We start from the raw sequence: 56,732 nt of genomic DNA, 5'->3' as shown, positions 1-56,732 counted from the left end.
TTCGAGCGCACCGCATAGAGCGCCAGCAAACTCGCCACCGCGCAGAACATCAGATAGAAGCCGGGCGCGAGTTTGTTGCCGCTCGCGTCGATCAGCCAGGTGATCACGAAGGGCGCGAAGCCGCCGAATACCGTCACGCCGATGTTGTAGCTGACCGCGAGACCGGTCGCGCGTGTCTGCGTCGGGAAAATCTCCGACATCAGCGCGGGCAACGCGCCGAAATACGTCGCCTTCAATACGCCTATCCAGACTAGCGCCAGCAGCATCGTGGCGAACGACGGATGAGCATTCATATACACGAACGTCGGATAGACGGTCAGCAGCATCAACGTCGCGGCGACCGCCATAATGCGGATCCGTCCCATGCTGTCGGACAGGTGGCCGGCGAACGGCGTCAGCACGGTTAGCACTATGCCTGTTGCGAGCGTGGCCGCGAAGCCGGTCGACGCGGGCAGATGCAACTGCTTGATCGCATAGGTCGGCATATACAGAATCATGTAGTTCGCCGCGGTCGAGATGACCAGCGAACCGACCGCGAGCAGCATGCGGACCTTTTGCGTGCCGAACAGATCGCGCAGTGGCGTGCGGGTTTTGGGCTCCGTGTTGAACTCGGCGCCTTCGTCCACGTAGCGGCGAATATAGAAGCCGACCGGGCCGATCGCGAGGCCGAACAGAAACGGAATGCGCCAGCCCCACGATTCAAGCTGCGCCATGGTGAGCTGGCTCGTCAGCAACGCGCCGAAGCCGGAGGCAAGCAGCGTCGCCATGCCCTGACTGGCGAATTGCCAACTACCCATGAAACCGCGCCGCTCGGGAGCATGCTCGACCAGAAACGCCGTGGAGGCACCGAACTCGCCGCCCGCCGAGAATCCCTGAACGAGCCGTGACAGCATGATGCCGGCCGGCGCCCACAAGCCGATCGCCGCGTAAGGCGGCATCACCGCAATGGTCAAGGTGCCGATCATCATCAGGCCGATCGACAGCAGCAGCGATACCTTGCGCCCTGCGCGATCCGCGAGCGAGCCGAGCACGAGCCCGCCGAGCGGCCGGATCATGTACGAGATGCCGAAGGTGCCGAGCGTGAGCATCAACGAAATTGCTTCGGTACGCGCGGGGAAGAACAGCTTCGCGATTGTGACCGCGAAAAATCCGTAGACGACGAGGTCGAACCATTCAAGCGCATTGCCGATCGACGCCGCGAGAATGATGCGATGGACCTTTGCGGCGGACGGCCGCGCGGCGCTGGCTTGCAAGGTAGACGTGATCATCGTGGACGTGGCTCGTGACGGATGCGGCTGACAGTGAACTGCGAGTGAACTGCGGGTGACCCGCGCGCGTGACGCGGGCGTGTTGCGTTGATCGCTCAGGCCGCGGCTTCCGTTGTCGTGGCGGTTGCGTGCGGCGAGTTCTCGCCGAGATCCCAGAACAGCCCCGCCATGATCTGCAGACCCTCGCGCACCACAGGTCCGAGCAGATGCTCGTTCGGCGCGTGCTGCGAGCAGGCCGGGTATGAATGCGGCACCCAGATGGTCGGCAGGCCGAGCGTGTCGGCGAACACTTCGTTGGGCAGCGTGCCGCCGAGATTCGGCAGTACCGCCGTCTTCTTGCCGGTGGTCTGTTCGAGCGAGGCGATGGCCCACTTGACCCACGGGTCGTCGGGATTCAGACGTGTCGCCGGCGCACCGCGCTCGACGCTGATCTCGACCAGCGAAAAGCCATGCGCATCCAGATGCATGCGCAGATGCTGCTCCAGGTTTTCCCAGTCGGTGCCGACTACGAAGCGCAACTGGCAATGCGCGAATGCCGACGACGGAATGGCATTGACCGGGTTCTCGGGATTGCCCGCCTTGAAGGCCAGCACTTCGAAGCTGTTCCAGCCGAACACGCGCTCTGGCGGCGTGAGGCCGGGTTCGCCCCAGTTATCGTCGACGGCCGGGTCGCCCGGGCCGCCGCCTACCGTGATATCGGCCAGTGCACGACGCACCGCCTCGGGAATCGGCGGCGGACGCAGGCCGTCGACGGCGATCACGCCGCGCGCATCTACCAGACTGGCGAGTGCGTTCGCCAGCACGGTGGCCGGGTTGCGCAACAGACCGCCCCAATTGCCCGAGTGATGCGCGCCATCGCGCAGATTCAACGAGAGCTTGAAGTTCACCGAGCCGCGCGAGCCGAGAAACACCGTGGGGCGGCGCGCGGCGAGGCGCGGCCCATCGGAGGCGATCAGCACGTCCGCGGCCAGTTCCTGTTTGTGTTGGTGGCAGATCGCGTCGAGCCCCGGCGAGCCGGTTTCCTCGCCCATTTCGATCAGCAGTTTCGCGTTGAAGCCGAGCTTGCCGCCGCGCGCGGCCAGCACGCTGGCAAGCGCGGCGAGGTTGATGGTGTGCTGACCCTTGTTGTCGGCGGTGCCACGGCCATACCAGCGTTCGCCTTCGATGGTCACCGCCCACGGCGTCAGCGGCGCGCGCCACTGGCTGTCGTAGCCCCGCACGACGTCGCCGTGGCCATAGATCAGCACCGTGGGCAGGCGGTCGTCCTCATGGCGATTGGCGATCAGGAACGGTCCGAACCCTTCCGCCGGGTTATCGACGATGCGCGTGCCGAAACCCAGCCCTTCGACTTCGGGCGCGATTTCGTCGGTCAGATACGACAGCAGCGTGGCGGCGCGATCGCTTTCCTGACTCTCGGTGCGAAATCCGACGCGCCGGTTGAGGTTCTCAAGAAAGGCGCCTGATTCGAAATGATGCGTGGCGTGTTCGATGGCCTGGCTGCGGCTCATGATTGTCTCCGATACGGGGTGCGGGGGGATGGCGGCGCCGGACGTGGCACGGTCTGGTTCGCGGCCATCAGCTTCGAATCGATTCTAGGAGGCCGTTATTTTTGTCACAATGATCGTGTTTCGAAGCTTGCGTTGCCAAAAAGGCAAAGTGGGACATCCCCCGCATATGGCTGCATAGTTCGCATAAGGCGTCGCTCATGGCACTTTCGTTACACGGCATTGCATTGCGCTATTTTGTTGAGGTGGCGCGCACCGGCTCGATCAGTGACGCGTCCGCGCGGCTGCACGTGGCCGTTTCGGCGATCAGCCGGCAGATCACGCGACTCGAAAGCGATCTCGGCGTCATGCTGTTCGAGCGGCGGCCGCGCGGCATGTCGCTTTCCGAGGCGGGCGAGCGCCTGCTTGCTTACGCGCAGCGCAGCCTGCTCGAGGCGGAGCACGTGATGAAGGAGATCGGTGGCCTCGAGGCGTTGCACGGCAGCATGATCAAGGTCGCCAGTTCGGAGGGTTTCGCCGCGGACTTCCTGCCCAGCGCGATGGCGGCGTTCCGCAGTCACTACCCGGGGATCGACTTCACGCTCTCTGTGATGCAGCCGGGCGAGGCGACTCGCCGGGTGCGTGATGGCGACGCCGATCTTGCGCTGACATTCAGTCTCGCGCCGGAAAAGGGCGTCAAGGTCGACCATACTGAGCGGGCACCGGTGCTGGCACTGCTGCGCGCCGATCATCCGCTGGCCGGGCGCGCGAAGGTGTCGCTCGCCGACCTGCAGCACTATCCACTGGTGCTGCCGGAGCCTGGCACGACGATTCGGCAACTGATCGACATCACCTGCGCGCTTGAGGGCGTGCTGCTCGAGCCCGATCTCACCTGCAACAATAGCGGCGCGATGTACCGCTACGCACAGAAGTCCGGGGCGATCATGTTCACCGGGCTGCTCTCGGTGCGTGACCGTTACGCCGGCGACGGCTTCGTCGCGATACCGCTGACGCATCCGCAGATGCGCCAGCGCAGCATTCAGGTGCAGACGATGGCCGGGCGGGAGCTGCCGCCGTCGGTGAGGGCGTTCCGAGACCATCTGATCGCGGAGATCGGCGGTGGGAAGCCCGCGGATGCTGCGGCGCCGAAGCCGGCCCGACCGCGGGCTCAGGCGCCGGCTCGAAAGCGCGGCTCGACGCATTGATCGCATTGAAAGGCAAATCTCCCTGCCGGACGGCGAATCACGACCTAAACTGTGGGGACGGGGCGGCTGGGCGGCCGCTACTGCGCGGCTCGCGATGCTGCGGCCCACACCAGTGGTAGGATTCAGGCCGAAAAATGGAGAGCGGTACGCGATGAATGGGCGTGCCGTCCACAACAGAGCGATAGGACTCAGGACATCGAATGGCGCAACAAAAAACAAACCCAAAACTTGAGCAGGCGCTGACGCGCGGGGATCTTGCAATTCGCCAGGCCAACTCGGCACGGGCAACTGCGTTGCTGCGCGCGTTGGGGAAGATGATCATCGAAGCGTCGGCGACGATCGGTGTGGAAGCATTCACGCTGATTCCGGACGGCGACAAGATTTACGATCCCACCGACGGGCTGTGGCCGCAGGAATTGCTGGTTTCGCTCGACGGCCCTGTGGAGGAATCGGATCCGGATGAAGTTCGAACTGTCCGGTTGATTGCCGATGATCCTGGCACGGTGTTCAGGGTTGAATGGCAGCGGGCTGACGGGAAGATCGGACGACAGGATGGGGGGCCGTTTGCAACGGTGGCCTTTATTTCCGATGTGGATATTCCCTGGACGGATGACGAGGATTAAGGGAGGGGTTGCGCGGAGCGCTGAAGGTTTTTTGCGCTTCGCTTAGGCTGTTGGTCTGCGCGGCGCTTTTTGTCTGTTTGCCTACGGCGTTGGGCTTTGCCTGGTTTGTTTGCCTGCGCGGCGCTTGTTTGTCTGTTTGCCTGCGGCGTTGGCCTTTCCTTGAATTCTTATTGGTTTATTGGCGTTGCCCCTGTGCGGGGCGGCACTTACTTTCTTTGCCGCCGCAAAGAAAGATAAGCAAAGAAAGCGGCGGCGGATTCAACCGGTCAATGCAACACCCAACGTTTCCGCCAGTTTCTCGGCAGGGTTCATAAATTGCAAGGTCTGACGGGGTCGACCGTTCAGTTGTGCGGCGACCTTGTTCAGGTCTGCCTGCGAATAGCCGTCCACCGGCTTGCCTTTGGGGAAGTACTGACGCAGGAGGCCATTCGTATTCTCGTTGCTGCCGCGTTGCCATGGGCTTCGCGGATCGCAGAAATACACCTGTACGTCCGTGGCAATCGTGAACTTCCTGTGGCTCGCCATCTCTGTGCCGCGGTCCCATGTCAGTGACCCACGCAGTTGTTTCGGCAGCTTGTTCACCTGTTTGATCAGGGCTGACACCACACTTGCCGTGTCCTTGCCCGCCACCTTGACCAGCATCACATAACGCGAGTGCCGCTCCACCAGTGTGGCAATGTAGGTGTTGTTCGAACCCGCCAGCAGATCGCCTTCCCAGTGTCCGGGTACCGCACGGTCCTCCACCTCGGCTGGCCTTTCGCTGATCGACACAGCCCCGATTATCTTGCCCCTGTTCTGGCCACTTGCCGAGGCGCTCTTTGCCTGGCGCATCGTACGGTTCGTACGAAGATGCTCGACCAGCTCCTTTTTAAGCACCCCGCGCGCCTGGATGAACAGGCTCCGGTAGATCGTCTCGTGAGATATCTGCATGTCCTTGTTGACCCGGAACTCGCGCTTGAGCCACCCCGCTATCTGTACCGGAGCCCATTTTAATTTGAGCTTGGCCGCCACCAGCCGGCGCAGTCGCGCATTGCCCGACAACGCACACGCCTTGGGCCGCCGCGCACGCTCCCAGGCGTTCGCATCGGCCTCATGCGCCCGATACCTGTGAATACCGCCATTGCGCCCGATCTCCCGGCTGATGGTCGATTTCGAGCGTCCCAGTTGCAGTGCAATCTGACCCATCGTTCTGCCTGCGACAAGGGCCCGCGATATCTCCTCGCGTTCGGCCAGCGTCAGCGCTCGCGCAGATCGTGTGCGCGCGGGCGGGGAAATGCCGCCGTTCCTGTTCACAACGTGATAAACAGCACTCGGCTGGCGTTCGAGCATGCGCGCAATTGCGCTCTGCGACTCGCCCTCGCGCCATAGCTTCCAGATTTCGGCCTTCTGCACTGCGCTTAACCGCGGTCTTCTTTGTCGTCCCATCGTGCTCCACTCTCCATGTCCGTATTGGAACAGAGGTGTTGCATCGACCGGTTGAATCCGCCGCCGCTTTCTTTGCTTATCTTTCTTTGCGGCGGCAAAGAAAGTAAGTGCCGCCCCGCACAGGGGCAACGCTAATAGACCAATAACAAAACAAGGAAAGGCCAACACCGAAGGCAAACAGACGAAACAAGCGCCGCGCAGGCAAAAAAACCAAAACCCAACGCCGTAGGCAAACAGACAAAACAAGCACCTCGAAGCGCAAAAAAACCTTCAGCGCTCCGCGCAACCCCTCCCTTATTTCATCATCCTGCGCCGAAACAAAACCGCTGAAACAACAAACCCACCCACCGCATAAACCCCCAGCACGGCAACGTGCAAAACAGCCCCTTCAACAGGCCGCCCAAGCATAGCCGGCCGAATCAGATCGACAGCATGCGCCAAAGGCAAAAATTCCGTCACGACCCGCGCCGCAGTGGGCAACTGTGAAACAGGAAAGAACACCCCGGACAACAGCAACATCGGCGTCAACACCAACGTCTGGTAAAACATAAAGAAGTCATACGACGGAGCGAGCGCCGTCACCACCATCGCGATACTCGCGAATGCGAGCCCCGTCAGCACGATCACCGGCAACGCCAGCAACATCGACGGAAAATTCGCGTAGCCCAGCGCACCCGCGACCAGCATGATCGCCGCGCCCGATAGCATCGACTTGCTGCCCGCCCAGATTACCTCGCCGAGCACGATGTCGCCGAGCGTCAACGGCGTATGCATGATCGCCTCCCACGTGCGCTGTACGTGCATGCGCGAAAAACCCGAATACATCGACTCGAAACTCGCCGACATCATCACGCTCGATGCGACCGTGCCCGCAGCCAGAAACGCGATATACGACACACCGTCGACGTGCCCGACCATCAGACCAAGCCCGAAGCCCAGGCCGAACAGATAGATCATCGGATCGGCAAGATTGCCGAACATCGAAGCAATCGCGAGCTTCTTCCAGACAAGATAGTTGCGGCGCCACACCGCAATCCAGTTCACGGCATTGGCGGGGAAAGCAGCGAAGGTTTCCTGCTTCGACGGTGCCTCGCCGTGAGTTTCGTAAGTGCGTACGTCCATTGTGTGTCTCTTGCTGTGTCGTTATGGCTGTAGAGGGGGCGAGCCGAGCCGGTACCGATACGCGTCAGTCCTGCATCTCGCGCCCGGTCAGACGCAGGAATACGTCTTCCAGATTCGCCGGACGATGCAGGTAGCGCAGATCGGCGCGTTGCTTGAGCCGGGCATGCACCGGCTGAGCGTCGTTCACATAGCAGAAAAGCGTCTCGCCGCTGATCTCGGTGCGCTCGACAAGCGGCGCCAATTCATCGCGCAACGCAACTGGATCGGGGCCGAAGATTTCGATCACATCGCAGCCGATCTCGGATGCGATCAACGCGCTCGGCGCGCCTTCGGCGATCTTGCGCCCTTCCTCGATCACGCAGAGGCGATGACACAGCCTTTCGGCTTCTTCCATGAAGTGCGTGGTCAGCAGGATGGTCTTGCCGCGTGCGAGCAGCGAGCGCAGTCGCTCCCAGATCAGATGGCGCGCTTGCGGATCGAGGCCGGTGGTCGGTTCATCCATGATCAGCACGTCGGGATCGTTGACGAGCGCGCGAGCCAGCGTGAGGCGCCTTTTCATGCCGCCCGACAGTTCGCTCACCCGTGCATCCGCCTTGCTCTCGAGGCGCGCGAATTCGAGCAGCGACGGGACCATCTCGCGGCATTGCGCGGCGCTCAGGCCGAAGTAGCGGCCGAACACCAGCAGGTTTTCGCGGACCGTGAAGTCGGGATCGAGATTGTCGAATTGCGGCACGACGCCGACACGCGCTCGCGCCACGCGCGCGCGGCCGGGAATCGGCTCGCCGCACAGGCGGATCGTGCCGGCATCCGGTGCGGCGATGCCGAGCAGCATGCGCAACGTGGTGGTCTTGCCCGCGCCGTTCGGGCCGAGGAGACCAAAACATTCACCAGCGTTGACATGAAACGACAGTCCATCGACGACCATCTTTTCGCCGTAGCTTTTTTTAACCTGGTGGAATTCAATGGCGGCTTCAGACATGGATCGATCGAGGCTCCGGGAAAAGACGCAAAAGGCCGGTAAGGCCGCTCATTCTATGGCATCGGCACAGATGCGTTGATCGCCGCCGGATGCGTCGAACAGCGTTTCTTGCGCTGCGGCATAGGTTCAAGGGTGACCCAAACCCGTCCCGAATCCAGCACGCACCTGTTTAGGGCGCACTTAGCGTTTTCCATCCCTTGCAACCTGAATTGCGGCGCACCATGATTCATTAAGACCGCGTTCCTCGCGGGATGGGAGAAAATTCATGGCGAGCTACCAAAAAATCCTGTTGTGCTACGACGGCTCGCGCGAAGGCCGCAAAGCGTTACGTTGCGGCGCCGACCTGGCGTTGGACCTGAAGGCGGAAACGCACTTATTGTCAGTGGTCGATATGCGCTCGAGCATTGCGCAAAGCGCGGGCCTGCTGACCGACGTGGCCTGCGGCAGCTTCGAAAAAACGGCCCGCGACATCCTGCAGGAAGGGGTGGACTGGCTCACCGAGCGCGGCGTGACCGCGCAAGGGCATTTTGCGTTTGGCCATCCGATCGACGAGATCGCCAACCTTGCCAATGAATTGCATGTCGACCTCGTCGTGGTCGGTCACCGTTGCCGCACCGGTCTGTCACGATGGTGGATGGGCGCGGGGAATACCCCGTTGCTCGACCGGATCTCGTGCAGCATTCTGGTGGCATGTTCTTCCGCGCAGGAGCAGCAGCAAGCGGCGGCTTGACGCCCGGCGGTGTGGAGGGCGCGGACTGAGCTGACTGGGTCACGTGGGCCGAAGAACGGTCGCTCGTTCAGGGCGACCGCGTCGGCCAAACCGTGATGCGCTCAAGTCAATTGCGTCCGCCAGACGATTACTCGTTCAGATTGACCGCGGCCAGCTTCCATGTGAACAAACCTTCGCGCCGCAAGATCGCCGAGTAACGCGCGTCACCCGCACCATGCTGATAGGTGACCACAAACTCGTTGAGGCCGCGATAGCCCGCCGTGGTTTGCGGCGGTTGCGGTGGCGCCGCGTTGTTTTCGCTATTGGCTGCGCCGTTGGCCGTGTTGCCAGCAACAGGAGGTGCGGGTTCCGGCGCAGGCGCCGCTGCGCCAGACGGCACCGGCGGCCGTTCGCCCGGGTTGCCGCGCGGCGGCATGCCGTTCAGCAATGCCGCAACGCCGTCGGGTGTCGCATAAGCGTCGACCAGCGGGCCGATCAAGGCCACACCGATCATGGCACCAATCGCCGCGAACGGATTACTGTTGCCATGCGCGTCGAGCCGGCGGGTGAGCACGCCGGTGACCTGCTGCTTCAGGCTTTCGCGCAAAGCGGGAAAGTCGACGTATTGATTGACGGTTTGCGCATCACGGGCATCTGCCGCGCGTTTGAGGTTATTCAGCGCCATGTAGGGCGACGCGTAGCCGAACCCCAACGTGGCGATCACCGCAATCACAATCAAGGTGACGATCAGCGGCCGGGTAGCGCTGCGTCTCGTGCGTGTTGAAACAGCCATCGAGTGGGACTCTCCATCAGGTGTGATCTAACGTGGACCGCAGCCACGCGAAAACGATCCCAGGCGATGCGGTATTAGAGGAGGTGCCGGCGGGCGGAAAGACATCGCGCCGCATAACCACCTATGCCACAGTGGCGTGCAGGCGCCGTGCAGCTTATGCCTCGAACACCGCGCCGTGCATGTTGGCCTCGTCGGCGATACAACGGTCGATCATGCGGCACACGGCGTCTACCGTGCCGACCATGATCAGTCGCGATGGCCCGTGATAGACGCGCACTGGCGCACGACGCGCCGGTTCAGCCGTATTCAGCCCCGAATTCAACGACACGCGAGCAAAGGCCGGCATTGAGGACGGCAGGCTCGATACGCCAGCGGGCACGTCGAACAGCGATGGAGTGCTGGCAGAGGACGCCTCGATCAGTGAGCAGGGCACCAGCTTGCGCAGATGGCGCAAACGACCGAACTGGCGAAAAGGTAGCATGCGGGCAAGGCGTTCCATGAGTCTCTCCAGGCGATTCAACGTTGGGGCAGCTTTGGGTTGGCGCACGAGCGAGGATTAGAACTCGCCCGGGCGGATCAGCCCGACGGCGATACCCTCGAGCGCGAATTCCACACTGCCGGTTTCAACGAAAATGTTGTCGTAATCGGGGTTCTCGGCGATCAACTCAATACCGTTCGGCCGGCGCTTCAACCGCTTGACCGTCACGTCGTCGCCAAGGCGCGCGATGATGATCTGGCCGTCTTTGGCTTCGCTTTTCTTCTGTACCGCGAGCAGGTCGCCGTCGAAGATGCCCGCGTCGCGCATGGACAGCCCGCGCACCTTCAGCAGGTAGTCAGGCTTGCTCGAAAACAGCGCGGGGTCGCACGCGTAATGCTGCGAGATATGTTCCTGCGCGAGGATCGGGCTACCCGCCGCAACCCGGCCAATCAGCGGCAACGACAGTTGCATGATGCTGGCATGCGGTAGCGTGAACTGGTACGGCGAATCTTCCGCCCCGCCCAGCAGGCGAATGCCGCGCGATGCGCCGGCCGCCAGTTCGATCACGCCCTTGCGGGCGAGGGCGCGCAGATGTTCTTCCGCCGAGTTGGCCGAGCTGAAACCCAGCTCGGCGGCGATCTCCGCACGCGTGGGCGGAAAGCCGGTGCGTTCGATGGCCCGGCGGATCAAATCGAAAACCTGCTGCTGTCGTGCGGTAAGTTTGGTCATGGCGCCACTGTATGTATGAACAGGTGACTGTATTTTTATACAGTATTCCGCGCAATTCAAGCTTTACTTTAAGTTCGTGGCCCGGGGTGGCGTTCCAGTGTCGTAAACGGATGCCCCAACACCCGTTTTCGTGCCGCAACGCCTTATCCGGCCGTCATTACCACTTTTGCGTATTAAAGAATGAAGAAACATTATTTTTAATGATGAAAGCCTTTCGATAGACTGCCCTTCGAGTTGGCGCTCATGTGCACGTGACCGCGACACAGAACAACACCACACGCTGTTTCAGCGGACCACGACGCGGAGAAAGTTGACATGAAACATCAGGGCACGGGGCTGGCAGGCAGGACCAGAAAACTCATCGCGGCGCTCGCATTCGGTGCGGCCGGCACGATTGCCGCGGTCGGCGTCATGGCACAGGCACAGGCAGCCGAGACGACGCTGCTGAACGTGTCGTACGACCCGACACGCGAGCTGTACCAGGACGTCAACCAGGCATTTGGCAAGGAATGGAAGGCGAAAACGGGCGAGACGATCACCTTCAAGCAATCGCACGGCGGCTCGGGTGCGCAAGCGCGCTCGGTGCTGGACGGGTTGCAGGCGGACGTCGTGACGCTGGCCTTGGCCTACGACATCGATGCGCTGGCTAACAAGGGTTTGCTCGACAAGGGCTGGCAAAAGCGTTTGCCGGACAACGCCTCGCCGTACACGTCAACCATCGTGTTTCTGGTGCGCAAGGGCAACCCGAAACAGATCAAGGATTGGGACGATCTGATCAAGCCGGGTGTGTCGATCGTCACGCCGAATCCGAAGACGTCGGGCGGCGCGCGCTGGAACTACCTGGCCGCATGGGCCTATGCCGAACATCAGCCGGGCGGCAATGACCAGAAGGCCAAGGAGTTCGTCAGCAAGCTCTATAAGAATGCCGGTGTGCTGGATTCGGGCGCGCGTGGCGCGACCACCAGCTTCGTGCAACGCGGTATCGGCGACGTGCTGATCGCGTGGGAAAACGAAGCGTTTCTCTCGCTGAAGGAATTCGGGCCGGAGAAGTTTGAGATCGTGGTGCCGTCGGTGAGCATTCTGGCCGAGCCGCCGGTAGCGGTGGTGGACAAGGTGGTCGACAAGCACGGCACGCGCAAGCTGGCTGAAGCGTATCTGAACTTCCTGTACAGCGAGCAAGGTCAGGAAATCGCCGCGAAGAACTTCTACCGTCCGCGTTCGAACAAGGTACCGGCCGAGCTGACCGCGAAGTTTCCGAAGCTGAAGTTGTACACGGTGGACGATTCGTTCGGTGGCTGGGCGAACGCGCAGAAGACGCATTTTGCCGACGGCGGCGTGTTCGATTCGATTTACTCGCCGCAGTAACGGGCACTCAGTCGGACGATATGCGCGGTTAGGCGCCCGTCAGTTAGACGCCTTAGTCACACCCGCCAGAAAGCGCGCCCACCAGGCGCGCTTTTTGGCCAGCCAGGCGGCCGAAAAAGAGCCACCGGCCTCAACCCTGAAAGAGTACTGAGCATGACGACGTTGACCTTCCGAAAACCGAGCGCGTTGCCCGGTTTTGGCCTGACACTCGGCATCACGGTGGCTTATCTGAGCCTCGTGGTGCTGATTCCGCTTGCGGCGACCTTTCTAAAAACCGCGACGCTCGACTGGAGTCAGTTCGTGCGCGCGGTGAGTTCGCCACGTGTGCTCGCGTCGTATCGCCTCACGTTTTTTTCGGCCCTCGGCGGCGCGCTGATCAACGCGGTGTTCGGTTTTCTGGTCGCGTGGGTGCTGGTGCGCTATACGTTCCCGTTCAAGCGCATCGTCGATGCGATTGTCGATCTGCCGTTCGCGCTGCCTACTTCGGTGGCCGGCATCTCGCTCGCGGCCGTGTACGCGGGCAATGGCTGGATCGGGCAGTTTCTCGAACCGCTCGGCATCAAGATCGCCTTTACGCCGGCGGGTGTGCTGATCGCGCTGACCTTTATCGGTTTGCCTTTCGTCGTGCGGACCGTGCAGCCGGTGCTCGAAGAGTTCGAACGCGAGCAGGAAGAGGCCGCTGCGTGCCTCGGCGCTTCGCGCTGGCTGACGTTTCGCCGCGTGGTGCTGCCGGCGGTGTTCCCCGCCTTGTTGACCGGTTTCGCGCTGGCGTTCGCGCGGGCGCTCGGCGAGTACGGCTCGGTGATTTTCATCGCCGGTAACGTGCCGATGAAATCGGAAATCACCTCGTTGCTGATCATTACCAAGCTCGAACAATACGACTACGCCGGCGCCACCGCCATCGCGGTCGTGATGCTGGTGGTGTCGTTCCTGATGCTGTTGTTGATCAACACGCTGCAGTGGTATCTGCAGCGTCGAACGGGCCGTGGTGGCGCTGGGCCGGCGCCTGCCGTTGCAAGCGTGGCGGTGATCGGCGGAGGTGCGCAATGAGCCGCAACACCTCGAATGGCGTGGATGCTGTTGCGGTTGCCGTGGCGCCGCGCGCACCGCTCAATGTCACGCGCCGACCCGACCCGGTCACCGAGCCGCCTGTCGTACGCTGGATTCTGACCGGCATCGCGTTGCTGTTTCTCGCGCTGTTTCTCGTCGTGCCGCTCGTCGCCGTGTTCTATCAGGCTCTGGCCAAGGGCATTGGCTTCTATCTGGAATCGCTGGCCGATCCGGATGCGTTGTCGGCAATCAAGCTCACCGTCATCACGGCCGCGATCGCGGTGCCGCTGAATCTCGTGTTCGGCCTCGCTGCGTCATGGTGTATCGCCAAGTTCGACTTTCGCGGCAAGGCGTTGTTGACCACGTTGATCGATCTGCCGTTTTCGGTCTCGCCAGTGATTTCCGGTTTGATCTACGTGCTGATGTTCGGCGCGCAGGGCTGGTTCGGTCCGTGGCTGCAAGAACATGACGTGCAGATCATCTTCGCGGTGCCTGGCATCGTGCTGGCGACGATCTTCGTCACGTTCCCCTTCGTCGCGCGTGAACTGATTCCGCTGATGCAGGCACAAGGCAACGATGAAGAAGAAGCCGCGCACGTGCTCGGCGCATCGGGCTGGCAGATCTTCCGGCGCGTCACGTTGCCGAACGTCAAATGGGGCCTGCTGTACGGCGTGATTCTGTGTAATGCGCGGGCGATGGGCGAGTTCGGCGCGGTGTCGGTGGTGTCCGGCCATATTCGCGGCCAGACCGACACGATGCCGCTGCATGTCGAAATTCTCTATAACGAATACAACTTCTCGGCGGCCTTTGCCGTGGCGTCGGTGCTGGCCTTATTGGCACTCGTGACGCTCGGTCTGAAACTGCTCGCTGAACGCCATATGTCGGCGGAACTGTCGGCCGCGCGCGATGTGCCGGCGTATGCAGGGCCTGTGACGCCGACGTCCGCTTCGAAGGCAACCTCACAGTCCGTCAATGCAATGCATGTATCGCAGCAACACCCGCTCAAGCAAGGAGAGCTGTAATGGGTATCACCGTTCGTAACCTGCAAAAGCGCTTCGGCGATTTCGTCGCGCTCGATAACGTTTCGCTCGACTTTCCGCCGGGTGAACTGGTTGCGCTGCTCGGGCCGTCGGGGTGTGGCAAGACCACCTTGCTGCGGGTGATCGCCGGTCTCGAATACGCGGATGGCGGTCAGGTCGTGCTGCAAGGCCAGGACGTCGCGACGGTCGGCGCGCGTGAGCGCGAAGTCGGTTTTGTGTTCCAGCATTACGCGCTGTTCCGTCATATGACGGTGTTCGAGAACGTCGCATTCGGCTTGCGTGTGAAACCGCGCAAGGAGCGGCCTTCAGAAGCGGTGATTCGCGAGAAGGTGCATGAACTGCTGAAGCTTGTGCAACTCGACTGGCTCGCGCAGCGCTATCCCTCGGAATTGTCGGGTGGCCAGCGGCAGCGGATTGCCCTGGCGCGCGCGTTGGCTGTCGAACCGAAGGTGTTGCTGCTCGACGAACCGTTCGGCGCGCTGGATGCGAAGGTGCGCAAGGAGTTGCGTAGCTGGCTGCGTCGTTTGCATGACGATCTGCATATCTCGACGATTTTCGTGACTCACGATCAGGAAGAAGCGCTCGAAGTGGCCGATCGTATCGTCGTGTTGAATCGCGGGCATGTGGAGCAGGTGGGTAGTCCGCAGGACGTGTACGATCATCCGCAAACCTCGTTCGTCTATGAGTTCCTCGGCGCGGCGAACCGTCTGCATGGCAAAGTGGATGCGAGCGGCTTCGTGGTCGACGGCGCGGCGCTGCCGGTCACCATCAAGGCGGATTTCAGCGGACCGGCGTTCGCCTATGTGCGTCCGCACGATTTGCAGTTGTACCCGCAAGCGTCGGGCCATCGCGAAGGTATTGTGGTCGATGTGCGGCGTGTGGTGACGCTCGGCGGCTCGGTGCGTGTGGAACTCGCGGGCCGCGAGGGCAATGTGCTCGAAGCAGAACTCGATCGTGAATCGTGGCGCGATCTGCAACTGGCGATCGGCGATGGCGTGACGGCGGTGCCGCGCGCATTGCGCGTATTTCCGGCGCAATGAATAGGGTTACAGGCGGGTTACAGGCGACGCCACAAGCCACGCCACAAGTAGTGCAACAAAACTCGGTGTTTCAATCAAACTCTAATAACTCAACTCTGGCTGAACCGGAGACATACAGATGAACTTCCAGCAATTGCGCTTCGTGCGCGAGGCCGTGCGTCAGAACATGAATCTGACTGAGGTGGCAAACGTGTTGTACACGTCGCAGTCGGGCGTGTCGAAACAGATCAAGGATCTGGAGGACGAACTCGGCGTCGATATTTTCATCCGGCGCGGCAAGCGTCTGACGGGCCTCACCGAGCCGGGCAAGGCCGTGCATCAACTGATCGAGCGGATGTTGCTCGATGCGGAGAATCTGCGTCGCGTCGCGCGTCAATACGCGGATCAGGACAGCGGCCACCTCGTCGTGGCGACGACTCACACGCAAGCGCGTTACGCGCTGCCGAAGGTGATTCGTCAATTCACCGAGGTGTTCCCGAAGGTGCATCTGGCGCTGCGCCAGGGCAGCCCGCAACAGATTGCGCAGATGATCATCAACGGCGAAGCGGATATCGGCATTTCGACGGAAGCACTCGACCGCTTCCCGGATATCGTCACGTTCCCGTGCTATTCGTGGCATCACATCGTGGTTGTACCCAAGGGCCATCCGCTGGTTGGGCGCGAGAATCTGACGCTCGATGAGATCGCCGAATTCCCGATCGTCACGTACGACCAGGACTTCACGGGACGCTCGCACATCGACCAGGCGTTCGCGAAAGCGGGCGCGTTGCCCGACGTCGTGTTGACCGCAATCGATGCCGATGTGATCAAGACTTACGTCGAACTCGGCATGGGTATCGGTGTGGTCGCGGCCATGGCCTACGATCCGAAGCGCGATACGGAACTGGTTGCGCTGGATACGCAGCATCTGTTCGAGGCGAGCACGACGCGGGTCGGCTTGCGCAAGGGTGCGTTCCTGCGCGCGTATGCGTACCGCCTGATCGAAATGTTCGCGCCTCAGTTGAACGAAGCGGAAATCGCGGCACAGTTGCGCGAGGCGGTTTGAGGCGGGAGCCCGAACCCAAAACGAACGGGTATCCGTTTTTTCACGCATGGCGGCGCGCGGCGCATCGCTTACAATCGCCGCCATGAATACTTCGACTTCTTCTTCCGCGACGCCTTCTAACGAAGGCGCAACGCCCCAGTTGCCGCGCATCGCCGTGCTGGCAACCGGCGGCACGATCGCCGGGGCGGCTGCGGACGCCACCAATACATCCGGCTACCAGGCCGGTGTGGTTGGCGTCGATCAATTGCTCGCCGTGGTGCCGGCGTTGTCCACGGTCGCGCGGATTGCGCCCGAACAGATTGCGAGCGTCGACAGCAAAGACATGGCGATGCCGCTATGGACCACGCTCGCGCAACGCATCAACACGCTGCTGGCCACGGATGACGTCGACGGCGTGGTGGTCACGCATGGCACCGATACGCTCGAAGAAACCGCTTATCTGCTGCATCTGACGATCAAGTCGGACAAGCCGGTCGTGCTGACTGCAGCAATGCGCCCGGCATCGGCGCTGTCCGCCGATGGTCCGTTGAATCTGCTGAATGCCGTGACGGTTGCGGCGAACGCTGGCTCGCGCGGGCAGGGCGTGCTGGTGGCCTTCAACAACAGGATTCACAGCGCTCGCGACGTGGTCAAGACGAGCACGTATGCGGTCGATGCGTTCCAGTCTCCGGAAGTCGGTGCGCTCGGCTGGGTGCAGGATGGCCGCGTCGAATTCCAGCGCAGTGTGGTGCGCCCGCATACGCTCGCAACCGAGTTCGTGATCGGTGCGAAGTGGCCGCATGTGGAGGTCGTCGTGAGCTATGCAGGCGTCTCGCGCATTGCCGTGGATGCGTTGGTTGCTGCGGGTGTGCGCGGTATCGTCGTGGCGGGCACGGGTAACGGCTCGATTCACGTTTCGATGCAGCAGGCACTGGCCGATGCCGCTTCGCAAGGCGTCGCGGTGGTGCGTTCGTCGCGCGTGGGCTCAGGGCATGTGATGCGCAACGGCGCGGCCGCCGACGACGCACTCGGTTTTATCAGCGCGGGTTCGCTGAATCCGTACAAGGCACGGGTGCTGCTGATGCTGGCATTGGCCGCGGGCGGCACAGGGCCGGTTGCGTTGCAGAAGACTTTCGATACGTACTGATTGATTTGGCGCTGGCGGCCCGGTTCAAAGTCAGAACCGTGTCCCGCCTATGAAGTTTGAATGACAACGCGGCGCCCAGGTCATTGACCCGAGCGCCGCGTTGTCGTTTCTGCTTAAGGTTTATCGCCGCCTGCGGAACCAGGCGACACCGGCAAGCAGTTAAGCCGCCAGATCCGGCGGCAACTTCCCGCCGTTCGCCGCGAGCGCTTGCATCACCTGTTTGTGCAGCCAGATGTTCATGCTCGCCGAATCGTTCGTGTCGCCGCTGTACTTCAGTTCCTGTGCGAGTTGCTTGCGATGATCGAGGCTGCTGTCGACGCCGAGCGCTTTCAGCGTGTCGACAATCGACGTGCGCCAGTTCAACGTTTGACCGCTCTCACTCACGAACTGGTCCATGACGGCAGCGACGTCGACGTCGGCCAGCGGCGCGGGCGCCGGTGCAGCGTCCGGTGCGGCAGCTTGCGCCGCAGCCGGATCCGGTGTCGGCTCAACCGCAGGCGCAGGCTGGTCGGGCTTCGCTTTGCCGAAGAGCTTGTTTACGATGTCACCAAAGATACTCATTCTGAATCCTCTGCAGATGGGTTACCGGCGCAAGCACATTCCGCTCACGGGTTGAACTCTGGTTGCCAAACGGGCGAATGAAACAGCGCACGTGCGCTGCGATGACCGGCAAGCCGCACGTGATCGCCGATAGGCCAGCAACCAGACTCAACGAGTGTAGGAGAAAAGCGGGGAGGGATGTGTCAAAAAAGGTCGTGCCGCAGGCGTGGAGTTGCAAGCAAATGCAAGCGGACTTGCGAGCACACGTGCGAGGAGACTTGCAAAGAGACGTGCAAGCAGGCGGCGTGCATGATGCAGCCGCTGCGAGAGATTGGCGGAAAACGCATAAATTTGAAATCCGACAGCCGGACACCCGACGACGACGTCTGACCGACCAAGGCTTCCCCGGCGCCGCCGGGTGCCGCTGCGGACCCCACTTGCCGCTCTCAGCCCAGAGCGGCACGATTTGCCCGTTCCGCCATGCATGCCGCACGACGGACCGGGCGCCCCACCTGCGATTGTCTTGACGTTGATGATGCAACCATCACGACAATCGATGTTCCTGCTTAAGCAGCCTTGGCGTCGCTCTCCGGCGCTTGCGCGACTTCGTAGTTCGCCATGATTTCCAGTGCACGGACCATTGCCGAGTGATCCCAGGCCTTGCCGCCGTTCGCTGCGCACACGCTGAACAGTTGTTGCGCGCTCGCCGTATGCGGCAGGGCGATACCGAGCTTGCGTGCGCCGTCCAGTGCGAGGTTCAGATCCTTCTGGTGCAGTTCGATGCGGAAGCCCGGATCGAACTTGCGCTTGGTCATGCGCTCGCCATGCACTTCGAGGATGCGCGACGAAGCGAAGCCGCCCATCAATGCCTTGCGCACACGTTCCGGATCGGCGCCTGAGCGCGAAGCGAACAGCAGTGCTTCAGCCACTGCTTCGATGTTCAGCGCGACGATGATCTGGTTCGCGACCTTGCAGGTTTGACCCGCGCCGTTGTCGCCGATCAGCGAGATGTTCTTGCCCATCAGTTCGAACAGCGGCTTGGCCAATGCAAAGGCCTTTTCCGGACCGCCGACCATGATCGTCAGCGACGCTTCGCGCGCACCGACTTCGCCACCGGACACCGGTGCATCGAGGTAGTCGGCGCCGAGCGCGTTGATCTTCTTTGCGAAGGCTTGCGTGTCGAGCGGGGAGATCGAGCTCATGTCGATCACCAGCTTGCCCTGCGTGAGGCCGGCGGCGACGCCGTCGTCGGCGAACAGCACGTTGGAGACGTCAGGCGTGTCCGGCACCATGATGATGACGATGTCGGCCGCTTGCGCAACAGCGGTCGAATTGGCGACTACGCTCGCGCTCTTGCTCAGATCTTCCGGCACCGGGTACGCGCCATTCACGAACAGCGTGTGACCGCCCTTGATGAGGTTGCGCGCCATGTGCGCGCCCATGATGCCGAGGCCGATGAAACCGATCTTTGCCATGTGTCTAAATCTCCAGTGTTGTTTGGGGTGGTGTGCCTGAGGTGATCAACGAATCGATCAGGCAGCGGCGTGGGCTGCGCCGCGGGATTGCCCGGCCACGCTCTGCACCCAGCCGAGGCCGGCGGCAGTGGTCGTGCGCGGCTTGTATTCGCAACCGACGTAGCCTTCGTAGCCGAGCGAATCGAGCAGGTCGAACAGGAACGGGTAGTTGATTTCGCCGGTGCCCGGTTCGTTGCGGCCCGGATTGTCGGCGAGCTGGATGTGCGCGATTTGCGGCAGGTTCTTCTTGATGGTCGCCGCGAGTTCGCCTTCCATCCGTTGCATGTGATAGATGTCGTATTGCAGGAACAGGTTGTCCGAACCCACCGCGCGAATCACGTCCAGGCCTTCACCCGAACGGTTCAGCGCGAAGCCGGGGATGTCGTACGAATTGCACGGCTCGACCAGCAGCTTGATGCCGGCTTTCTTCAGTTCGCCCGCGGCGAAGCGCAGGTTGTCGACGATCGTCGAGCGTGCCTTGTCCGCATCGACGCCCGCCGTCGGAATGCCGACGAGGCAGTTCAGTTGCGGCACCTTCAGGGCCGTCGCGTATTCGATCGCGCGGCCAACCCCTTCCTGAAACTCGCCCACGCGATCCGGCAGGCACGCGATGCCGCGTTCACCCGCTTCCCAGTTGCCGGCGGGCAGGTTGTGCAACACGAGCTTGAGACGGTTCTGCTGCAGACGTTCGCTCAATTCAGCGATCTGATACGGATACGGAAACAGGAATTCGACGGCGTTGAAGCCCGCGTCCGCTGCTGCAGCAAAGCGGTCGAGGAACGGGACTTCGTTGAACAGCATGGTGAGATTCGCTGCAAATTTCGGCATGGTGCTTGTGTCTCGCTGGTCGGTCAGTGGAATAACTTCATGAGGCGGCTCGATGATGCCGAGCCGCGCTCATGTGATGCTCATCGTGTCAAAGCGCGTGTCAAAGCGTCAGGACGCTCAGTCGAGCATGCTGATTGCCGTCGGCGCATCTTCGTGCTTCTCAGCCAGTTCTTCGAACTCGTTGATCGCATCGATCTCGGTGCCCATCGAAATGTTGGTCACACGTTCGAGGATCACTTCGACGATCACCGGCACGTTGAACTCGGAGAGCATCGATTGCGCTTTCAGCAGAGCCGGCTTGAGTTCTTCTGGCTTGAACACGCGGATCGCCTTGCAACCCAGACCTTCAGCAACCGCGATGTGGTCCACGCCGTAACCGTTCATTTCCGGCGCGTTGATGTTCTCGAAGCCGAGCTGCACGCAGAAGTCCATATCGAACGCGCGCTGTGCCTGACGGATCAAGCCGAGGTACGAGTTGTTCACCACGACGTGGATGTACGGCAGCTTGAATTGCGCGCCGGCTGCCAGCTCTTCGATCATGAACTGGAAGTCGTAGTCGCCCGAGAGTGCGACGATCGGACGTTGCGGGTCTGCTGCACGCACACCGAGCGCTGCCGGAATCGTCCAGCCGAGCGGGCCTGCCTGGCCGCAGTTGATCCAGTTGCGCGCCTTGTAGACGTGCAGGAACTGCGCGCCGGCGATCTGCGACAAACCGATCGTGCTCACGTAGCACGTATCGCGGCCGAACACCTGGTTCATCTCTTCGTACACGCGCTGCGGCTTCATCGGCACGTTGTCGAAGTGCGTCTTGCGCAGCAGCGTCTGCTTGCGTTGCTGGCAATCGGCGACCCATGCGCTGCGGTCCTTCAGCTTGCCGGCGGCCTTCCATTCCTTCGCCACTTCAACGAACAGCTCGAGCGCGGCTTTCGCGTCCGACACAATACCGAGGTCCGGGCCAAACACACGGCCGATCTGCGTCGGCTCGATGTCCACGTGCACGAACTTACGGCCCTTGGTGTACACCTCGACGCTACCCGTGTGACGGTTCGCCCAGCGGTTGCCGATGCCAAGCGCGAAGTCGGAGGCGAGCATCGTCGCATTGCCGTAGCGGTGCGAGGTCTGCAAACCGACCATGCCGGCCATCAGCGGATGGTCGTCGGGAATCGCGCCCCACGACATCAGCGTCGGGATCACCGGCACGCCGACGGTTTCGGCGAATTCGACCAGCAGGTCTTCAGCGGCTGCGTTGAGCACGCCGCCACCCGACACGATCAACGGCTTTTCAGCGTCGTTGAGCATCTTCAGCGCGGCTTCGATCTGTTTGCGTGTCGCTTTCGGCTTGTAGACCGGCAGCGGTTCGTACGTGTCGATGTCGAATTCGATTTCGGCGAGTTGCACGTCGATCGGCAGGTCGACCAGCACCGGACCCGGACGGCCCGAGCGCATCAGGTGGAATGCCTGCTGGAACACGCGCGGCACCAGCGCCGGCTCACGCACGGTGACGGCCCACTTGGTGACCGGCTTGGCGATCGATTCGATATCGACGGCCTGGAAGTCTTCCTTGTACAGACGCGCACGCGGCGCCTGGCCCGTGATAGCGAGAATAGGAATCGAGTCGGCCTGAGCGGAGTACAAACCGGTGATCATGTCGGTACCGGCGGGGCCCGACGTGCCGATACACACGCCGATGTTGCCCGGCTTGGCCCGCGTATAGCCTTCGGCCATGTGCGACGCGCCTTCAACGTGACGTGCCAGCACGTGGCTGATGTTGCCTGCCTTGCGCATGGCCGAGTAGAACGGGTTGATTGCTGCGCCCGGAACGCCGAATGCGGTGTCGATGCCTTCTTTTTCGAGCACCAGCACGGCTGCGTCGACGGCTCTCATCTTGGCCATGAATGTCTCCTGAATGTTTTGGGTGGGCGAATAAGTGGGGTAACGAATTCGCTGGCGGATGTGCAAACCAAAAGGTGTTGATCGAACTGTAGGCTTCACCTAAAGGTTTGATAAGATCAGTCCGGGTCGTTTATTTCGAAACAAAAAGTATGGAATGGCGTGTGGCTTGCCTGTCGGGATAGGCGGGGCGGCGTGTGGCGCTTGAGGCACGGCGGCGTGCGAAGCCGGGGGCGGGAAGCGCTGAACCCTGAGCCCTTGGCCTCGGGGCGCGAGACGGGGCGCGGCGATGCTGCATGGGGCCGGAGTAAGTGCTCTGCATGGGGCCCGGGTAGCGCGCTAAGGCGCGAACTCAGTTCGACAGCTAAAGCGCTAACTCCGGTCGACACAGGAGACAAAAATGGACCGCTTCAAACAGATCGAAACTTTCGTGCGCGTCGCCGACGCGGGCAGTCTCGCGGCGGCCGCGCTGGAGGAGGGCGTGTCGCCGGTGATTCTCGGGCGCCGGATCGACGCACTGGAGAAACGTCTCGGCGTGAAGCTGATGTACCGCTCGACCCGGCGCCTCGTGGTCAGCGAAGACGGCGCGGCGTTTCTCGAGCGCTGCCGCGGCCTGCTGACCGAATGGGACCAGGCGGAAAACGAACTGAGTGCCGGACGGCGCGCGGTGAACGGCCATCTGATCGTGTCGGCGCCGGCCGCGTTCGGGCGCAAGCACGTCGCGCCGCTTGCACCGGCCTTTCTCGCCGACAAGCCGGAATTGCAGGTGTCGTTCAACCTGACCGACCGGGTCGTGGATCTGGTGCGCGAGGGGTATGACCTGTCGATCCGGATCGGCGGCGCGGTCGATCCGAATTTCGTCGCGGTGAAGCTGGCGTCGAACCGGCGCGTGGTCTGCGGCACGCCGGAATATTTCCGTAAGTACGGCAAGCCGACAACGCTCGAAGATCTGCCGCAGCACAACTGCCTGGCGTTCAACCTGCAAGGTGGGCAGAACCGCGGCTGGTACTTCCGCCGCAACGGCAAGCTGGCGACGGTGCGGGTGGGTGGCACGCTCGACTGCAACGACGGCGAGCTGCTGCACCGTTGGGTATCGGAAGGGCTCGGGCTCGGCTGGCGCTCCACGTGGGAGATCCAGCAGCAACTGGCGCGCGGTGAGCTGGAGACCGTGCTGGATGAATTTGCGCTGCCCGACTACGACATTCTGGCGGTCTATCCGCAGCAGCGTTATGTGCCGGCCAAGGTGCGCTACTTCATCGACTATCTGAAAGAAGTGTATGCCAGCGAGGATTACTGGAATCGCCCGGCTTATTGAATGGGAGGTAAGGTCGTTTTTCGCGGATTTCACGCGATGGCGGGAATAAACTCGGTATGCGGCCAGTCATGTTGGATGACGAGTCAACAGCTTAGCCGCAATGCCCCGGAGGGCCGAGGTGGGTCAACCCGATTCAAATGCCGCCCGCGCGCACGACGCCGCCGATGCAGCAAGGAACCGCCGTTTTCAGGAACTGGCGCTCCCGCATCTCGACGCCGCGTACAACCTTGCGCGCTGGCTGTGCGGTAACGCCAACGATGCCGACGACGTCGTGCAGGAAGCATTCATGCGCGCGTTTCGTTTCTTCGACACGTTCCGCGGCGACTCTGCGCGGCCGTGGCTGCTGGCGATCGTGCGCCGCACCTGGTACACGGAATGGCGGCGGCGCGCGTCGTCGCACGAGGTGGTCGAGTTCGACGACACCATGGACGAGGCGACCTTCGACGGCTGGAGCGCGGGCGGCGCCGATCCGCAGACGCTCCTGATCCGCGATGAAGACACGAAGCTCGTGCATGAGGCGCTGGCACAGTTGCCGGTCGAGTATCGCGAGGTGCTGATCCTGCGGGAGCTCGAAGAAATGGGCTACCGGGAGATCGCAATGGTGGCCGATGTGCCGATCGGAACGGTGATGTCGCGGCTCGCACGGGGCAGGCGCAAGCTGGCCGCGCTGCTGATGGCGAAGCAAGGGGCCGGCCTACCGGCGTCCGGGCTTGCGGGAGGGGGCGGTCTGTCGCGCGCCACCATGCCGGGTGCAGGCACGACACCCACGGCGTCTGTCACGCCGCTGCGGGCGACCTCCAACGGCCGTCCATCCAATAACCCCGGCGCGAGCGCTGCCGGCTTAACTCAGGAGACGCCAGATGGACTGTAACGAAGCGCGGCCGCTCCTCGATGCGAACGCCGACCACGAATTGCCCGCGCCGGATGCGCAGCGCGTCCAGCAGCACATCGACAGCTGCGACGCCTGCCGGCGCGAAAGCGAAAATCTGCATGCGCTGAGCAAGGCGCTACGCGCACAGCCTTATCATCGCGCGCCGGATGCCCTGCGGGCGCGGATTCTAGCGGCACTCCCGGCGGGCGATACCGCCGCCGATGAGCCGATCGAGGCCCCACGGGCAACCACACAGCCGAGGCCGAAGCGAAGCTGGCTGGGTGACTGGCTGAATAGCTGGCTGCGTCCGCAAGGCGCGATGGGCCGCCCGGGCGGAGGCTTGGGCACCGGCGCAGCGATCGGGCAGGGCTGGCTCGTCGCGCTGGTGGTCGCGCTGGGTGCAGTAGCGGTGGGCGTGACAATGGGCATGCATCGTCCGGTGCAAGTTGGCTCGTTCGCGGATGAACTGGTCGAAAGCCATGTGCGGGCGCAAATGTCCGGGCACGACATCGACGTCATTTCGACTGATCGGCACACGGTCAAGCCGTGGTTCAACGGTCGGATCGACTATTCTCCGCCGGTCGAGGACCTCGCTGCGAACGGTTTGCCGCTCGAAGGCGGGCGCCTGGATTACATTGCGCATCAGCGGGTGGCGGTGTTGGTGTACCGCTATCAGAAGCACATCATCGACGTCTATGTGTTTCCGGAAGCACGCTCCGCCGACGCTGGACGCGAAGCGGCCGCTGGGCCTTCGATGGCGCAGACCCGCGAGGGTTACTCGCTCGCGCACTGGAACGCGCAGGGGATGACCTGGTGGGCCGTCACCGACGCCGCGCCGGACGCACTCAGCGGGCTTGAAACGGCGCTGAAAGCCCGTCTGGCAGGTGGCAGCGAGCAGACCGAGGGGGGCTGAACGGGCGTCGCGTGCGCGATCCGGCGGCGATTTCCTCGGGCGCGCGTGCGTGGCGGCCGCTTGTTCCCGCTCGTCCCCGCTTATCCGCTTTGCCCTAAACCCTTGAAAACACACCCGATTCGCGCGCCCGATTAACGGGATATCTTGCAACCCGGCCCCATTCGGGTTACACTCTTTGGCTTCTCACTTGCCACACCGGTTCCGACGCCCGGGTGGCTTTAATCCACAAGGAGTGTGTATGCGTCATTATGAAATCGTCTTTATCGTGCATCCCGATCAGAGCGAGCAAGTGCCCGCCATGATCGAGCGTTACAAGAGCACGATCACCTCGCACGGTGGCCAGATCCACCGTATCGAAGACTGGGGCCGTCGCCAACTGGCCTACATGATCGAGAAACTCGCGAAGGCTCACTACGTCTGCATGAACATCGAATGCGACCAAGCCACGCTCGACGAGCTGGAACACGCATTCAAGTTCAACGACGCTGTTCTGCGTCACTTGATCGTCAAGATGAAGAAGGCCGAAACCGGCCCGTCGCCGATGATGAAGGAAGTGCAGCGCGAAGAAGCCAAGAAGTCGGCTGCTACGCAACCGTCCGAAGCGCAGGCTTAAGACACACTATTTAAGCTACCAGAACAAGCGTAGTTCTCGCCAAAGGCTACATGAATCGGCTGCAACTTACGGCCAGCGTCGTCGAACGCGAACCGGTGCGGTATACCCCCGCCGGCGTTCCGATTGCAGGCTGCACGTTGCACCACCGCACGGATGTCGTCGAAGCCGGCATTGCCCGGCAAGTCGAACTGACCATGCAGGCGGTAGCCGCAGGCGAGGCGAGCGGTAAGCTGGAAGGCTGTCAGATGGGCGTAGAAAAGCTCTTCACAGGCTTTCTGGCGAAAAAGCACCGCAACGCAAGAACTCTGGTATTTCACATCACAGAATTGCAGGACATTGGAAAGGACTGAACATGCCCCGCCCGACTGGTAAGAAATTCGACAAGCGTCGTCAGCAACAAAATCCGCTCTTCAAGCGCAAGAAGTTCTGCCGTTTCACGGCCGCGAATGTCGATCACATCGACTACAAGGACCTCGAAACGCTGAAGGACTTCATCGGCGAAAACGGCAAGATCACGCCGGCGCGTCTCACGGGTACGAAGTCGCACTATCAACGCCAGCTGGATACGGCAATCAAGCGCGCACGTTTCCTCGCGCTGGTGCCGTACACCGACCAGCACAAGGCCTAACCCGACGACGCGATAAGGAGCATCTGAATGCAAATCATTCTTCTGGAAAAAGTCGTCAATCTGGGCAACCTGGGCGATATCGTGAAGGTCAAGGACGGTTACGCACGTAACTTCCTGATCCCGAACAAGCAAGCTCGCCGTGCAACGAAGGAAGCCCTGGCTGAATTCGAAGTTCGCCGCGCTGAACTCGAAAAGATCGCCGCTGAAAAGCTGGCTATCGCTCAAGCTCAAGGCGAAAAGCTGGCAGGCTCGACGGTTCAGATCAATCAGAAGGCTGGTGTTGATGGCCGTCTGTTTGGTTCGGTGACGAACGCCGACATCGCTGACGCATTGGTCAAGCAAGGCTTCGCAGTGGAAAAGGCGCAAGTGCGTCTGCCGGAAGGCCCGCTGAAGCTGGTTGGCGACCACGCTGTTCAGATCTCGCTGCACACCGACGTTCTCGTCGATGTCAACGTGGCTGTGATCGGCGAACACGTCTAAGCATCAGTTAGCATCTGCCAGGTAGTTGCTGGCAAAAGGCAGGGGCCGGGTGACCGGCCCCTGCCTTTTTTTGTGCCCGTTTTCGATGTATCGAAGTATCGGTTTTGATTTCCCTCCGCGCGCATTTACCCCGATAATTCCTCTCCATGAACGCACCGTCCAAAGATCCCCAAATCGAGTCGCTGAAAGTCCCGCCGCATTCGATCGAAGCCGAGCAGTCGGTGCTGGGCGGCCTGCTGCTCGACAACGCGGCATGGGACCGCATCGCCGACTTCCTGTCGCAGAGCGATTTTTACCGATACGACCACCGCATCATTTTCGAGCACATCGGCAAGCTGATCGCGGCAACGCGTCCGGCCGACGTGATTACCGTGTACGAGGCGCTCGGCACCTCGGGCAAGGCGGAAGAGGTCGGTGGTCTCGCGTACCTGAACGCGCTGGCGCAGAACACGCCGAGCGCGGCCAATATCCGCCGCTACGCGGAAATCGTGCGCGATCGCGCGGTACTGCGCCGCCTCGTGTCCGTGGCCGACGAAATATCTGCCGACGCTTTCAACCCGCAGGGTAAGGAAGTCCGCCAGTTGCTGGACGAGGCCGAATCGAAGGTGTTTTCGATCGCTGAAGACGGCGCGCGCGGCACGCAGGGCTTCCTGGAAATCGGGCCGCTCCTGACCGAGGTGGTCGAGCGAATCGACACGCTGTATCACACCGCCAATCCGAGCGACGTGACCGGCACACCGACCGGTTTTGTCGACCTGGACCGCATGACTTCCGGTATGCACGGCGGCGAGCTGATCATCGTGGCAGGTCGCCCGTCGATGGGTAAAACGGCGTTTTCGATGAACGTCGGCGAATACGTGGCGGTCGAGTATGGCCTGCCGGTCGCCGTGTTCTCCATGGAAATGCCGGGCTCGCAACTCACCATGCGTATGCTGGGCTCGGTCGGCCGGCTCGACCAGCACCGCATGCGGACCGGGCGCCTGACCGACGAGGATTGGCCGAAGCTCACGCACGCAGTGCAGAAAATGAGCGAGGCGCAAATTTTCATCGACGAAACCGGCGGCCTGAACCCGATGGAACTGCGTTCGCGCGCGCGCCGGCTGTCGCGTCAGTGCGGCAAGCTCGGCCTGATCATCATCGACTATTTGCAGCTGATGAGCGGTTCGTCGTCGGGTGAAAACCGCGCAACCGAAATCTCGGAAATCTCGCGTTCGCTGAAGAGTCTCGCCAAAGAGCTCGACGTACCCGTGATCGCGTTGTCGCAGCTCAACCGGGGTCTCGAACAGCGCCCGAACAAGCGGCCGATCATGTCCGACTTGCGCGAATCCGGCGCTATCGAACAGGATGCGGACGTCATTCTGTTCATTTACCGCGATGAGGTGTACAACCCGGACAGCCCGGACAAGGGCACCGCGGAGATCATCATCGGTAAGCAGCGGAATGGTCCGATCGGCCCTGTTCGGCTCACGTTCCACGGACAATTCACGAAGTTCGACAATTTTGCCGGTGCGCAGAATTTCTACAGCGAGTAAGCACGTCGCTTTGGAAATAACTGCCGGACCTGTTGTAACGACGCTTTCAAAAGTGCGACATCGATCCCGGAACGGTACAATGTGGCGGTTTTATGTCAGCCATAATGTGACCAATTTTCGGGATCCCAATGTTCGGTCGATTCATGCCCACCGAGGGCAAGTTCTTTGAAATTTTCAATGCGCACGCAACGTGCATCGTCTCGGCAAGTCGTGAACTCGAACTGCTGATCGACAATCTGCAGGACGCTGAGACCCACAAGCAAAACGTGCAAAAGGCCGAGAAGGCCGCTGACAAGCTTACGCACGAAGCCATCGACCTGCTGCACAAGACCTTCATCACGCCGCTCGACCGCGACGAGATCCACAAGCTGATCACCACGATGGACGACATCCTCGATTTGATGGAGGACGTCGCCACGGCCATCTCGCTGTACGACGTGCAGGCGGTGACCTCCGAAGCGAGCCAGTTGGCGCACATCTGCACGGCCACCTCTGAGCGCGTGCAGTTCGCGGTCAGCCTGCTGTCGGACATGAAGCAGGCGAGCCAGATCCTGAGCGCATGCGAGGAAATCGACCGTCTGGAATCGGAAGCCGACCGTGTGCTGCGCTCGGCCATGTCGAAACTCTTCCGCGAAGAAGACAACGTCAAGACGTTGATCAAGCTGAAGGCAATCTACGAACTGCTCGAAACCATCACCGACAAGTGTGAGGACGTGGCGAACATTATCGAAGGCATCGTGCTGGAAAACGCATAATGCAATCGATACAACTCGCTATCTGGGTCGTTGCCGGCCTGGTCGTCGTCGCGCTGATTTTCGACTTCATGAATGGCTTCCACGACGCGGCGAATTCAATCGCCACGGTCGTGTCGACCGGCGTGCTCAAGCCGCAGCAGGCCGTAGCCTTCGCGGCGGCGTTCAACGTTATCGCGTATTTCGTGTTCCACCTGAAGGTGGCGCAGACGGTGGGCAAGGGCACCATCGATCCGAATATCGTTGACCACTACGTCATTTTTGGTGCCCTGGTCGGGGCGATCGGCTGGAACATCATCACGTGGCATTACGGTATTCCGTCCAGCTCGTCGCATGCGCTGATCGGTGGGCTGGTGGGCGCGGCGCTCGCCAAGTCAGGCTGGGGTTCGCTCAATATCGACGGATTGATGAAGACGGTTGCCTTCATTTTCATCTCCCCGCTGCTCGGTTTCATACTTGGCTCGTTCTTCATGCTGGCGGTGTCGTGGATCTATTTCCGCACGCCACCCAGCAAGGTCGACCGGCGGTTCCGGCGTCTGCAACTGGTCTCCGCGGGCTTGTATAGCCTCGGTCACGGCGGTAACGATGCACAGAAAACCATCGGTATCATCTGGATGCTGCTGATCGCGACCGGCTACGCCTCGTCGATCGCGGACGCGCCGCCGCTGTGGGTGATCGGCGGCTGTTATCTGTCGATGGGTATCGGCACGTTGTTCGGCGGCTGGCGGATCGTTCGCACAATGGGTCAGAAGATCACCAAGCTGAAACCGGTCGGCGGTTTTTGCGCGGAGACGGGCGGTGCGATCACGCTGTTCACAGCGTCGTGGCTCGGCATTCCGGTGTCGACCACGCATACGATTACCGGCGCGATCGTCGGCGTCGGCGCAACGCAGAAGTTGAGCGCGGTGCGTTGGGGGGTGGCCGGCAACATCGTCTGGGCGTGGATTCTGACGATTCCGGCTTCCGCTGCGCTCGCCGCAGCAGCCTGGTGGCTTGGTCACCGCTTCCTGTAAACGGGCGCGGACAGCTTGGCTCTCAAGCCGTGAAACTGTCCGCGCTGCAAAACCATCAATCAGTAAAGCGATAAAGCGCGCCGCTCAGATCAGTGGCGTGCTGCCTCCATCCATCGGGACGATCGCGCCCGTCACATAGCTCGCGCGGCGGCTCGCCAGAAACAGCGCGACGTCAGCGATTTCCTCCGGTTTTGCATAGCGGCCGAGCGGCACTTTAGCCTGCCCGCGCGCCAACGCGTCCGCGCTTTCGATGCCTTGCTGCGACGCTTCCAGCTTGACCGCTTCCTCGACGCGCTCGGTCAGTGTCGCCCCCGGATTGAGCGCATTGATGCGGATGCCGTAGCGCGCGTAGTAGTGCGCGAGGCCGACGGTGGCGAGCATCAGCGCGGCATTCGCGGCACCACCGGCGATATGGATATCGCTTGCGATCTTGCCGCCCATGCCGATGATGTTGACGATCGTGCCCGGTGCTGCACTGTCTCCAGCCTTGACGCGTTCGGCCATGCGCCGCAGCACTTCCTGTTGCGGGTAGATGTAGGGGAAATACTTCGCTTCCATGGTCGCGCGGAACGCATCGGCGTCCAGCGTTTCCGGATCATAGCGTCGGGCTGCGCCGGCGCTGTTGATCAGCACGTCGATGGGGCCGACAGCAGTGCTGACTTCCTCGACGATGTCCGCTGCACTATGCGGTTCGTGCAGGTCGGCGCGAGTCCGATGCACGTGCAGACCCTCCTGCTTCAACTGTTCGTAAGCGCGTGCGAGATTCGCGGGATCGCGCGAAACGATCGCCACTTTCGCCCCCTCGAGAGCGAACGCTCGGGCGCAGGCGAGCCCGATCCCTTTGCTGCCGCCCGTGATCAACACCACCTTGTCTTTCAGCCCGAGATCCATCGTTACCACCCGCTGTCAGAAGAATATCGATGACGATAGCAGATCGGCAGCGCAGCGGGGATGGACTAGCGACGGGTTAGAAGTTGCCGTTGGCGAAGCGTGCGATCGGGTCGTCGGTGGTTTGCGTGGGGGCAGGGATGCCGCGGGATGCCGTCGAGGCGCGCATGATCTGCACGCCCGCGTTCCCATCGGCTTGCTGAGCCTGCTGGGCCTGGCGCGCGGCGACTGAAGCGGGTGGAGGCGGTTCGAACGCATCGGCGGCGGCATCGATCGAATCTGGCGCGCGGGGGGCAGCCGTTGGCGATTCCGTGCGCGTAGCAGCCGCCCGCTGATTCGTGGCGCCCGCAGCGGCATCGTACGTACTGGCTTGAGCGGGCGGAACGGGCACCGGAGACACCGCGCCCGCCGCACGCGCCTGCATCTGCGCGGCGCTCATGCCGGGCGGCGGCGGTTCGAACGGATCAGCTTGCGGTGCCGGCACGGCAGCCGTAGCGACCGCAGCTTGGGCAGCGGCAGTCAGCGGCGTTTGAACGGTTGCGGCGACACGAGCCGTTTGCTGAGGAGCCGCCGGGTTCGCGGCATAGCCCGAGGCTTGCGACGCAACGGGGACTGCCGCATAGCCCGACGGCCGCGTTGCCACAGTGTTCGCCGCGTAGCCCGAAGATTGCGTGGCCAGCGCGGCGCCCGCATAAGCCGGTGCTGCCTGAGCCACTGGCGTGGCGTGCTCCGGTTGCGGCGTCGCGGCCTGATAGCTCGGTGTATCGAACGGCGCCGGTGTCGCAACAGGCGCCGCAACGCGACGAATACCGTCGAAGCGTTTGGCCCAATAGGGATTGGTCAGATAGTCGAGCCGCACGGTACCGCCCGTCGACGGCGCGTTGACAAAGCGCAGCTTGCCCACATAAATGCCGACGTGCGAATGCGCTCGCCCGGTGGTGTTGAAGAAAATCAGATCGCCCGGCGCGATTTCATCCGGTTCGATCGATTCGCCCCGACCGCTCATATCCGCGGTCGTCCGCGGCAGGTTCACTGAAGCGGCGCGTGACACCACATAACGAACCAATCCGCTGCAATCGAAGCCGCTATCTGGCGTATTGCCACCCCAGCGGTATGGAATGCCGACCAGACCCATCGCCTGGATTGAGATTTCCTCGCGCCCGATACTGTGGTCGACGAAATTCGGGAAGCCTGGCGGCGGTGCATGATAAGCACCGTTCGTGACCACGACCGACGAACCCGGCCCGCGCGACGTCTTTTGCGGCGCGCCGGCGCAAGCGGCGAGCAGCAAAACGGTCAGCAGCGAAAGGGCGAGTCGGCGCATGAAGACGAAGGGAGCGGTAAACGCTCGTTTAATGGCGGACGATTTCGGGATGGTAGCCCGTCGAACATGGCTCAGGCAAGAATTCTTGATAAATTACATGAAGTTTGTGCGCTAAGTGTGGCCGGAACGGCACGTGCGGCCAATAAAAAAGCCGCGTCCGGAGTGATCCGGACACGGCTTTGCGGCAAAACTAAAGCATTGAAACTTAAAGAATTTCCGACGCGTAATCCGCCAGACGCGAGCGCTCGCCGCGCGCCAGCGTCACATGGCCGCTGTGCGCCCAGCCCTTGAAGCGGTCGACCACGTAGGTCAGACCCGAGCTGCCTTCAGTCAGGTAAGGCGTATCGATCTGCGCGATATTGCCGAGACAAATGATCTTCGTGCCCGGACCGGCACGCGTGACCAGCGTCTTCATCTGCTTCGGCGTCAGGTTTTGGGCCTCGTCGATGATCAGATACTTATCCACGAACGTACGGCCGCGCATGAAGTTCATGCTCTTGACCTTCAGGCGCGAGCGGATTAGCTCCTGAGTCGCGGCGCGGCCCCATTCGCCGGCGGCGTCGTCGGTCTTCTGCAGAACTTCGAGGTTGTCGTCGAATGCACCCATCCACGGCTGCATTTTTTCCTCCTCCGTACCCGGCAGAAAGCCGATGTCTTCACCGACCGGCACCGTTGCGCGCGTCACGATAATCTCGTTGTAGCGCTTGTCGTCGAGTACTTGCGCGAGGCCGGCCGCGAGCGCGACCAGCGTCTTGCCGGTACCGGCCTGACCTAGCAGCGTGACGAAGTCGATCTCCGGATTCATCAGCAGGTTCAGCGCGAAGTTCTGCTCGCGATTGCGCGCCGTGATGCCCCACACGTTGTTCTTGTGGTGGCCGTAGTCGCGCAAGGTTTGCAGCAGCGCCGTCTTGCCGTTCAGCTCGCGCACCAGCGCATGAAACGCCGGTTCGCCGTTCTGCGGCTCGAGATAGACGAACTCGTTGACCAGCATCGAGGCGCACAGCGGACCCGTCACACGGTAATACGTGGTGCCGGTTTTGGTGTCCTGCCAGCTCTCCATGCCTTTCGCGTGCTTGGTCCAGAAATCCTGCGGCAGCGCACGGATACCCGAGTACAGCAGATCGCTGTCTTCGAGCACCTGGTCGTTGAAGTAATCCTCAGCGGGCAAGCCGAGCGCATGCGCCTTGATACGCATGTTGATGTCTTTCGACACCAGCACGACCTGGCGATCCATCCGGTCGCGCTGCAAGGCACGCACGACGCCGAGAATCTGGTTGTCGGCCTTGCCTTCCGGCAGACCCTCGACCGGCTCGATGGCGTTGAGCTTGGTCTGGAAGTACAGGCGTCCGGACGCCTCACGGCTGCCGAGACGCGCCAGCGAGATGCCGTCCGAGATGTTACCGGCGTTCGCCACCAACGCGTCCAGCGTGCGGCTTACCTGCCGCGCGTTGCGCGCGACTTCGGACATGCCCTTCTTGTGGTTGTCGAGCTCTTCCAACGTCATCATCGGCAGATAGACGTCGTGTTCCTCGAAACGGAACAGGCAGCTTGGATCGTGCATCAGCACGTTCGTGTCGAGCACGAAAAGCTTCTGCATTTCGAGCGGATCGGCGGCTGCGCCGCGCTTCTTGCTGGTGCCGCGCGTGCTGGGTGCGACGGCTGCGGGCGTGCTTGCGGCCGGGTCTTTCGCGCTTGGCGCGCGCGCGACGACCGGCTGCGATTTGGCAGCGGGCGTGGGAACAGCGGCCGGCTCGGCTTGCGGACGGGCAGCGGGAACCGGCTGCAGCAATGCGGCGGTCTGCTTCGATTTGCGACCGCGCGCCCCTGCGTCGCGCGCCGGTGCAGCTTGCTCGGCGGATGCTGACGCAACAGGGGAGGCCGACGATGCCGGCACGGGCCGCAAGGTAGTCGCGGCATTGGCGGCGTGCGCCATCGGTGTGGCGACGTTCGCGCGGCCGTAATCGGCCGACTCTGCTGATTCCCCGCCGACTGCCTGTTTCTTCGCGGCGGAGCGCGCCGGCGTGGCGGCTTTGGCCTTGTATTCGTCAGGCGGCAGGAGATTGCCGAGCTTGCTGGGGGGGGTAGGCAAAGGCATGGTTTCCCTCGAATTATTCGGGTCACATTTCGTGCGCCGCCTGTCGCATTCTGCCGGTGCCAGTGGATGCGCACGCAGTTTGCGCCCGGAGGCGCGCATTCGGTCTAGAGATGCCGGTTCGCCTGGTCTTCGATCGGCTCCTTAACGGAAACGCGTAGCCGAGTGAACGAACGGCTGCGCGCAATTAAAAAAGCCGCCGCCCCGGCGTACGGGACAAGCGGCTCGCCTTCGGTCATCGCGTTGCGCCTCATGACTTCGACGGAACCGACAAAACGGCCGTCAAGTCTGGCGCAGTTGCGAAAAGTATGGGGTGGACAGGCACTCATTGGAACCCAATATAACGCGCCTCAAAGCGCTTGTACAGCCTCCAGAATGTCATCGACGTGCCCTGGCACTTTCACGCCGCGCCACTCCTGGCGCAGCACGCCGGCGGCGTCGATCAGGAACGTGGAGCGTTCGATCCCACGTACTTCTTTGCCATACATTTTCTTCAATTTCATGACGCCGAAGAGTGCGCACAAGGTTTCTTCGGGGTCCGAGATCAACGGAAACGGCAATTCGAGCTTTGCCTTGAAATTGTCATGGGAGCGCAGGCTGTCGCGCGACACGCCGAGAATTTCCGCGCCGGCCTTCTTGAACTTCGGATACAGATCGCGGAATTGCAGACCTTCGGTCGTGCAGCCCGGCGTGTTGTCCTTCGGATAGAAATACAGCACCACCTTATTGCCCCGCAGCTTGGACAGCGTGATGTCGCCACCGGTAGCGGGGGCGGTAAAGTCGGGGATGGGTTGGTCGACTGCGATTGGCACGAGGTTCTCCGGTTGTTATGGCCGGCGCCGGGTGTTGCTGCGGCGTCGGCCTGGCATCGAGGCTTTTGGGGAGATCGGCCGGCGCCGTGTACGTTCGCGCGATGGCCGGGCCGTCAGGTCCGGCCAGGGAGCGGCCAGTCAGGGCTGGACAATCAACTCGCCGGAACGGCCTGGAATTTCGCCCCACGTAACAGGGTACGATGGCAGCGTGCTGCGGTCTAGCGTGGCGTAGTAATCACCCATGGTCGCGAAGGTGTGACCTTGCGCGCGCCAGCCCTCCAGCAGCTGTTCGAATATCGGCGCGAGCTTCTGTCCTTCGAGTTCCGCGTGCAGCGTGAACACCTGATCGTGCGGATTGTTTTCGGTGTGCTTCAGCATCCACGCGGCGACGTTGTGCTCATCCACACCATCTACGCCGAGTACTTCGTCGAGCGTGGGCAGCGTGGTGGGCATCTGCACGTGTGACAACTGCCTCCCGTCGACCACCGGCAGATACGGCGAGTGGCCGCGACCGTCGGACGCGTAACGCATGCCCCACGCGTCGATCTGTTCGAACGCATGGCCATTCATCTGCCAGCCCGCCGCGCCGTGCGTGACGGGTGAAGCGCCGAAGATCGCGACGAAGCGGTTGAAGCTCTTCTGCATCTGCTTCTCGGTCCACTCGCGGTCTTGCGAACGCACGTTGTCCTGCCAGTAAACGTGGTCCCACGTGTGGATGCCGCATTCGAAACCGGCTTCATGAATCGCGCGCATTTCCGCGGCGGTCTTCACGCCAATGTCCGGCCCGGGCAGCAGCACGCCGTACATCAATTGCTTGATGCCGTAATGTTCGACCACCGACGTGCGCGACACCTTCTTCAGAAAGCCCGGCCGCAAGACGCGGCGCATCGCCCAACCGGTGTGGTCGGGCCCGAGGCTGAAGAGGAAAGTGGCGCGCGCCTTGAAGCGGTCGAAGATGCGAGCGAGATTCGGCACGCCTTCGCGGGTGCCGCGCAGCGTGTCGACGTCGATCTTCAGGACGATACGAGCCAAGGATCAGGCCTTCTTTATTGTTGTTCGACGAGGGCGCGCGCTTCGGCGACGTGGCCACGATACGCTTCGAAAATCTTGCGCAGCGCTTCGTCGAAAGTCGACTTCGGCGCCCAGCCGAGTTCCTGCATCGTGTTGTCGATCTTCGGCACGCGGTTCTGTACGTCCTGATAGCCCGCGCCGTAGTACGCGCCCGACGACGTTTCGACCAGTTGCACCTTCTTGGCGAGTTCGGCGTATTCCGGGAATTCGGCGGCCAGCGTCAGCATCTTGTGCGCGAGCTCGCGCACCGAGAAGTTGTTGGTCGGGTTGCCGATGTTGTAGATCTTGCCCGTGGCAACACCATCCTTGTTCTCGATGATCTTCATCAGCGCGCCGATGCCGTCGTCGATATCCGTGAACGCGCGCTTCTGTGCGCCGCCATCCACCAGACTGATGTTCTCGCCGCGCACGATGTGGCCGAGGAATTGCGTGACCACGCGCGAGCTGCCTTCCTTCGGCGTGTAGATCGAATCGAGGCCCGGGCCGATCCAGTTGAACGGACGGAACAGCGTGAAGTTCAGGCCTTCCATGCCGTAACCCCAGATCACGCGGTCCATCAACTGCTTGGAGCACGCGTAGATCCAGCGCGGCTTGTTGATCGGGCCGTACGACAGTTGCGACTCTTCCGGATCGAACTGTTCGTCCGTGCACATGCCGTAGACCTCGGAGGTCGACGGGAACACGAGGTGCTTGCCGTACTTGACGGCCGAACGCACGATTGGCAGGTTCGCTTCGAAGTCGAGTTCGAACACGCGCAGCGGCTGCTTCACGTACGTGGCGGGCGTGGCGATCGCGACCAGCGGCAGGATCACATCGCACTTCTTGATGTGATATTCGACCCACTCCTTGTTGATCGTGATGTCGCCTTCGAAGAAGTGCATCCGTTCATGATTGATCAGGTCACCCAGACGTTCGGTCTGCATGTCCATCCCGAAGACTTCCCAATCGGTCGTTTCGAGAATGCGTTTGGACAGGTGATGGCCGATGAAGCCGTTCACACCCAGAATCAGGACTTTTTTCATGAAGGACGGGGAGTTTGGATGAGCTGGGCGAATTCGGCAGGGGCGACAACGGTTTCGTTGCCGTCATGCTGGTGCCGCAATTCGTGGATGGCGATCGAGCGGCCGTCGCCGCATATCGCAAAAACGGCATTATCGCTTACGTGCAGGCCCGGCGGCAAATCTGGGCGAAGTGCGCCGGGCACAGCCAGACGCGCACGGGCGATGATGAAACGCTGCCCTTCGATATCGGTAAACGCGCCGGGATAGGGCGGCGCGACCGCGCGGATCAGGTTGTAGACCTGCTGCGCGGGTTGCGTCCAGTCGATCCGGCCGTCTTCAGGCTTGCGTCCGCCGTAATAGCTGCCGTGCGACAGATCGTTCGGCAGATGCGGCGCTTCGCCCGCGAGCAGAGCCGGGAGCACGCGCCAGAGGGTTTGCTCGGCGGCCACCGTAACCTTGTCGAACACTTGCGCTGCGGTGTCGTCGGGCAGGATCGGCACCGGCGTTTGCGCGATGATCGCGCCCGCGTCGGGCTTGGCGGCCATTTCGTGCAGCGTCGCGCCGGTTTCGGTTTCGCCGTGGATCACCGCCCAGTTGGTGGGCACGCGGCCGCGGTATTTCGGCAGGAGCGAGCCGTGCATGTTGTAAGCGCCCCGTGCGGCGAGCGCCAGCAGGTCGACCGGCAACATGTGGCGGTAATAGAACGAGAAGATGAAGTCGGGTCGTACGGCGCTGACCGCGGCGCGCAGTTCCGGGCTCTTCGGATCGGCCGGCGTGACGACCTTGATGCCGTGCTCGGCCGCGACGGCGGCGACACTGCCGAACCAGATGTTCTCGGTCGGGCTGTCTTCGTGCGTGACGACCAGCGCTACGTCCACGCCACGCGCGAGCAGCACCTGCAGGCAGCGTACGCCGACGTTGTGATACGCGAATACGACGGCGCGTGGTTTCATGAGTTCGGCCCCTGATCGACCAGCGGCGCGGCCTGCACGGCCTGCACCACCGCCTGACGCGGCGCTTCGGTCACGGTGGTGCCGTCGCGCTGCTCGAGAATGGTCTGCACCAGATAACGCGGACGCGCGCGCACCTGCTGATAAATCCGGCCGATGTATTCACCGAGCAGGCCCAACGCGAAGATGATCACGCCGAGCAGGAAGAAGGTGATAGCGAACAGCGTGAACACACCTTGCACTTCCGCGCCGATGATGAAGCGGCGAATCAGCAGCAGGACGAACAGCGCCGCGGACCCGAGCGACAGGATCACACCGATGAACGACAGCCATTGCAGCGGCACCACTGAGAACCCGGTGACCAGGTCGAAATTCAACCGGATCAGCGAATACAGCGAGTACTTTGATTCGCCGGCAAAGCGCTCTTCGTGTGCGACTTCGATCTCGACCGGATTCTGCGCGAAGGTGTACGCGAGCGCCGGGATGAACGTGTTGATCTCGCCGCAGCGGTTGATCGTGTCGATGATGTGCCGGCTGTACGCGCGCAGCATGCAGCCCTGGTCGGTCATCTTGATGCGCGTGATGCGCTCGCGCAGGCGGTTCATCGCGCGCGACGCCTTGCGGCGCCACAAGCTGTCCTGGCGTTGCAGACGGATCGTGCCGACGTAGTCGTAACCTTCGCGCATCTTGTTGACCAGCTTGCCGATTTCTTCCGGCGGGTTCTGCAGGTCGGCGTCGAGCGTGATGACGATCTCGCCGCGCGATTGCTCGAAGCCCGCCAGAATCGCCATGTGCTGACCGTAGTTGCCGTTCAGCAGGATCACGCGGGTCGTGTCGGGCCGCGCGCGGAACTGCTCGGCGAGCAGGGCAGCGGATTTGTCGCGGCTGCCGTCGTTGATGAAGATCACTTCATAGCCGGTGCCGAGCGCGTCGAGCGCCGGGTAGAGGCGCGCGAACAGCGCGGCCAGCCCGGCTTCCTCGTTGTACACCGGGATGATGATCGACACTTCCGGTGCGACGGCGCGTTGTTCCGTATAAATCATTTCCGCTTATTTTCCGTATTGTTCGCAAATTTCGTTGACCGCGTGGCAGACGCGTTCCACGTCGCCTTCGTTCATCAGCGTGAAGAGCGGCAGCGTGACCGTGCTGGCGCCGTAGCGCTCCGCGTGCGGGAACATGCCTTCCTTGAAGCCGCGCGCACGGTACAGCGAAAACAGATGAATCGCAGGATAGTGCACGCCCGAGCCGATGCCACGTTCTTTCAGCGCTCCCATGAAGCCGGCGCGGTCGATCGACAGCTTGTCGAGCGGCAGCGTGATCAGGAACATGTGCCAGTTGCTGTTTTCAAAGTCCGCCAGCGGCAGGCCGACGCCCAGTTGGGCCGCCGCGCCGCCTTCGAAGCCCGCGAAGTAGGCGCGCGCCAGTTTCTTGCGCTGCGCAATGAAGCGTTCGAGATGCGGCAGCTGACCCAGGCCGACGCGCGCGGCAACGTCCGTCAGGTTGTACTTGCCGCCGAGCAGATCGCAATCCATGCCGTCGAAACCCGTGCGGGTGATGCCTTGCAGACGGTACTTCTGCGCGAGGATGGCTTCTTCCTCGTTGTTCAGCACCAGTGCACCGCCTTCGACCGAAGTCAGATTCTTGTTCGCGTGGAAGCTGAACGAGACGATATCGCCGAGCTTGCCGATCCGCTCGCCTTTCCACGTCGAACCGAAGGCCTGCGCGGCGTCTTCGATCACGCGCAGCTTGTGCGCGCGGGCGATGGCATACAGGCGGTCCATATCGACCGGCAGGCCCGACAGATAGACCGGGATGAGCGCCTTGGTGCGCGGCGTGATGGCTTTTTCCAGCAGATCGAGATCAATATTGCGGGTAACCGGGTCGATGTCGGCGAACACCGGCGTCGCGCCGACTTCGTAGATCACGTTGCTGGTCGAGACCCACGAGGCGGGCGTGGTGATGACTTCGTCACCTTCGCCCACACCGGCGATGCGCAGCCCGATTTCGAGCGTGGCCGTGCCCGAGTTGAAGGTGCGCACCGGACGGCCGCCGCAAAACTCCGACAGCGCCGCTTCGAACTTCTGATTCTGCGGGCCGGTGGTGATCCAGCCGGAGCGGAGCACGTCAGCGACACCCTGGATCGTTTCTTCATCGATTTCGGGTTTGACAAACGGCAGGAACGGGACTGTTGACTGGCTCATGAATGCTTCGCTCGATTGAAAGGGGCGCAACCGGAAGGGCGCGAAGTAGACCACAAACTACGCGCAAACCCAAGGCTACGACTAAAAAGGGCGCAACCGCCAAGCTTACCGCGGCCAAGCTTACGTTTTACTTAGCCGGCGACGGTGCCCGGCTTACCGCATCTTTTGCCGCAGATGTTCTCGCCCAGCATGCACTGGCGCCGGCAATAAACGGTAATAAATTGTGCCCGGCAAGGCGCTGCCGGGGCCGTGCCGCCTAGCTGCGCGCCAGGACGACGACGCCGATCAGGATGACGCCAATCCCTACCAGCTTCTGTACTGACATCACTTCGCCGAACAGATACCACGCCGCGAACGCGTTGACGACGTATCCGAGCGACAACATCGGATAGGCAATCGACACGTCCACCCGCGAGAGCCCGACCACCCAGACACCCACGCTGATCACATAACAGGCCAGCCCGCCGATGATCGGCGGCTGCGTCGCGAGGCGAAAGGCGATGGGCAGGATGTTCGCACGGGTGAATTCGAAGTGTCCAACGGCATTCGTTCCGGCTTTGAGCAGTAACTGCGCGCCAGCGTTCAACGTGACGCCTGCGAGGATACAAAAGAGCGAAATCGGGTTCATCGAACGGTCAGATCCTGAGATGGGGTCATTGTTGTGGTTTTTCTACTGGCGCGGATGCATCGGGTGCCGATGCGCCCTGTGCTGCTGCGCCGGCGGCGGGCAGCGGCTTCATCACCACGACCCGGCGCGAGTCGCGTGCGATCACCTGCATCGGCAGTCCCTCTTTGAGCAGCCTGTCGTAAGTCGACGGCGGGATCAGCGCGAGCGCGTAGCGGTCGGTCTTCCAGCGCTCGATCCACGCGTCGACCGTTGGCACCCATTTCTGCGGTTCGACGGACACGCCAAACGCCAGCTCGTCAGGGTGTTCGACCATGATCATCGTGTGGTCGGCGTAGAACGGCAGCGTGTGGTCGAGCACGCCGACCGAGTAGAACGGCGTATCGGCCGGCAATCTGGCGATCTCGGCCTTGATCGCGGGCGCGAGCGGTGCACCGGAGCTCAGGCGGCCGAACACGTCGTGACCCGTACCGGCGATCGTGCCGAGCAGCAACCACGCCGCACCGAAGCTCGCGACGGCGCCGAGGGTGCCGGAGCGGCTGCGGCGGTTCAGCCACAGTGCTGCCAGCGTGAACACGAAGGCGACGCCGAGTGCCGCCAGCACCCACACGCGGTATTCGACATACAGCTCAGTCGGGTTGCGCGCGTCGCCAAAGCGCGACAGGAACAGCGCAGCAAACGCGGCCACGACGAGAAACAGCGCATAGCCGGCCAGATGGCGGCGCAACTGGTCACGCGTGACGAGCGGCAGGTACATGCCGATCAGAAGCGCGATGGGCGGCGCGATCGGCAGCGTGTAGGACAGGAGCTTCGAGTGGGACGCGCTGAAGAACAGGAAGATGAACGCGGTCCACACCAGCATCAGCGTGACCGGCGCGAAGCCGTTCGGCTGGCGCGGCAGGCGCCATGCATGGCGAAGACTTTGCACGGTGACCGACAGCCACGGCAGGAAGCCGACCAGCAGCACCGGCACGAAGTAGTAGAAGGGCCCCGGGCGGTTCTGTTCGGGCGTCAGATAGCGCTTGAACTGCTGAACGATGAAGAAGAAATTCAGGAATTCCGGGTTGCGCTGTTGCACCAGCACGAACCACGGCGTGACGATCACGAAGAACACGATCAGGCCGCCGATCAGGTGCAGACGCTTCCACACAGCCCAGTCGCGCGCGACGAGGGTGTACAGCACCAGCACCGCTCCCGGCAGGATCAGGCCGACGAGTCCCTTGGACAGTACCGCCAGCGCCATCGCCCCCCAGCAGACCCACATCCATGCCCGCACGTTGGCTGTCGGCAGGTTGGGGCGCTGCGCCAGCAGCAGCGCGCAGAGCGTCAGCTCCATCCAGAACGACAGGCCCATGTCGAGCGTGTTGAAGTGGCCCATCAGGTTCCAGTAGGGCGACGTAGCCAGCACGATCGCCGCGAATACGCCGGTCGCCGCGTTGAACACGCGCGCGCCGGTGAAGCCGATCAGCAGCACGCCCGCAAAGCCCGTCAGCGCGGTGTAGAGCCGCGCCTGCCATTCGCCGATGCCGAACCACGCGAACGTGAGCGCGTTCGCCCAGGTTTGCAACGGCGGTTTCTCGAAATACTTGTAGCCGTTGTAGCGCGGCGTGATCCAGTCGCCGGTGACGAACATTTCGCGCGCCATTTCGGCGTAGCGGCCTTCGTCGCTCGGCAGCAGATGGCGCCAGCCGAGCGGCACGAACCAGATCACGGCGAGGGCCAGCACCAGCAGCAGGATCGTGGTGCGATTGAGCGGTAGCCTCGTCGGCGTATCGTTCATGGATTTCAACCTTTTTGTGCGACGCCGCATGGGCGGCGAGGCGATGTTATCTGGACATGGCGGTTGTCGGCACGGCACCGACGGCGCGCAGTGTACGTTATCGGCCGTGACGCGGCCAGGGCGCGCGGCCGCTTGCGGCCACGCGAACGCTGTGATGCCGCGCATGGGCGGTATGCGCCTGCACGCTAACGACCCTGCGGTGGCGCGGCACCGCTATGCTTCGATCAGCAACGCGGCCGCGACCTTACGGCCCTCGGCCATCAGAATGTTGTAGGTGCGGCAAGCCGCCTTGAAGTCCATGGTTTCGACGCCAATGCGTTTGGCGGTGAGGGCGGCGGTCAGACGCGGATGCGGGAAGCGCAGCCGTTCACCGCTGCCGAATATGACCACTTCGGGCGCCGATTCCACCAGCATGGCGAAGTGTTCGGCGCTCAGCGCGTCGAAAGAGGAGACCGGCCAGGCAATGACGGGCGCCTCGGGCAGCACGAGAATGCTGCCCGAATGGCGCACCAGATTGATTTCGACATAGTCGGCGCCGTAGCCGGTGACGGTGTTGAGGGCGCCGCTGGAATCCTGATGTAATTTCAAATTCGTTTTCCGAAGTCGTCGTGAGACATCATGCGTGTTGGCGGCCTGACCGGGCGGAGCCGAAGCATGGCGGTTTGACGCGAGTCAGACACGCGAGTGGGGCAGAAGCGGCCGAAAAGGCTTGCCGTTGCGGTTGGTGCATTGCGGAAGTCGGCCAAAATCCGCTAAATTATAACTTTTTAGCCGCCTTGCGGCGCCCCTCGCTCAAGTGCCGCCTCATGTGCTGTCATAAGCCGCCCTGAGGGCACGGGCGCGGCCCACCGGCTACCTGCCTTGGTTCTGCCCGCTTTTCGACTGTTTTTTGCCAGTTTCTGGTCGGCTTCTGGTCTGTTTGTGGCCTGATCTGGACCTGCTTTTGGGTTGCTTTCGACCTGCTTTCGGCCTGTTTCGCTGCTGCACCGGCGCAATTCGCCGGCCGCGCGCCTTACCGGCCCGGAAAGTCAGCCCAATCCGTGTCTGGCGGCTGTGCCGCGTCATAATTCCCCGTATCGGTGGACTTGCCTGGCGCCCCGTTTTTTTTTGCTCCCGCTTGTTCGCCCAAGCCCAACAACAGGATGAAGTGCCTGCCGTGAAACCGATTCTCAAATCCAACAAGTTGTTGAATGTCTGCTACGACATCCGCGGGCCTGTCCTCGAACATGCGAAACGGCTCGAAGAAGAGGGCCACCGCATCATCAAGCTGAACATCGGCAATCTCGCGCCGTTCGGCTTCGACGCGCCGGATGAAATCATCCAGGACATGATTCTGAATCTGCCGGGCTCCTCCGGCTACTCGGATTCGAAGGGTGTGTTCGCCGCGCGCAAGGCGATCATGCATTACACGCAGCAAAAGGGCGTACATGGCGTCGAACTGGACGACATCTATATCGGCAATGGCGCTTCCGAGCTGATCGTGATGGCGCTGCAGGGCCTCCTGAACGACGGCGACGAAGTGTTGCTGCCCGCGCCGGACTACCCGCTGTGGACCGCCGGCGTCAGCCTGTCGGGCGGTACGCCGGTGCATTACATCTGCGACGAATCGAACCGCTGGATGCCCGATCTGGACGACATTCGCGCGAAAATCACGCCGAATACGCGTGCGCTCGTGGTCATCAATCCGAACAACCCCACCGGCGCGCTGTACTCGGACGAACTGCTGCTCGGCCTGATCGAGATTGCCCGCCAGCACGGCCTCGTGATCTTCGCCGACGAGGTCTACGACAAGATCGTCTACGACGGCAAGAAGCACACGTCGATGGCCGCGCTCTCCGAAGATGTGCTCACGGTCACATTCAACAGCCTCTCGAAGAGCTACCGTTCGTGCGGCTACCGTGCCGGCTGGATGTTCATCTCGGGCCTGACCGGCGAGAACCGCCGCAATGCCAAAGACTATTTCGAGGGGCTCGGTATTCTGGCCTCGATGCGCCTGTGCCCGAACGTGCCCGGCCAGTACGCGATCCAGACCGCGCTGGGCGGCTATCAGAGCATCAACGACCTGATCGTGCCGAGCGGGCGCCTGTACAAACAGCGCGAACTCGCGTATGACATGCTGACGGCCATCCCCGGCGTGAGTTGCGTGAAGCCCGAGGCGGCGCTGTACATGTTCCCGCGCCTCGATCCGAAGATTTATCCAATCCAGGACGACCAGCAGTTCATCCTCGACCTTCTGCTGGAAGAGCGCGTGCTGCTGGTTCAAGGCACCGGTTTCAACTGGAAGACGCCGGATCACTTCCGCGTCGTGTTCCTGCCGAACGTGGACGATCTCGCGGATTCGATCAACCGGATCGCGCGTTACCTCGACGGTTACCGCAAACGCCACACGGCTTGAGATGGGCGGTGCGCTTCGCGCGCGCCGCTGCCAGCCCCCGTTTCCTTTTAATCACTTACTCGAAAACACACGCTGCATGGAACCGATCAAAGTTGGACTGCTGGGCTTCGGCACGGTAGGCAGCGGCACCTTCACGGTACTGCGCCGCAATCAGGAAGAAATCAAACGCCGCGCGGGCCGCGGCATCGAGATTGCGCGCATTGCCGTGCGCAATCCCGCCAAGGCGACAGCGGCGCTCGGCAGTGAAGCCGGCACCGTGGCGCTGACCGATGACTTCAACGCGGTGGTCGACGATCCGTCGATCGATATCGTGGCGGAAATGATTGGCGGCACGGGCGTGGCGCGCGACCTCGTCCTGCGCGCGATCAAAAACCGCAAGCATGTGGTCACGGCCAACAAGGCGCTGCTCGCCGTGCACGGTACGGAGATTTTCGAAGCGGCGCGCGCCAACGGCGTGATGGTGTCGTTCGAGGCAGCGGTGGCGGGTGGCATTCCGATCATCAAGGCGCTGCGCGAGGGGCTCACGGCCAATCGCATCCAGTACATCGCGGGCATCATCAACGGTACGACGAATTACATCCTGTCGGAGATGCGCGACCGTGGGCTCGACTTCGCGACTGCGCTGAAAGCCGCGCAGGAGCTGGGTTACGCCGAAGCCGATCCGACCTTCGACATCGAAGGCGTGGACGCCGCCCACAAGGCGACGATCATGAGCGCAATCGCGTTCGGCGTGCCGGTGCAATTCGACAAGGCGTACGTCGAAGGCATTAGCAAACTGGCTGCAATCGACATCAAATACGCTGAAGAACTTGGCTATCGCATCAAGCTGCTCGGCATCTCGCGCCGTACGGACAAGGGCATCGAATTGCGCGTGCATCCCACGCTGATTCCGGAAAAACGCCTGCTGGCGAACGTGGAAGGCGCCATGAACGCGGTCGTCGTGCACGGCGACGCGGTTGGCTCCACGCTGTACTACGGCAAGGGCGCGGGCGCGGAGCCGACGGCATCCGCCGTGGTGGCCGACCTGGTCGACGTGACGCGTCTGCACACGGCGGATCCGGAGCATCGCGTGCCGCATCTGGCGTTCCAGCCGGACAGCCTGTCGAGCACGCCGATTCTGCCGATCGACGAAGTGACGAGCGGCTATTACCTGCGTCTGCGCGTGGCGGACGTGACCGGCGTGCTGGCCGACATCACGCGCATTCTGGCGGATCGGGGCATCTCGATCGACGCACTGCTGCAGAAGGAATCGGAGCAGGTCGACGCGAACGGCAAGGGCGAGACCGACATCATCCTGATTACGCACGAAACGGTTGAAAAGAACGTCAACGCGGCGATCAAGACGATCGAAGCGCTGAAGACCGTTGTCTCGCAAGTCACGAAGCTGCGCATGGAAGCGCTGAACTAGGCCGAACTATGAACTACCTTTCTACGCGCGGCGCCGGAGCCGGCGAGCGCCATACGTTTTCCGAGATTCTGCTGGGCGGTCTTGCTAAAGATGGCGGTCTGTACCTGCCGGCGGAATATCCGAGCGTCACGGCTGACGAACTGACGCGCTGGCGCACGCTGCCGTATGCGGACCTCGCCTTCGAGATCCTGTCGAAATTCAGCGACGACATTCCCGCTGAGGACCTGCGTGCGCTGACGCGCAAGACCTATACGGCGGAGACGTACTGCAACGTGCGCGACGACGAAAGCGCCGCGCAGATCACGCCGTTGAAGACGCTGGGCGTCGAGAACGGCGCGCCGCTGTCGCTGCTGGAACTGTCGAACGGGCCGACACTTGCGTTCAAGGACATGGCGATGCAGTTGATCGGCAACCTGTTCGAGTACGCGCTGGCGCGGCACGGCGAGACGTTGAACATTCTGGGCGCGACGTCGGGCGACACCGGCAGTGCTGCTGAATACGCGATGCGCGGCAAGAAGGGCATTAGTGTGTTCATGCTGTCGCCGCACAAGAAGATGAGCGCGTTCCAGACCGCGCAGATGTACAGCCTGCAGGACCCGAACATTTTCAACATTGCGGTTGAGGGTGTGTTCGACGATGCCCAGGACATCGTGAAGGCGGTGTCGAACGACCACGCGTTCAAGGCGAAGTACAAGATCGGCACGGTCAACTCGATCAACTGGGCGCGTGTGGTGGCTCAGGTTGTCTATTACTTCAAAGGCTACTTTGCCGCGACGAAGTCGAACGACGAGCGCGTGTCGTTCACGGTGCCGTCGGGCAATTTCGGCAACGTGTGCGCGGGTCACATCGCGCGCATGATGGGTTTGCCGATTGAGAAGCTGGTCGTCGCCACGAACGAAAACGACGTGCTGGACGAGTTCTTCCGTACTGGTATTTACCGTGTGCGCAAGGCGGCTGAGACGTATCACACGAGCAGCCCGAGCATGGACATTTCGAAGGCCTCAAACTTCGAGCGTTTCGTGTTCGACCTGCTGGGCCGCGACCCGGCGCGCGTGCTGCAACTGTTCCGCGACGTCGAGGAGAAGGGTGGTTTCGACCTCGCGGCGAGCGGCGATTTTGCGCGCGTTCAGGAATTCGGTTTCGTATCCGGCCGCAGCAGCCACGAGGACCGTGTGAACGCGATCCGCGACGTCTTCGAGCGCTACGACACGATGATCGACACGCACACGGCAGACGGCTTGAAGGTGGCGCGCGAGCATTTGCAGGCGGGCATCCCGATGATCGTGCTCGAGACGGCACAGCCGATCAAGTTCGGCGAGACGATTCGCGAAGCGCTGCTGCGCGAACCGGAGCGCCCAGCCGCGTTCTCGGGACTGGAGTCACTACCCCAGCGTTTCGAAGTGCTGCCGGCCGACGTCCAGCGCGTAAAGGACTTCATCGCCGCAAACACAGGCGAGTAACCCCTGCATCGAGCGCGACCGAGTCGCGCTCGATGCAACCAGTGAGCTTGACAAGAAGTACCGCCACGGCGCGCGCAGCGCCGCCGGAAGAATGACACCTTTGTCACTCACGCCGAATGTGCGAGAACACAGATTCCAGATGCACCACTACCGTCGCTGCGCGGGGGACCCGCTTAGCAGAGGGGTCTAGCCGCTTTCTTTGCTTATCTTTCTTTGCGGAGGGGCGGCAAAGAAAGTAAGTGCCGCCCCGCACAGGGGCAACGCTAATAAACCAATAAGAATTCAAGGAAAGGCCCACGCCGCAGGCGCACAGAGAACAAGCGCCGCGCAGGCAAACAAATCAAGGAAAGGCCAACGCCCCAGGCACACAAAAAACACCACCGCCAAAGGCAAAACCCCCCTATAACTCCCGGCCGCCACCGGCGACCCTCACCGCCCGCTACAATATTCCTTTACCCAGCGGCTCCGAGACCAGAAGATGTCCACCCCAACGCCCCGCGCACCGATGCTCTCCACCGCCGAAGCGTTGGCGACCCTGCTGAGCGCAGCGAGCCCGATCACCGGCACCGAATCGATCCCCACGCTGGAAGCGCTCAACCGCGTCCTATCGGCCGACGTCATTTCACCGCTGGACGTCCCCCCAATGAACACCAGTTCAATGGACGGCTACGCGATCCGCACGGAAGACCTGACAACTGACGGCAACCGCCGCCTGGCAATCTCGCAACGCATTCCAGCCGGCCACGCACCCGAGCCGCTAAAACCAGGCACGGCAGCCCGCATCTTCACAGGTGCCACAGTGCCGCCAGGCGCCGACGCCATCGTGATGCAGGAACAAACCGAAACAAGCGGCAACGAAGTCACATTGCTCCACAGCCCGGCACCCGGTGAATGGATCACAGCCCAAGGCGCGGACATCCGCAGCGGCTCGATCATCCTGCCAGCGGGCACGCGCCTGACGCCACAAGCATTGGGCCTCGCCGCCTCGGTCGGCTGCGCCGAGCTCCAGGTACGCCGCCGCGTAAAAGTCGCCGTGTTCTTCACCGGCGACGAACTGACCATGCCAGGCGAGCCGCTGAAACCCGGTGCGATCTACAACTCGAACCGTTTCACACTGCGCGGACTGCTGGAAAACCTGGGCTGCGACGTCACCGACTTCGGCATCGTCCCCGATAAACTCGACGCTACCCGCGCCACGCTGCGCGAAGCCGCGCAAGCGCACGATCTGATCCTCACGTGCGGCGGCGTGTCCGTCGGCGAGGAGGATCACGTCAAGCCGGCAGTCGAGGCGGAAGGGCGCCTGTCGATGTGGCAGATCGCGATGAAACCGGGCAAACCGCTCGCGTTCGGCGCCGTACGCCGTGCTGCGCAGCAAACGGGTGCGGCTTCGTCAGACGAAACCTTCTTCATCGGCCTGCCGGGCAATCCGGTCTCCAGCTTTGCGACCTTTTTGCTGTTTGTTCGCCCCTTCGTCCTGTTGCTAGCCGGCATGCGGACGGTGGCCCCGCGCGCGCTGTCGCTGCGCGCGGATTTCACGCAAAAAAAGGCCGACCGTCGCAACGAGTTCCTGCGTGCGCGCATCAACGCAGCCGGCGGTCTCGATCTGTTTCCGAATCAGAGCTCGGCCGTGCTGACATCGACCGTCTGGGGCGACGGCGTGATCGACAATCCGCCGAACCACGCAATCAGCGTCGGCGAGACCGTACGTTTCATTCCCTTTTCCGAATTGCTGAACTGAGGCCGGCAACAGCCGGCGGCTTCCCGATGAAGATTCAACTCCGATATTTTGCAAGCGTGCGCGAAGCGCTCGACACAGCCGACGAAACGGTCGATCTGCCCGACGGCATCGCGACCGTCGGCGACGTGCGCGGCTGGTTGCGCGTGCGCGGTGGCATCTGGGCGGACACCCTCGCGGAAGGCCGAGCGCTGCGCATGGCCTGCAATCACGTGATGACCGACGCCGGCACACGCATCACCGAAGGGTGCGAAGTCGCGTTTTTTCCGCCCGTCACCGGCGGCTGAGCCGAACCGGATCGTCACTCAACGCGCTAAGCCTCGCTAAGCCGCACAGGAGCCAGAGATGCCCGTTCGCGTCCAGACGGAAGATTTCGACCTCACCGCCGAGGTCGCCGCGTTGCGCGCGCGCAATCCGAAGATCGGCGCGGTGGCCTGTTTTGTCGGCACCGTCCGCGATCTGAACGACGGCAGCACGGTCGAAACCATGGAGCTCGAACACTATCCGGGCATGACGGAGAAGTCGCTGGAAGCGATCGTCGTGAGTGCGCGCGAGCGTTGGCCGGGGATCGAAGTGCTGATCGTGCACCGGGTCGGCAAGCTTTATCCGCTTGACCAGATCGTGCTGGTGGCGACTACCGCCGCCCATCGGGGCGACGCTTTCGCGTCGTGCGAGTTCGTGATGGACTATCTGAAGACCCAGGCGCCGTTATGGAAGAAAGAGAAAACCGAAGAAGGCGAACGCTGGGTCGACGCCCGCGTCACCGACGACGCGGCGCTGGCCAGGTGGGGTGTCGAATCGGGTAACCAGGACGCGGATTAGGAGGGCGCCGGATTCAGCCCCGAAGCTGGCCGGCCAGCGCGACCGGAACGCTTCAGCGCATCTTTATCGCATGTTCGGGTACCTTCCAGGCCCCTTGAGCGCGTCATGGCCTTCGTGCGACCCTGGGCCATCTATCGGGCACCTCCGTCAGTCAGTCTGCGCCTTGCCGATGATCCTCGTCGGGAACGGCTCACCAGGTCGCCGCGTCGAGGCACCCGGAGCATGCGGTTCGTGCGGGTCATCCTCCGCGCGGCCGCTTCGGCGCGACGCGATCCAGCAACGCCTGCTGCTCCGCCGGAATCTTGTAATCCCAGCCGAAGCGGCTCAACTGCAAACTCTGCGCGATACGCAGCGCCGGCTCCATAAAGCGGACCGCGGCAGCCGGCTGATAACGCGACTCCACCGTATCCAGAAACAGATACAGCCAGCGGCTGAAATGCTGCGGCTCAACGCCTTCGAGCGGCTGATGCGCCTGCTGCACATTGCCGCGGTATTGCTTCGCGCCCAGCACAAGACTGCCCCAGAACGTGCACATCTTGGGCAAGTGGTCGTCCCAACGGCCTGCCAGCGTCGCCTCGAACACGGGGCCAAGCAGCGGATCGGCGCGCACACGGTCGTAAAAGCCGTAGACGAGCTCGCGAATATTCGCCTCAGTCGGCTCGGCGGCGCGCTCGACAGCCGGTGAGGCGGGAAAAGACTGGTTCATGCAAATCCCAGATAATGCAATTATTCAATATGAATCGCCACACGGCGCCACAGACCGTCAGGAATGACCTCGAACTGCGTCCAAACGAAAGGAACTAGGCCACGAATGCCCCGCTTTTCGCATGAACGGCTCGTGCGGGAAACGTTACCATTATTGCCGAAAGACAAACACCGACTGTCAGCGCAAAATAAGAAACATGCGTGGCGCCTGCATCTTATGGCGAAGCGACGGCCCCCTGCAACCCTTGCATCGACGCGGTTATCCCCCGGATCGCGGCTTGCGCTCATCGTGGCACCTGCACTTATGAGACTGACCGACTATACGGATTACTCATTACGCGTCCTGTTGTATCTCACCGTCCGCGGTGAAGGCTTATCGACCATTCAGGACATCTCGGACGCGTACGGGATCTCCAAGAACCATTTGATGAAGGTGGTGCAGCAACTCGGCGAACTCGGCTGGGTCGAGACCGTGCGCGGGCGTAACGGCGGCCTGCGGCTCGCCGAACAAACCAGCGCGTTGACGGTGGGCGAGATCGTGCGGGCCACGGAAAGCGACTTTGCGCTGGTTGGCTGTTTCCCGGACCAGCAAGGTGAGCGTCGCGCCTGTGTCATTACACCGCACTGCCGTTTGCGCGGCGCCCTTGAGGCGGCACGCAACGCGTTCCTCGCCGAACTCGACCGCCACACGATCGGCGAGGTTGCAGCGCCACACGGCCCGCTGGCTGCGCTGCTGGGTTTAAGCGCCGTCATCCCGATCGTGCCGGTCACTTCTGCTGGCGGCGCCACGCCGGTTTCCTGAAATCTGGCGGCAAGTTCTCGCGCGTCAAATGTTAAATAGTTGCTGCTGGTTGCAAAAAAGCGCTTGAAACCTGTGTAAAACGCCTCAATTTGGTGGTAATCGAAATTGGAGGTCTCTTGATGAGAATCGACAAACTTACCACTAAATTCCAGGAAGCACTGGCCGACGCCCAGAGTCTCGCCGTCGGTCATGACAATCAATACATTGAACCGGTTCACGTCCTGTCGGCGCTCGTCGCCCAGCAGGATGGTTCGGCGCGTTCGCTGCTTTCACGCGCCGGCGTGCACGTCCAGGCGCTGCAAACCGCGCTGAACGATGCCATCACGCGCCTGCCGCAAGTGCAGGGCACGGACGGCAACGTGCAGATCGGCCGCGAGCTGACCGGTTTGCTGAACCAGGCGGACAAGGAAGCACAGAAACTCAACGACACGTTCATCGCGAGCGAGATGTTCCTGCTCGCGGTCGCCGATGATAAAGGCGAGGCCGGCCGCCTCGCGCGTCAGCACGGTCTGTCGCGCAAGTCGCTGGAAAGCGCGATCGCGGCGGTGCGCGGCGGTTCGCAAGTGCATAGCCAGGACGCCGAAAGCCAGCGTGAAGCGCTGAAAAAGTACACCGTCGATCTGACCGAGCGTGCGCGTGCGGGCAAGCTCGACCCCGTGATCGGCCGTGACGACGAAATTCGCCGCTCGATCCAGATCCTGCAGCGCCGCACCAAGAACAATCCGGTGCTGATCGGCGAGCCGGGCGTGGGTAAGACCGCGATCGTCGAAGGCCTCGCGCAGCGTATCGTCAACGGCGAAGTGCCGGAAACGCTGAAAGGCAAGCGTGTGCTGTCTTTGGACATGGCGGCCTTGCTGGCCGGCGCGAAGTACCGCGGCGAGTTCGAAGAGCGCCTGAAGGCCGTGCTGAACGACATTGCGAAAGACGAAGGCCAGACCATCGTCTTCATCGACGAAATTCACACGATGGTCGGCGCGGGCAAGGCCGAAGGCGCAATGGACGCGGGCAATATGCTCAAGCCGGCGCTCTCGCGCGGCGAACTGCATTGCGTCGGCGCCACCACGCTCGACGAATATCGCAAGTACATCGAGAAGGACGCCGCGCTCGAGCGCCGCTTCCAGAAGGTGCTGGTCGACGAACCGTCGGTCGAGGCGACCATCGCGATCCTGCGCGGTTTGCAGGAGAAGTACGAACTGCATCACGGCGTCGACATCACCGACCCGGCGATTGTCGCCGCAGCCGAACTGTCGCATCGCTACATCACGGATCGTTTTCTGCCGGACAAGGCCATCGACCTGATCGACGAAGCCGCTTCGAAGATCAAGATGGAAATCGATTCGAAGCCGGAAGAGATGGATCGGCTCGACCGTCGTTTGATCCAGTTGAAGATCGAACGCGAAGCGGTCAAGAAGGAAAAGGACGAGGCGTCGCAAAAGCGGCTGCAACTGATCGAAGAAGAAATCGAGCGGCTGGATCGTGAGTATTCGGACCTCGAAGAAATCTGGACCGCGGAAAAAGCGGCGGTGCAGGGCAGCGCGCAGTTGAAGGAAGACATTGAAAAAACGCGTGCGGAAATCATTCGCTTGCAGCGTGAAGGCAAGCTGGAAAAGGTCGCCGAGTTGCAGTACGGCAAGCTGCCGGGTCTTGAGGCTCAGTTGAAGGAAGTGACCCAGGCCGAAGCGAAAGAGCAGAACAACCCGACCCGGCCGCGTTTGTTGCGCACGCAGGTGGGCGCAGAAGAAATCGCAGAAGTCGTCTCGCGTTCCACGGGCATTCCGGTGTCGCGCATGATGCAGGGCGAGCGCGAAAAGCTGCTGCAGATCGAGGAGAAACTGCACGACCGCGTGGTCGGTCAGGACGAAGCGATCACGGCGGTGGCGGATGCAATTCGCCGTTCACGCGCGGGTCTGGCGGATCCGAACCGGCCGTATGGCTCGTTCCTGTTCCTTGGGCCGACCGGTGTGGGCAAGACTGAGCTGTGCAAGGCGCTGGCGTCGTTCCTGTTCGATTCGGAAGATCATCTGATCCGTATCGACATGAGCGAATTCATGGAGAAGCATAGCGTCGCGCGTTTGATCGGCGCGCCGCCGGGCTATGTCGGCTACGAGGAAGGGGGTTACCTGACCGAAGCCGTGCGCCGCAAGCCTTACAGCGTGATCCTGCTGGACGAAATCGAGAAGGCGCATCCGGATGTATTCAATGTCCTGCTGCAAGTGCTCGACGACGGCCGCATGACCGATGGCCAGGGCCGTACCGTGGACTTCAAGAACACGGTGATCGTGATGACGTCGAACCTCGGTTCGCAGGTGATCCAGGCGATGGTCGGCGAGCCGCAGGAAGCGGTGAAGGACGCAGTCTGGGAAGAAGTGAAACTGCATTTCCGGCCTGAGTTCCTGAACCGGATCGACGACGTCGTGGTGTTCCATGCGCTTGACCGTTCGAACATCCAGTCGATCGCGCGGATTCAGTTACAGCGTCTGCACGAACGGCTTGCCAAGCTCGACATGCAACTGGTGGTGTCGGACGCGGCGCTCGAGCATGTCGGCAAGGTGGGCTACGATCCGCTGTTCGGGGCGCGGCCGTTGAAGCGAGCCATCCAGCAGGAGATCGAGAACCCGGTCGCCAAGCTGATCCTCGCCGGCAAGTTCGGTCCGAAGGACGTGATTCCGGTCGAAGTGGAAGACGGCAAGCTGGTGTTCGACCGCATCGTGCATTAAGCGGTGTTCCTGTCACCCCTGCTGCGCGTATCGCCGCGCCGGCAGGGCGGCGGTGGTTGAGCCGCCCCTGGCGGACGAATGAAAAAAGGGCAACGAATCTTGATTCGTTGCCCTTTTTGTTTGCCGCGCTGCGTCTGAATCAGCGCGGTGGCGGCCGGTAAGTTCGACGTTACGCGTTGCCCTTGCCGAACAGCGACGACAGACTGCCAAGCGCACCGAGCACGCTGCTCGCGTTCACCTGGCCCTCGGCGGGCACTTCACCATTGGGCGTCGCCGCGTTGACGACGTGCGGCAGAATCTGCGACAGGAGGCCCGCGACCTGATCCGGCTGCACGCCGGCTTTCGCTGCGAGGCCGGCGACAGCATCCGAGCCAAGCACGCTGTGTAGTGCATCGGGTGCGATCGCCTGGTTCTCACCATTACCGACCCACGACGAAACGACGTCGCCGAGGCCCTTTTCCTTGAAGCTGCTGATCAGGCCGTTCAGGCCGCCCGGCTGGTTGTTGACGAATTCCAGTGCGGCTGAAACGAGGGCTTGCTGACCACCGCCTTCAGGCGATTTGCCAACCAGGGAACCGATAGTGTCGAGTAGGCTCATGACGGTCTCTCTTGAATGCCGACCCGTGTTTGACGAGTCAGCGGGTGAAAACGCCGCGCGGTCGCGCGGCGCCGGTGGAGGGGAGGCGGACGGGAGCGGGGCAGCGCTTATGTGTCCATCACGCGTGCATCACACGTGACCCGCGCATGCCACGATGTTGCCGGCGCTCTATCCAGTTTACGCGCCGCCAGAGGCAGCCGCAGCCGATGCAGCCTTGCTCTTCTTCGCCTTCTTCTTCGAAGCCTTGGTGCCGGATGCGTCGGCCGGCGCGCTAGCAGCGGCCGCCACAGCCGGCGAGGACGCCGCTGCCGCGTCGGACGCCGCAGCCTTGCTCTTTTTCTTCGACTTCGACGGCTTGGTGCCGGATGCCTCAGCAGGCGCAGCCGGTGCCGCGGGTGCTGTTGTCGCGGCCGCGGCGGTCGCCGCAGACGCGGCTGCCGGTGCTGCCTTGGTGCTGGCGGTGCTGCTGGACTTCGCGGCGGCCTTGGCGCCGGTGGGCGGCGTGGACGCACCATTGACGGTCAAACCGGCCGCTTCGAGATTGGTCACTGATTTGGTGCCGAGGCCTTTGACGCGGCTGGCGAGATCATCGGCATCCTTGAACGGACCGTTCTTGGTGCGTTCGTCGATGATTGCTTTTGCATGCACTGGGCCGATGCCCTTGACCGATTCGAGCGCCGCCTGGTCGGCGGAATTCACTTCAACGGCCGCCGCAAATCCGGCCGACAGCGACAAAGCCAAAGCAAGGCACAGCATCAAAAGCTTCTTCAGCATGGCAAGCACTCCATTGAGGGCAAAAAAAGTTAGCCGCAAAGGGAAAACTCGGGACGACGCATCCTGTCAGCAGACGCTGCGCTTAAGCATAGAACAAATTGCGCGCCCTTATTTCAAAACGCCGACGATTTATACCGATCGATTCATGACAAGTAAATCAGGCCTGACAATATTTGAAGCTTTTGCCTGGCGATTAAGCGGT

54 protein-coding genes and 1 pseudogene (1 of these 55 running past the window's edge) are annotated in these 56,732 nt (G+C 62.1%); 28 read left to right on the top strand and 27 right to left on the bottom strand.

Going from position 1 to position 56,732, the window contains the following annotated elements; translation table 11 throughout:
- Together PQQ96_RS13690 and PQQ96_RS13685 are read right to left on the bottom strand one after the other, a co-directional pair.
- Positions 1–1,268, bottom strand: partial view of an MFS transporter gene (locus PQQ96_RS13690; RefSeq protein ID WP_408292409.1) — the 5' portion only. It extends 16 nt beyond the left edge of the window; the window shows 1,268 of its 1,284 coding nt (coding positions 1–1,268); it begins with the start codon at positions 1,266–1,268; its stop codon lies beyond the left edge, outside the window.
- Between the two features lie 95 nt (positions 1,269–1,363).
- Positions 1,364–2,776, bottom strand: coding sequence for a M20 family metallopeptidase (locus PQQ96_RS13685; protein WP_408292407.1), 1,413 nt, complete (start codon positions 2,774–2,776; stop codon positions 1,364–1,366).
- A 197-nt stretch (positions 2,777–2,973) separates the two neighbouring features.
- Here PQQ96_RS13685 and PQQ96_RS13680 point away from each other — a divergent pair, with 197 nt between their 5' ends.
- Positions 2,974–3,957 (top strand): LysR family transcriptional regulator, encoded by a 984-nt coding sequence (locus tag PQQ96_RS13680; RefSeq protein WP_408292405.1) that lies wholly within the window; start codon positions 2,974–2,976, stop codon positions 3,955–3,957.
- Between the two features lie 200 nt (positions 3,958–4,157).
- The gene (locus tag PQQ96_RS13675; protein ID WP_408292403.1) at positions 4,158–4,580 is read left to right on the top strand and encodes a hypothetical protein; all 423 of its coding nucleotides are present in this window, start codon (positions 4,158–4,160) and stop codon (positions 4,578–4,580) included.
- A gap of 258 nt (positions 4,581–4,838) precedes the next feature.
- Here the strand turns inward: PQQ96_RS13675 and PQQ96_RS13670 are convergent, their stop codons facing one another.
- The 3 genes from PQQ96_RS13670 to nodI form a co-directional block, all read right to left on the bottom strand.
- Complete coding sequence (locus tag PQQ96_RS13670) at positions 4,839–6,005, bottom strand: IS30 family transposase (protein ID WP_408292493.1); 1,167 nt, start codon at positions 6,003–6,005, stop codon at positions 4,839–4,841.
- Between the two features lie 294 nt (positions 6,006–6,299).
- Entirely contained in the window at positions 6,300–7,127 is an 828-nt protein-coding gene (locus tag PQQ96_RS13665; protein WP_408292402.1) for an ABC transporter permease, read from the bottom strand.
- Positions 7,128–7,191: 64 nt separating this feature from the next.
- Positions 7,192–8,106, bottom strand: coding sequence for a nodulation factor ABC transporter ATP-binding protein NodI (nodI, locus tag PQQ96_RS13660; RefSeq protein WP_408292401.1), 915 nt, complete (start codon positions 8,104–8,106; stop codon positions 7,192–7,194).
- Between the two features lie 265 nt (positions 8,107–8,371).
- On the opposite strand from nodI, the gene PQQ96_RS13655 reads away from it, so the two are divergent.
- The gene (locus PQQ96_RS13655) at positions 8,372–8,836 is read left to right on the top strand and encodes a universal stress protein (protein ID WP_074284336.1); all 465 of its coding nucleotides are present in this window, start codon (positions 8,372–8,374) and stop codon (positions 8,834–8,836) included.
- 127 nt (positions 8,837–8,963) lie between these two features.
- Here PQQ96_RS13655 and PQQ96_RS13650 read toward each other — a convergent pair whose 3' ends face one another.
- From PQQ96_RS13650 to lexA, 3 genes are all read right to left on the bottom strand, one after another.
- The gene (locus tag PQQ96_RS13650) at positions 8,964–9,608 is read right to left on the bottom strand and encodes a DUF2939 domain-containing protein (RefSeq protein WP_408292399.1); all 645 of its coding nucleotides are present in this window, start codon (positions 9,606–9,608) and stop codon (positions 8,964–8,966) included.
- A gap of 154 nt (positions 9,609–9,762) precedes the next feature.
- Positions 9,763–10,107 (bottom strand): hypothetical protein, encoded by a 345-nt coding sequence (locus tag PQQ96_RS13645; RefSeq protein WP_408292398.1) that lies wholly within the window; start codon positions 10,105–10,107, stop codon positions 9,763–9,765.
- Between the two features lie 57 nt (positions 10,108–10,164).
- Complete coding sequence (gene lexA / locus PQQ96_RS13640) at positions 10,165–10,815, bottom strand: transcriptional repressor LexA (protein ID WP_408292396.1); 651 nt, start codon at positions 10,813–10,815, stop codon at positions 10,165–10,167.
- A 315-nt stretch (positions 10,816–11,130) separates the two neighbouring features.
- Between lexA and PQQ96_RS13635 the strand changes: the two genes are divergently transcribed.
- The 6 genes from PQQ96_RS13635 (at position 11,131) to PQQ96_RS13610 (ending at position 17,481) form a co-directional block, all read left to right on the top strand.
- Complete coding sequence (locus tag PQQ96_RS13635) at positions 11,131–12,180, top strand: sulfate ABC transporter substrate-binding protein (protein WP_408292394.1); 1,050 nt, start codon at positions 11,131–11,133, stop codon at positions 12,178–12,180.
- Positions 12,181–12,333: 153 nt separating this feature from the next.
- A complete protein-coding gene (gene cysT, locus PQQ96_RS13630) occupies positions 12,334–13,230 on the top strand; it encodes a sulfate ABC transporter permease subunit CysT (RefSeq protein ID WP_408292392.1) in 897 nt (298 codons plus the stop codon).
- Positions 13,227–14,252 carry a sulfate ABC transporter permease subunit CysW gene (cysW, locus tag PQQ96_RS13625; RefSeq protein ID WP_408292391.1) on the top strand — a complete coding sequence of 342 codons (1,026 nt, stop codon included), beginning with the start codon at positions 13,227–13,229 and terminating at the stop codon, positions 14,250–14,252. Before cysT ends, cysW begins: the two co-directional genes overlap by 4 nt.
- The gene (locus PQQ96_RS13620) at positions 14,252–15,310 is read left to right on the top strand and encodes a sulfate/molybdate ABC transporter ATP-binding protein (protein WP_408292389.1); all 1,059 of its coding nucleotides are present in this window, start codon (positions 14,252–14,254) and stop codon (positions 15,308–15,310) included. Before cysW ends, PQQ96_RS13620 begins: the two co-directional genes overlap by 1 nt.
- 118 nt (positions 15,311–15,428) lie before the next feature.
- Positions 15,429–16,355, top strand: coding sequence for a CysB family HTH-type transcriptional regulator (locus PQQ96_RS13615; protein WP_074284329.1), 927 nt, complete (start codon positions 15,429–15,431; stop codon positions 16,353–16,355).
- Positions 16,356–16,437: 82 nt separating this feature from the next.
- The gene (locus PQQ96_RS13610; protein ID WP_408292387.1) at positions 16,438–17,481 is read left to right on the top strand and encodes an asparaginase; all 1,044 of its coding nucleotides are present in this window, start codon (positions 16,438–16,440) and stop codon (positions 17,479–17,481) included.
- A 159-nt stretch (positions 17,482–17,640) separates the two neighbouring features.
- On the opposite strand, the gene PQQ96_RS13605 is transcribed toward PQQ96_RS13610, so the two are convergent.
- From PQQ96_RS13605 to gcl, 4 genes are all read right to left on the bottom strand, one after another.
- Positions 17,641–18,042, bottom strand: a complete 402-nt coding sequence (locus tag PQQ96_RS13605) for a DUF3597 domain-containing protein (RefSeq protein WP_120304070.1) — start codon at positions 18,040–18,042, stop codon at positions 17,641–17,643.
- Positions 18,043–18,587: 545 nt separating this feature from the next.
- On the bottom strand, positions 18,588–19,496 hold the full coding sequence (locus PQQ96_RS13600) for a 2-hydroxy-3-oxopropionate reductase (protein WP_408292385.1): 909 nt from the start codon (positions 19,494–19,496) through the stop codon (positions 18,588–18,590).
- 57 nt (positions 19,497–19,553) lie between these two features.
- Positions 19,554–20,363, bottom strand: coding sequence for a hydroxypyruvate isomerase (gene hyi, locus PQQ96_RS13595; protein WP_408292384.1), 810 nt, complete (start codon positions 20,361–20,363; stop codon positions 19,554–19,556).
- 117 nt (positions 20,364–20,480) lie between these two features.
- Positions 20,481–22,256, bottom strand: coding sequence for a glyoxylate carboligase (gene gcl, locus PQQ96_RS13590; protein ID WP_408292383.1), 1,776 nt, complete (start codon positions 22,254–22,256; stop codon positions 20,481–20,483).
- 397 nt (positions 22,257–22,653) lie between these two features.
- On the opposite strand from gcl, the gene PQQ96_RS13585 reads away from it, so the two are divergent.
- From PQQ96_RS13585 to PQQ96_RS13540, 10 genes are all read left to right on the top strand, one after another.
- The gene (locus tag PQQ96_RS13585) at positions 22,654–23,568 is read left to right on the top strand and encodes a LysR family transcriptional regulator (protein ID WP_408292381.1); all 915 of its coding nucleotides are present in this window, start codon (positions 22,654–22,656) and stop codon (positions 23,566–23,568) included.
- Between the two features lie 118 nt (positions 23,569–23,686).
- Positions 23,687–24,439: an RNA polymerase sigma factor gene (locus PQQ96_RS13580; protein WP_408292379.1), complete on the top strand. Its 753-nt coding sequence runs from the start codon at positions 23,687–23,689 to the stop codon at positions 24,437–24,439.
- A complete protein-coding gene (locus tag PQQ96_RS13575) occupies positions 24,429–25,352 on the top strand; it encodes an anti-sigma factor family protein (protein ID WP_408292377.1) in 924 nt (307 codons plus the stop codon). The genes PQQ96_RS13580 and PQQ96_RS13575 overlap by 11 nt, the downstream gene beginning before the upstream one ends.
- Before the next feature lie 238 nt (positions 25,353–25,590).
- Positions 25,591–25,965: a 30S ribosomal protein S6 gene (rpsF, locus tag PQQ96_RS13570; RefSeq protein ID WP_097392318.1), complete on the top strand. Its 375-nt coding sequence runs from the start codon at positions 25,591–25,593 to the stop codon at positions 25,963–25,965.
- Positions 25,966–26,015: 50 nt separating this feature from the next.
- Positions 26,016–26,315 carry a primosomal replication protein N gene (priB, locus tag PQQ96_RS13565; protein ID WP_408292375.1) on the top strand — a complete coding sequence of 100 codons (300 nt, stop codon included), beginning with the start codon at positions 26,016–26,018 and terminating at the stop codon, positions 26,313–26,315.
- 2 nt (positions 26,316–26,317) lie between these two features.
- A complete protein-coding gene (gene rpsR, locus PQQ96_RS13560; RefSeq protein ID WP_012432802.1) occupies positions 26,318–26,593 on the top strand; it encodes a 30S ribosomal protein S18 in 276 nt (91 codons plus the stop codon).
- Positions 26,594–26,620: 27 nt separating this feature from the next.
- Positions 26,621–27,073, top strand: a complete 453-nt coding sequence (gene rplI, locus PQQ96_RS13555; RefSeq protein ID WP_063495981.1) for a 50S ribosomal protein L9 — start codon at positions 26,621–26,623, stop codon at positions 27,071–27,073.
- A gap of 146 nt (positions 27,074–27,219) precedes the next feature.
- The gene (locus tag PQQ96_RS13550) at positions 27,220–28,605 is read left to right on the top strand and encodes a replicative DNA helicase (RefSeq protein ID WP_063495982.1); all 1,386 of its coding nucleotides are present in this window, start codon (positions 27,220–27,222) and stop codon (positions 28,603–28,605) included.
- Positions 28,606–28,733: 128 nt separating this feature from the next.
- Positions 28,734–29,360: a DUF47 domain-containing protein gene (locus PQQ96_RS13545; RefSeq protein ID WP_408292374.1), complete on the top strand. Its 627-nt coding sequence runs from the start codon at positions 28,734–28,736 to the stop codon at positions 29,358–29,360.
- Positions 29,360–30,370, top strand: coding sequence for an inorganic phosphate transporter (locus tag PQQ96_RS13540; RefSeq protein ID WP_408292373.1), 1,011 nt, complete (start codon positions 29,360–29,362; stop codon positions 30,368–30,370). Before PQQ96_RS13545 ends, PQQ96_RS13540 begins: the two co-directional genes overlap by 1 nt.
- Positions 30,371–30,454: 84 nt before the next feature.
- Here PQQ96_RS13540 and PQQ96_RS13535 read toward each other — a convergent pair whose 3' ends face one another.
- The 12 genes from PQQ96_RS13535 to PQQ96_RS13480 all read right to left on the bottom strand — a co-directional run bounded on the left by PQQ96_RS13535 (position 30,455) and on the right by PQQ96_RS13480 (position 43,702).
- Positions 30,455–31,261: an SDR family oxidoreductase gene (locus tag PQQ96_RS13535; protein WP_408292371.1), complete on the bottom strand. Its 807-nt coding sequence runs from the start codon at positions 31,259–31,261 to the stop codon at positions 30,455–30,457.
- 76 nt (positions 31,262–31,337) lie between these two features.
- A complete protein-coding gene (locus PQQ96_RS13530) occupies positions 31,338–32,582 on the bottom strand; it encodes an NlpC/P60 family protein (RefSeq protein WP_408292370.1) in 1,245 nt (414 codons plus the stop codon).
- 205 nt (positions 32,583–32,787) lie between these two features.
- Positions 32,788–34,677, bottom strand: a complete 1,890-nt coding sequence (locus PQQ96_RS13525) for a PhoH family protein (protein ID WP_408292368.1) — start codon at positions 34,675–34,677, stop codon at positions 32,788–32,790.
- Between the two features lie 347 nt (positions 34,678–35,024).
- Positions 35,025–35,486, bottom strand: a complete 462-nt coding sequence (locus tag PQQ96_RS13520) for a peroxiredoxin (protein WP_408292366.1) — start codon at positions 35,484–35,486, stop codon at positions 35,025–35,027.
- Between the two features lie 138 nt (positions 35,487–35,624).
- Positions 35,625–36,518: a polysaccharide deacetylase family protein gene (locus PQQ96_RS13515; RefSeq protein ID WP_408292364.1), complete on the bottom strand. Its 894-nt coding sequence runs from the start codon at positions 36,516–36,518 to the stop codon at positions 35,625–35,627.
- Between the two features lie 14 nt (positions 36,519–36,532).
- A complete protein-coding gene (locus PQQ96_RS13510) occupies positions 36,533–37,579 on the bottom strand; it encodes a bifunctional UDP-4-keto-pentose/UDP-xylose synthase (RefSeq protein ID WP_093632622.1) in 1,047 nt (348 codons plus the stop codon).
- Complete coding sequence (locus PQQ96_RS13505; protein WP_408292362.1) at positions 37,576–38,511, bottom strand: formyltransferase; 936 nt, start codon at positions 38,509–38,511, stop codon at positions 37,576–37,578. The genes PQQ96_RS13510 and PQQ96_RS13505 overlap by 4 nt, the downstream gene beginning before the upstream one ends.
- Positions 38,508–39,551: a glycosyltransferase gene (locus PQQ96_RS13500; RefSeq protein WP_408292360.1), complete on the bottom strand. Its 1,044-nt coding sequence runs from the start codon at positions 39,549–39,551 to the stop codon at positions 38,508–38,510. The genes PQQ96_RS13505 and PQQ96_RS13500 overlap by 4 nt, the downstream gene beginning before the upstream one ends.
- A gap of 6 nt (positions 39,552–39,557) precedes the next feature.
- On the bottom strand, positions 39,558–40,709 hold the full coding sequence (locus tag PQQ96_RS13495; protein WP_408292359.1) for a DegT/DnrJ/EryC1/StrS family aminotransferase: 1,152 nt from the start codon (positions 40,707–40,709) through the stop codon (positions 39,558–39,560).
- Between the two features lie 256 nt (positions 40,710–40,965).
- A complete protein-coding gene (locus tag PQQ96_RS13490; protein ID WP_120291601.1) occupies positions 40,966–41,337 on the bottom strand; it encodes a DMT family transporter in 372 nt (123 codons plus the stop codon).
- A gap of 25 nt (positions 41,338–41,362) precedes the next feature.
- Complete coding sequence (locus PQQ96_RS13485; protein ID WP_408292357.1) at positions 41,363–43,114, bottom strand: glycosyltransferase family 39 protein; 1,752 nt, start codon at positions 43,112–43,114, stop codon at positions 41,363–41,365.
- A 213-nt stretch (positions 43,115–43,327) separates the two neighbouring features.
- The gene (locus PQQ96_RS13480) at positions 43,328–43,702 is read right to left on the bottom strand and encodes an Mth938-like domain-containing protein (protein ID WP_408292355.1); all 375 of its coding nucleotides are present in this window, start codon (positions 43,700–43,702) and stop codon (positions 43,328–43,330) included.
- Positions 43,703–44,261: 559 nt separating this feature from the next.
- Here PQQ96_RS13480 and PQQ96_RS13475 point away from each other — a divergent pair.
- From PQQ96_RS13475 to PQQ96_RS13450, 6 genes are all read left to right on the top strand, one after another.
- The gene (locus PQQ96_RS13475; protein WP_408292353.1) at positions 44,262–45,509 is read left to right on the top strand and encodes a pyridoxal phosphate-dependent aminotransferase; all 1,248 of its coding nucleotides are present in this window, start codon (positions 44,262–44,264) and stop codon (positions 45,507–45,509) included.
- A 76-nt stretch (positions 45,510–45,585) separates the two neighbouring features.
- Positions 45,586–46,917, top strand: coding sequence for a homoserine dehydrogenase (locus tag PQQ96_RS13470; protein ID WP_408292351.1), 1,332 nt, complete (start codon positions 45,586–45,588; stop codon positions 46,915–46,917).
- A gap of 8 nt (positions 46,918–46,925) precedes the next feature.
- Complete coding sequence (thrC, locus tag PQQ96_RS13465) at positions 46,926–48,377, top strand: threonine synthase (protein ID WP_408292350.1); 1,452 nt, start codon at positions 46,926–46,928, stop codon at positions 48,375–48,377.
- A gap of 505 nt (positions 48,378–48,882) precedes the next feature.
- Positions 48,883–50,115, top strand: a complete 1,233-nt coding sequence (locus PQQ96_RS13460; protein WP_408292491.1) for a molybdopterin molybdotransferase MoeA — start codon at positions 48,883–48,885, stop codon at positions 50,113–50,115.
- Positions 50,116–50,141: 26 nt separating this feature from the next.
- Positions 50,142–50,399, top strand: a complete 258-nt coding sequence (gene moaD / locus PQQ96_RS13455; protein ID WP_074284303.1) for a molybdopterin converting factor subunit 1 — start codon at positions 50,142–50,144, stop codon at positions 50,397–50,399.
- A 58-nt stretch (positions 50,400–50,457) separates the two neighbouring features.
- Positions 50,458–50,934 (top strand): molybdenum cofactor biosynthesis protein MoaE, encoded by a 477-nt coding sequence (locus tag PQQ96_RS13450; protein WP_408292348.1) that lies wholly within the window; start codon positions 50,458–50,460, stop codon positions 50,932–50,934.
- A gap of 147 nt (positions 50,935–51,081) precedes the next feature.
- Here PQQ96_RS13450 and PQQ96_RS13445 read toward each other — a convergent pair.
- Positions 51,082–51,640 (bottom strand): annotated as a pseudogene (locus PQQ96_RS13445) (group III truncated hemoglobin).
- 303 nt (positions 51,641–51,943) lie between these two features.
- On the opposite strand from PQQ96_RS13445, the gene PQQ96_RS13440 reads away from it, so the two are divergent.
- Together PQQ96_RS13440 and clpB are read left to right on the top strand one after the other, a co-directional pair.
- Positions 51,944–52,441, top strand: coding sequence for an Rrf2 family transcriptional regulator (locus tag PQQ96_RS13440; protein WP_408292346.1), 498 nt, complete (start codon positions 51,944–51,946; stop codon positions 52,439–52,441).
- A gap of 119 nt (positions 52,442–52,560) precedes the next feature.
- Positions 52,561–55,158: an ATP-dependent chaperone ClpB gene (gene clpB, locus PQQ96_RS13435; protein ID WP_408292344.1), complete on the top strand. Its 2,598-nt coding sequence runs from the start codon at positions 52,561–52,563 to the stop codon at positions 55,156–55,158.
- 169 nt (positions 55,159–55,327) lie between these two features.
- Here clpB and PQQ96_RS13430 read toward each other — a convergent pair whose 3' ends face one another.
- A complete protein-coding gene (locus tag PQQ96_RS13430) occupies positions 55,328–55,867 on the bottom strand; it encodes a YidB family protein (protein ID WP_408292489.1) in 540 nt (179 codons plus the stop codon).
- A 66-nt stretch (positions 55,868–55,933) separates the two neighbouring features.
- On the bottom strand, positions 55,934–56,530 hold the full coding sequence (locus tag PQQ96_RS13425; RefSeq protein WP_408292342.1) for a ComEA family DNA-binding protein: 597 nt from the start codon (positions 56,528–56,530) through the stop codon (positions 55,934–55,936).
- Between PQQ96_RS13425 and PQQ96_RS13420 the strand changes: the two genes are divergently transcribed.
- Positions 56,529–56,732 (top strand): hypothetical protein (locus tag PQQ96_RS13420; RefSeq protein ID WP_408292340.1); only part of this gene is annotated, 204 nt, incomplete at its 3' end. The genes PQQ96_RS13425 and PQQ96_RS13420 overlap by 2 nt on opposite strands.

It is taken from the genome of Paraburkholderia sediminicola, assembly GCF_046027825.1.
GTDB classification, from domain to species: domain Bacteria; phylum Pseudomonadota; class Gammaproteobacteria; order Burkholderiales; family Burkholderiaceae; genus Paraburkholderia; species Paraburkholderia sediminicola_D.
This window is presented reverse-complemented; position numbering and strand designations above follow the sequence as displayed.

Excerpts from the sequence above, each read along its gene's own strand:
- PQQ96_RS13675 (WP_408292403.1), top strand. The coding sequence starts at position 4,158 with ATGGCGCAACAAAAAACAAACCCAAAACTTGAGCAGGCGCTGACGCGC.
- cysW (WP_408292391.1), top strand. The coding sequence starts at position 13,227 with ATGAGCCGCAACACCTCGAATGGCGTGGATGCTGTTGCGGTTGCCGTG.
- PQQ96_RS13615 (WP_074284329.1), top strand. The coding sequence starts at position 15,429 with ATGAACTTCCAGCAATTGCGCTTCGTGCGCGAGGCCGTGCGTCAGAAC.
- PQQ96_RS13525 (WP_408292368.1), bottom strand. The coding sequence starts at position 34,677 with ATGCCTTTGCCTACCCCCCCCAGCAAGCTCGGCAATCTCCTGCCGCCT.
- PQQ96_RS13495 (WP_408292359.1), bottom strand. The coding sequence starts at position 40,709 with ATGAGCCAGTCAACAGTCCCGTTCCTGCCGTTTGTCAAACCCGAAATC.
- PQQ96_RS13505 (WP_408292362.1), bottom strand. The coding sequence starts at position 38,511 with ATGAAACCACGCGCCGTCGTATTCGCGTATCACAACGTCGGCGTACGC.
- cysT (WP_408292392.1), top strand. The coding sequence starts at position 12,334 with ATGACGACGTTGACCTTCCGAAAACCGAGCGCGTTGCCCGGTTTTGGC.
- PQQ96_RS13650 (WP_408292399.1), bottom strand. The coding sequence starts at position 9,608 with ATGGCTGTTTCAACACGCACGAGACGCAGCGCTACCCGGCCGCTGATC.
- PQQ96_RS13685 (WP_408292407.1), bottom strand. The coding sequence starts at position 2,776 with ATGAGCCGCAGCCAGGCCATCGAACACGCCACGCATCATTTCGAATCA.
- PQQ96_RS13610 (WP_408292387.1), top strand. The coding sequence starts at position 16,438 with ATGAATACTTCGACTTCTTCTTCCGCGACGCCTTCTAACGAAGGCGCA.
- PQQ96_RS13600 (WP_408292385.1), bottom strand. The coding sequence starts at position 19,496 with ATGGCAAAGATCGGTTTCATCGGCCTCGGCATCATGGGCGCGCACATG.
- gcl (WP_408292383.1), bottom strand. The coding sequence starts at position 22,256 with ATGGCCAAGATGAGAGCCGTCGACGCAGCCGTGCTGGTGCTCGAAAAA.
- PQQ96_RS13510 (WP_093632622.1), bottom strand. The coding sequence starts at position 37,579 with ATGAAAAAAGTCCTGATTCTGGGTGTGAACGGCTTCATCGGCCATCAC.
- PQQ96_RS13425 (WP_408292342.1), bottom strand. The coding sequence starts at position 56,530 with ATGCTGAAGAAGCTTTTGATGCTGTGCCTTGCTTTGGCTTTGTCGCTG.
- PQQ96_RS13680 (WP_408292405.1), top strand. The coding sequence starts at position 2,974 with ATGGCACTTTCGTTACACGGCATTGCATTGCGCTATTTTGTTGAGGTG.
- priB (WP_408292375.1), top strand. The coding sequence starts at position 26,016 with ATGAATCGGCTGCAACTTACGGCCAGCGTCGTCGAACGCGAACCGGTG.
- PQQ96_RS13635 (WP_408292394.1), top strand. The coding sequence starts at position 11,131 with ATGAAACATCAGGGCACGGGGCTGGCAGGCAGGACCAGAAAACTCATC.
- hyi (WP_408292384.1), bottom strand. The coding sequence starts at position 20,363 with ATGCCGAAATTTGCAGCGAATCTCACCATGCTGTTCAACGAAGTCCCG.
- PQQ96_RS13550 (WP_063495982.1), top strand. The coding sequence starts at position 27,220 with ATGAACGCACCGTCCAAAGATCCCCAAATCGAGTCGCTGAAAGTCCCG.
- lexA (WP_408292396.1), bottom strand. The coding sequence starts at position 10,815 with ATGACCAAACTTACCGCACGACAGCAGCAGGTTTTCGATTTGATCCGC.
- PQQ96_RS13585 (WP_408292381.1), top strand. The coding sequence starts at position 22,654 with ATGGACCGCTTCAAACAGATCGAAACTTTCGTGCGCGTCGCCGACGCG.
- clpB (WP_408292344.1), top strand. The coding sequence starts at position 52,561 with ATGAGAATCGACAAACTTACCACTAAATTCCAGGAAGCACTGGCCGAC.
- PQQ96_RS13535 (WP_408292371.1), bottom strand. The coding sequence starts at position 31,261 with ATGGATCTCGGGCTGAAAGACAAGGTGGTGTTGATCACGGGCGGCAGC.
- PQQ96_RS13485 (WP_408292357.1), bottom strand. The coding sequence starts at position 43,114 with ATGAACGATACGCCGACGAGGCTACCGCTCAATCGCACCACGATCCTG.
- PQQ96_RS13460 (WP_408292491.1), top strand. The coding sequence starts at position 48,883 with ATGCTCTCCACCGCCGAAGCGTTGGCGACCCTGCTGAGCGCAGCGAGC.
- PQQ96_RS13645 (WP_408292398.1), bottom strand. The coding sequence starts at position 10,107 with ATGGAACGCCTTGCCCGCATGCTACCTTTTCGCCAGTTCGGTCGTTTG.
- moaD (WP_074284303.1), top strand. The coding sequence starts at position 50,142 with ATGAAGATTCAACTCCGATATTTTGCAAGCGTGCGCGAAGCGCTCGAC.
- rpsF (WP_097392318.1), top strand. The coding sequence starts at position 25,591 with ATGCGTCATTATGAAATCGTCTTTATCGTGCATCCCGATCAGAGCGAG.
- rplI (WP_063495981.1), top strand. The coding sequence starts at position 26,621 with ATGCAAATCATTCTTCTGGAAAAAGTCGTCAATCTGGGCAACCTGGGC.
- PQQ96_RS13620 (WP_408292389.1), top strand. The coding sequence starts at position 14,252 with ATGGGTATCACCGTTCGTAACCTGCAAAAGCGCTTCGGCGATTTCGTC.
- nodI (WP_408292401.1), bottom strand. The coding sequence starts at position 8,106 with ATGTCTGAAGCCGCCATTGAATTCCACCAGGTTAAAAAAAGCTACGGC.
- PQQ96_RS13490 (WP_120291601.1), bottom strand. The coding sequence starts at position 41,337 with ATGAACCCGATTTCGCTCTTTTGTATCCTCGCAGGCGTCACGTTGAAC.
- PQQ96_RS13575 (WP_408292377.1), top strand. The coding sequence starts at position 24,429 with ATGGACTGTAACGAAGCGCGGCCGCTCCTCGATGCGAACGCCGACCAC.
- rpsR (WP_012432802.1), top strand. The coding sequence starts at position 26,318 with ATGCCCCGCCCGACTGGTAAGAAATTCGACAAGCGTCGTCAGCAACAA.
- PQQ96_RS13540 (WP_408292373.1), top strand. The coding sequence starts at position 29,360 with ATGCAATCGATACAACTCGCTATCTGGGTCGTTGCCGGCCTGGTCGTC.
- PQQ96_RS13605 (WP_120304070.1), bottom strand. The coding sequence starts at position 18,042 with ATGAGTATCTTTGGTGACATCGTAAACAAGCTCTTCGGCAAAGCGAAG.
- PQQ96_RS13440 (WP_408292346.1), top strand. The coding sequence starts at position 51,944 with ATGAGACTGACCGACTATACGGATTACTCATTACGCGTCCTGTTGTAT.
- PQQ96_RS13470 (WP_408292351.1), top strand. The coding sequence starts at position 45,586 with ATGGAACCGATCAAAGTTGGACTGCTGGGCTTCGGCACGGTAGGCAGC.
- PQQ96_RS13670 (WP_408292493.1), bottom strand. The coding sequence starts at position 6,005 with ATGGGACGACAAAGAAGACCGCGGTTAAGCGCAGTGCAGAAGGCCGAA.
- PQQ96_RS13545 (WP_408292374.1), top strand. The coding sequence starts at position 28,734 with ATGTTCGGTCGATTCATGCCCACCGAGGGCAAGTTCTTTGAAATTTTC.
- PQQ96_RS13655 (WP_074284336.1), top strand. The coding sequence starts at position 8,372 with ATGGCGAGCTACCAAAAAATCCTGTTGTGCTACGACGGCTCGCGCGAA.
- PQQ96_RS13500 (WP_408292360.1), bottom strand. The coding sequence starts at position 39,551 with ATGATTTATACGGAACAACGCGCCGTCGCACCGGAAGTGTCGATCATC.
- PQQ96_RS13450 (WP_408292348.1), top strand. The coding sequence starts at position 50,458 with ATGCCCGTTCGCGTCCAGACGGAAGATTTCGACCTCACCGCCGAGGTC.
- thrC (WP_408292350.1), top strand. The coding sequence starts at position 46,926 with ATGAACTACCTTTCTACGCGCGGCGCCGGAGCCGGCGAGCGCCATACG.
- PQQ96_RS13665 (WP_408292402.1), bottom strand. The coding sequence starts at position 7,127 with ATGGACGTACGCACTTACGAAACTCACGGCGAGGCACCGTCGAAGCAG.
- PQQ96_RS13530 (WP_408292370.1), bottom strand. The coding sequence starts at position 32,582 with ATGCGCCGACTCGCCCTTTCGCTGCTGACCGTTTTGCTGCTCGCCGCT.